This is a genomic window from Nocardia fusca NBRC 14340, from assembly GCF_001618425.1.
Lineage (GTDB): Bacteria > Actinomycetota > Actinomycetes > Mycobacteriales > Mycobacteriaceae > Nocardia > Nocardia fusca.
Genome location: NZ_BDCU01000051.1, coordinates 1 through 54991 on the forward strand (window position 1 = coordinate 1; position 54991 = coordinate 54991).

58 protein-coding genes, 1 pseudogene and 1 riboswitch (1 of these 60 cut by a window edge) are annotated in these 54991 nt (G+C 69.1%); of the genes and pseudogenes, 31 read left to right on the forward strand and 28 right to left on the reverse strand.

The window, feature by feature from the left end; translation table 11 throughout:
• On the forward strand, window positions 1-183 hold a 183-nt coding region (locus NF4_RS39595), incomplete at its 5' end, for a hypothetical protein (RefSeq protein WP_063130766.1).
• A gap of 1673 nt (window positions 184-1856) precedes the next feature.
• Here the strand turns inward: NF4_RS39595 and NF4_RS30035 are convergent.
• Window positions 1857-2540 carry a TetR/AcrR family transcriptional regulator gene (locus NF4_RS30035; protein ID WP_063130767.1) on the reverse strand — a complete coding sequence of 228 codons (684 nt, stop codon included), beginning with the start codon at window positions 2538-2540 and terminating at the stop codon, window positions 1857-1859.
• Between the two features lie 132 nt (window positions 2541-2672).
• On the opposite strand from NF4_RS30035, the gene NF4_RS30040 reads away from it, so the two are divergent.
• Window positions 2673-4169 (forward strand): MFS transporter, encoded by a 1497-nt coding sequence (locus tag NF4_RS30040; RefSeq protein ID WP_063130768.1) that lies wholly within the window; start codon window positions 2673-2675, stop codon window positions 4167-4169.
• 83 nt (window positions 4170-4252) lie between these two features.
• Here the strand turns inward: NF4_RS30040 and NF4_RS30045 are convergent, their stop codons facing one another.
• From NF4_RS30045 to NF4_RS30055, 3 genes are all read right to left on the reverse strand, one after another.
• Window positions 4253-5902, reverse strand: coding sequence for a DEAD/DEAH box helicase (locus tag NF4_RS30045; protein ID WP_157120679.1), 1650 nt, complete (start codon window positions 5900-5902; stop codon window positions 4253-4255).
• A gap of 247 nt (window positions 5903-6149) precedes the next feature.
• Window positions 6150-6722: a TetR/AcrR family transcriptional regulator gene (locus NF4_RS30050; protein ID WP_063130770.1), complete on the reverse strand. Its 573-nt coding sequence runs from the start codon at window positions 6720-6722 to the stop codon at window positions 6150-6152.
• Window positions 6722-7144 carry a VOC family protein gene (locus NF4_RS30055; RefSeq protein ID WP_063130844.1) on the reverse strand — a complete coding sequence of 141 codons (423 nt, stop codon included), beginning with the start codon at window positions 7142-7144 and terminating at the stop codon, window positions 6722-6724. Before NF4_RS30055 ends, NF4_RS30050 begins: the two co-directional genes overlap by 1 nt.
• A gap of 287 nt (window positions 7145-7431) precedes the next feature.
• Between NF4_RS30055 and NF4_RS30060 the strand changes: the two genes are divergently transcribed.
• Entirely contained in the window at window positions 7432-8109 is a 678-nt protein-coding gene (locus tag NF4_RS30060) for an NPCBM/NEW2 domain-containing protein (protein ID WP_063130771.1), read from the forward strand.
• 30 nt (window positions 8110-8139) lie between these two features.
• On the opposite strand, the gene NF4_RS30065 is transcribed toward NF4_RS30060, so the two are convergent.
• Together NF4_RS30065 and NF4_RS30070 are read right to left on the reverse strand one after the other, a co-directional pair.
• Window positions 8140-8391, reverse strand: a complete 252-nt coding sequence (locus NF4_RS30065) for a Smr/MutS family protein (protein ID WP_063130772.1) — start codon at window positions 8389-8391, stop codon at window positions 8140-8142.
• Between the two features lie 43 nt (window positions 8392-8434).
• Complete coding sequence (locus NF4_RS30070; protein WP_198165520.1) at window positions 8435-9574, reverse strand: TfoX/Sxy family DNA transformation protein; 1140 nt, start codon at window positions 9572-9574, stop codon at window positions 8435-8437.
• Between the two features lie 232 nt (window positions 9575-9806).
• On the opposite strand from NF4_RS30070, the gene NF4_RS30075 reads away from it, so the two are divergent.
• Window positions 9807-10673: a hypothetical protein gene (locus NF4_RS30075; protein WP_063130774.1), complete on the forward strand. Its 867-nt coding sequence runs from the start codon at window positions 9807-9809 to the stop codon at window positions 10671-10673.
• Window positions 10674-10693: 20 nt separating this feature from the next.
• Here NF4_RS30075 and NF4_RS30080 read toward each other — a convergent pair whose 3' ends face one another.
• Window positions 10694-10993, reverse strand: a complete 300-nt coding sequence (locus NF4_RS30080) for a DUF1540 domain-containing protein (RefSeq protein WP_063130775.1) — start codon at window positions 10991-10993, stop codon at window positions 10694-10696.
• Window positions 10994-11344: 351 nt separating this feature from the next.
• Between NF4_RS30080 and NF4_RS30085 the strand changes: the two genes are divergently transcribed.
• Window positions 11345-12568: a cytochrome P450 gene (locus tag NF4_RS30085; RefSeq protein ID WP_063130776.1), complete on the forward strand. Its 1224-nt coding sequence runs from the start codon at window positions 11345-11347 to the stop codon at window positions 12566-12568.
• Complete coding sequence (locus tag NF4_RS30090) at window positions 12565-13299, forward strand: TetR/AcrR family transcriptional regulator (protein ID WP_063130777.1); 735 nt, start codon at window positions 12565-12567, stop codon at window positions 13297-13299. The genes NF4_RS30085 and NF4_RS30090 overlap by 4 nt, the downstream gene beginning before the upstream one ends.
• Before the next feature lie 14 nt (window positions 13300-13313).
• On the opposite strand, the gene NF4_RS30095 is transcribed toward NF4_RS30090, so the two are convergent.
• Window positions 13314-13934, reverse strand: a complete 621-nt coding sequence (locus NF4_RS30095) for an antibiotic biosynthesis monooxygenase (RefSeq protein ID WP_063130778.1) — start codon at window positions 13932-13934, stop codon at window positions 13314-13316.
• A 245-nt stretch (window positions 13935-14179) separates the two neighbouring features.
• On the opposite strand from NF4_RS30095, the gene NF4_RS30100 reads away from it, so the two are divergent.
• Complete coding sequence (locus tag NF4_RS30100; RefSeq protein WP_063130779.1) at window positions 14180-14983, forward strand: alpha/beta hydrolase; 804 nt, start codon at window positions 14180-14182, stop codon at window positions 14981-14983.
• A gap of 110 nt (window positions 14984-15093) precedes the next feature.
• Here NF4_RS30100 and NF4_RS30105 read toward each other — a convergent pair whose 3' ends face one another.
• A complete protein-coding gene (locus NF4_RS30105; protein WP_198165521.1) occupies window positions 15094-16011 on the reverse strand; it encodes an FAD-dependent oxidoreductase in 918 nt (305 codons plus the stop codon).
• On the opposite strand from NF4_RS30105, the gene NF4_RS30110 reads away from it, so the two are divergent.
• Window positions 16003-16611: a GntR family transcriptional regulator gene (locus tag NF4_RS30110; protein ID WP_084533671.1), complete on the forward strand. Its 609-nt coding sequence runs from the start codon at window positions 16003-16005 to the stop codon at window positions 16609-16611. The genes NF4_RS30105 and NF4_RS30110 overlap by 9 nt on opposite strands.
• 145 nt (window positions 16612-16756) lie before the next feature.
• Window positions 16757-17956 (forward strand): cytochrome P450 family protein, encoded by a 1200-nt coding sequence (locus NF4_RS30115; RefSeq protein ID WP_063130781.1) that lies wholly within the window; start codon window positions 16757-16759, stop codon window positions 17954-17956.
• Window positions 17957-17978: 22 nt separating this feature from the next.
• On the opposite strand, the gene NF4_RS30120 is transcribed toward NF4_RS30115, so the two are convergent.
• Window positions 17979-18983, reverse strand: a complete 1005-nt coding sequence (locus NF4_RS30120; RefSeq protein ID WP_063130782.1) for a helix-turn-helix transcriptional regulator — start codon at window positions 18981-18983, stop codon at window positions 17979-17981.
• Window positions 18984-19416: 433 nt separating this feature from the next.
• On the opposite strand from NF4_RS30120, the gene NF4_RS30125 reads away from it, so the two are divergent.
• The 4 genes from NF4_RS30125 to NF4_RS30140 all read left to right on the forward strand — a co-directional run bounded on the left by NF4_RS30125 (window position 19417) and on the right by NF4_RS30140 (window position 22156).
• Window positions 19417-19992: an RNA polymerase sigma factor gene (locus tag NF4_RS30125; RefSeq protein WP_063130783.1), complete on the forward strand. Its 576-nt coding sequence runs from the start codon at window positions 19417-19419 to the stop codon at window positions 19990-19992.
• Window positions 19973-20263: a hypothetical protein gene (locus NF4_RS30130; protein WP_063130784.1), complete on the forward strand. Its 291-nt coding sequence runs from the start codon at window positions 19973-19975 to the stop codon at window positions 20261-20263. Before NF4_RS30125 ends, NF4_RS30130 begins: the two co-directional genes overlap by 20 nt.
• 120 nt (window positions 20264-20383) lie before the next feature.
• Complete coding sequence (locus NF4_RS30135; RefSeq protein WP_063130785.1) at window positions 20384-21304, forward strand: alpha/beta hydrolase; 921 nt, start codon at window positions 20384-20386, stop codon at window positions 21302-21304.
• Between the two features lie 189 nt (window positions 21305-21493).
• Window positions 21494-22156 (forward strand): O-methyltransferase, encoded by a 663-nt coding sequence (locus NF4_RS30140; protein WP_063130786.1) that lies wholly within the window; start codon window positions 21494-21496, stop codon window positions 22154-22156.
• Between the two features lie 19 nt (window positions 22157-22175).
• Here the strand turns inward: NF4_RS30140 and NF4_RS37085 are convergent.
• Window positions 22176-22394: pseudogene (locus NF4_RS37085) on the reverse strand (DUF2252 family protein); the annotation flags it as partial.
• A gap of 54 nt (window positions 22395-22448) precedes the next feature.
• Window positions 22449-22862 carry a Dabb family protein gene (locus tag NF4_RS30150; protein WP_063130788.1) on the reverse strand — a complete coding sequence of 138 codons (414 nt, stop codon included), beginning with the start codon at window positions 22860-22862 and terminating at the stop codon, window positions 22449-22451.
• 120 nt (window positions 22863-22982) lie between these two features.
• Here NF4_RS30150 and NF4_RS30155 point away from each other — a divergent pair, with 120 nt between their 5' ends.
• Window positions 22983-23654, forward strand: a complete 672-nt coding sequence (locus NF4_RS30155; RefSeq protein ID WP_063130789.1) for a TetR/AcrR family transcriptional regulator — start codon at window positions 22983-22985, stop codon at window positions 23652-23654.
• 18 nt (window positions 23655-23672) lie between these two features.
• On the opposite strand, the gene NF4_RS30160 is transcribed toward NF4_RS30155, so the two are convergent.
• Window positions 23673-24053, reverse strand: coding sequence for a winged helix-turn-helix transcriptional regulator (locus NF4_RS30160; RefSeq protein WP_063130790.1), 381 nt, complete (start codon window positions 24051-24053; stop codon window positions 23673-23675).
• A gap of 97 nt (window positions 24054-24150) precedes the next feature.
• Here NF4_RS30160 and NF4_RS30165 point away from each other — a divergent pair, with 97 nt between their 5' ends.
• Together NF4_RS30165 and NF4_RS30170 are read left to right on the forward strand one after the other, a co-directional pair.
• Window positions 24151-24786 carry an NADPH-dependent F420 reductase gene (locus NF4_RS30165; RefSeq protein WP_063130791.1) on the forward strand — a complete coding sequence of 212 codons (636 nt, stop codon included), beginning with the start codon at window positions 24151-24153 and terminating at the stop codon, window positions 24784-24786.
• Between the two features lie 233 nt (window positions 24787-25019).
• Window positions 25020-25457 carry a DoxX family protein gene (locus NF4_RS30170; protein WP_063130792.1) on the forward strand — a complete coding sequence of 146 codons (438 nt, stop codon included), beginning with the start codon at window positions 25020-25022 and terminating at the stop codon, window positions 25455-25457.
• 227 nt (window positions 25458-25684) lie between these two features.
• Here NF4_RS30170 and NF4_RS30175 read toward each other — a convergent pair whose 3' ends face one another.
• From NF4_RS30175 to NF4_RS30185, 3 genes are all read right to left on the reverse strand, one after another.
• The gene (locus NF4_RS30175; RefSeq protein WP_063130845.1) at window positions 25685-27433 is read right to left on the reverse strand and encodes an alpha/beta fold hydrolase; all 1749 of its coding nucleotides are present in this window, start codon (window positions 27431-27433) and stop codon (window positions 25685-25687) included.
• A 70-nt stretch (window positions 27434-27503) separates the two neighbouring features.
• The gene (locus NF4_RS30180; RefSeq protein WP_063130793.1) at window positions 27504-28058 is read right to left on the reverse strand and encodes a TetR/AcrR family transcriptional regulator; all 555 of its coding nucleotides are present in this window, start codon (window positions 28056-28058) and stop codon (window positions 27504-27506) included.
• Window positions 28059-28160: 102 nt separating this feature from the next.
• Window positions 28161-29228 carry an NAD(P)H-dependent amine dehydrogenase family protein gene (locus NF4_RS30185; RefSeq protein WP_063130794.1) on the reverse strand — a complete coding sequence of 356 codons (1068 nt, stop codon included), beginning with the start codon at window positions 29226-29228 and terminating at the stop codon, window positions 28161-28163.
• Window positions 29229-29914: 686 nt separating this feature from the next.
• Here NF4_RS30185 and NF4_RS38870 point away from each other — a divergent pair.
• A complete protein-coding gene (locus NF4_RS38870) occupies window positions 29915-30346 on the forward strand; it encodes an NUDIX domain-containing protein (RefSeq protein WP_198165522.1) in 432 nt (143 codons plus the stop codon).
• A gap of 169 nt (window positions 30347-30515) precedes the next feature.
• Here the strand turns inward: NF4_RS38870 and NF4_RS30195 are convergent, their stop codons facing one another.
• The 5 genes from NF4_RS30195 to NF4_RS30215 all read right to left on the reverse strand — a co-directional run bounded on the left by NF4_RS30195 (window position 30516) and on the right by NF4_RS30215 (window position 33735).
• The gene (locus tag NF4_RS30195) at window positions 30516-30704 is read right to left on the reverse strand and encodes a hypothetical protein (RefSeq protein WP_063130796.1); all 189 of its coding nucleotides are present in this window, start codon (window positions 30702-30704) and stop codon (window positions 30516-30518) included.
• A gap of 17 nt (window positions 30705-30721) precedes the next feature.
• Entirely contained in the window at window positions 30722-31777 is a 1056-nt protein-coding gene (locus NF4_RS30200; RefSeq protein WP_063130797.1) for a PDR/VanB family oxidoreductase, read from the reverse strand.
• 107 nt (window positions 31778-31884) lie between these two features.
• Window positions 31885-32217: a DMT family transporter gene (locus NF4_RS30205; RefSeq protein ID WP_063130798.1), complete on the reverse strand. Its 333-nt coding sequence runs from the start codon at window positions 32215-32217 to the stop codon at window positions 31885-31887.
• Between the two features lie 2 nt (window positions 32218-32219).
• Complete coding sequence (locus NF4_RS30210; RefSeq protein WP_063130799.1) at window positions 32220-32534, reverse strand: DMT family transporter; 315 nt, start codon at window positions 32532-32534, stop codon at window positions 32220-32222.
• A 10-nt stretch (window positions 32535-32544) separates the two neighbouring features.
• Window positions 32545-32611: riboswitch (guanidine-III (ykkC-III) riboswitch) on the reverse strand.
• A gap of 56 nt (window positions 32612-32667) precedes the next feature.
• Window positions 32668-33735, reverse strand: a complete 1068-nt coding sequence (locus NF4_RS30215) for a DMT family transporter (protein WP_084533657.1) — start codon at window positions 33733-33735, stop codon at window positions 32668-32670.
• On the opposite strand from NF4_RS30215, the gene NF4_RS30220 reads away from it, so the two are divergent.
• Window positions 33734-35182 carry an aminotransferase-like domain-containing protein gene (locus NF4_RS30220; RefSeq protein ID WP_063130800.1) on the forward strand — a complete coding sequence of 483 codons (1449 nt, stop codon included), beginning with the start codon at window positions 33734-33736 and terminating at the stop codon, window positions 35180-35182. The two genes, NF4_RS30215 and NF4_RS30220, sit on opposite strands and share 2 nt — an antisense overlap.
• Window positions 35183-35260: 78 nt before the next feature.
• Here NF4_RS30220 and NF4_RS30225 read toward each other — a convergent pair whose 3' ends face one another.
• Window positions 35261-35872, reverse strand: a complete 612-nt coding sequence (locus tag NF4_RS30225; protein WP_063130801.1) for a YHS domain-containing protein — start codon at window positions 35870-35872, stop codon at window positions 35261-35263.
• Window positions 35869-36459, reverse strand: a complete 591-nt coding sequence (locus NF4_RS30230; protein ID WP_063130802.1) for a peroxiredoxin-like family protein — start codon at window positions 36457-36459, stop codon at window positions 35869-35871. The genes NF4_RS30225 and NF4_RS30230 overlap by 4 nt, the downstream gene beginning before the upstream one ends.
• A gap of 66 nt (window positions 36460-36525) precedes the next feature.
• Between NF4_RS30230 and NF4_RS30235 the strand changes: the two genes are divergently transcribed.
• Window positions 36526-37137: a TetR/AcrR family transcriptional regulator gene (locus NF4_RS30235; RefSeq protein ID WP_063130846.1), complete on the forward strand. Its 612-nt coding sequence runs from the start codon at window positions 36526-36528 to the stop codon at window positions 37135-37137.
• A 27-nt stretch (window positions 37138-37164) separates the two neighbouring features.
• Here NF4_RS30235 and NF4_RS38195 read toward each other — a convergent pair whose 3' ends face one another.
• On the reverse strand, window positions 37165-37374 hold the full coding sequence (locus NF4_RS38195; protein WP_157120681.1) for a FitA-like ribbon-helix-helix domain-containing protein: 210 nt from the start codon (window positions 37372-37374) through the stop codon (window positions 37165-37167).
• Between the two features lie 285 nt (window positions 37375-37659).
• Here NF4_RS38195 and NF4_RS30240 point away from each other — a divergent pair, with 285 nt between their 5' ends.
• The 5 genes from NF4_RS30240 to NF4_RS30260 all read left to right on the forward strand — a co-directional run bounded on the left by NF4_RS30240 (window position 37660) and on the right by NF4_RS30260 (window position 43506).
• On the forward strand, window positions 37660-38832 hold the full coding sequence (locus NF4_RS30240; RefSeq protein WP_063130803.1) for an aminoglycoside phosphotransferase family protein: 1173 nt from the start codon (window positions 37660-37662) through the stop codon (window positions 38830-38832).
• 292 nt (window positions 38833-39124) lie between these two features.
• Complete coding sequence (locus tag NF4_RS30245) at window positions 39125-40408, forward strand: cytochrome P450 family protein (protein ID WP_063130804.1); 1284 nt, start codon at window positions 39125-39127, stop codon at window positions 40406-40408.
• A gap of 175 nt (window positions 40409-40583) precedes the next feature.
• On the forward strand, window positions 40584-41810 hold the full coding sequence (locus NF4_RS30250; protein WP_439956781.1) for an acyl-CoA dehydrogenase family protein: 1227 nt from the start codon (window positions 40584-40586) through the stop codon (window positions 41808-41810).
• Window positions 41811-41936: 126 nt separating this feature from the next.
• On the forward strand, window positions 41937-42710 hold the full coding sequence (locus tag NF4_RS30255; protein ID WP_063130805.1) for a PaaI family thioesterase: 774 nt from the start codon (window positions 41937-41939) through the stop codon (window positions 42708-42710).
• 79 nt (window positions 42711-42789) lie between these two features.
• Complete coding sequence (locus NF4_RS30260; RefSeq protein ID WP_063130806.1) at window positions 42790-43506, forward strand: TetR/AcrR family transcriptional regulator; 717 nt, start codon at window positions 42790-42792, stop codon at window positions 43504-43506.
• A gap of 374 nt (window positions 43507-43880) precedes the next feature.
• Here the strand turns inward: NF4_RS30260 and NF4_RS30265 are convergent, their stop codons facing one another.
• Window positions 43881-44744 carry an SDR family oxidoreductase gene (locus NF4_RS30265; RefSeq protein WP_063130807.1) on the reverse strand — a complete coding sequence of 288 codons (864 nt, stop codon included), beginning with the start codon at window positions 44742-44744 and terminating at the stop codon, window positions 43881-43883.
• Window positions 44745-44879: 135 nt separating this feature from the next.
• Window positions 44880-45281, reverse strand: a complete 402-nt coding sequence (locus NF4_RS30270; RefSeq protein ID WP_063130808.1) for a hypothetical protein — start codon at window positions 45279-45281, stop codon at window positions 44880-44882.
• 502 nt (window positions 45282-45783) lie between these two features.
• Between NF4_RS30270 and NF4_RS30275 the strand changes: the two genes are divergently transcribed.
• The 6 genes from NF4_RS30275 (at window position 45784) to NF4_RS30300 (ending at window position 52850) form a co-directional block, all read left to right on the forward strand.
• Window positions 45784-46392, forward strand: a complete 609-nt coding sequence (locus tag NF4_RS30275) for a DUF8020 domain-containing protein (RefSeq protein ID WP_063130848.1) — start codon at window positions 45784-45786, stop codon at window positions 46390-46392.
• Window positions 46389-47126, forward strand: a complete 738-nt coding sequence (locus tag NF4_RS30280; RefSeq protein ID WP_063130809.1) for an LppU/SCO3897 family protein — start codon at window positions 46389-46391, stop codon at window positions 47124-47126. Before NF4_RS30275 ends, NF4_RS30280 begins: the two co-directional genes overlap by 4 nt.
• A gap of 85 nt (window positions 47127-47211) precedes the next feature.
• Entirely contained in the window at window positions 47212-48864 is a 1653-nt protein-coding gene (locus tag NF4_RS30285) for an alkaline phosphatase D family protein (RefSeq protein WP_063130810.1), read from the forward strand.
• A 99-nt stretch (window positions 48865-48963) separates the two neighbouring features.
• Window positions 48964-50751 (forward strand): GMC family oxidoreductase N-terminal domain-containing protein, encoded by a 1788-nt coding sequence (locus NF4_RS30290; protein ID WP_063130811.1) that lies wholly within the window; start codon window positions 48964-48966, stop codon window positions 50749-50751.
• A 263-nt stretch (window positions 50752-51014) separates the two neighbouring features.
• Window positions 51015-52364, forward strand: a complete 1350-nt coding sequence (locus tag NF4_RS30295; protein WP_439956780.1) for an MFS transporter — start codon at window positions 51015-51017, stop codon at window positions 52362-52364.
• Window positions 52365-52388: 24 nt separating this feature from the next.
• The gene (locus NF4_RS30300; RefSeq protein ID WP_084533662.1) at window positions 52389-52850 is read left to right on the forward strand and encodes a PaaI family thioesterase; all 462 of its coding nucleotides are present in this window, start codon (window positions 52389-52391) and stop codon (window positions 52848-52850) included.
• Window positions 52851-52918: 68 nt separating this feature from the next.
• Here NF4_RS30300 and NF4_RS30305 read toward each other — a convergent pair whose 3' ends face one another.
• Complete coding sequence (locus NF4_RS30305; protein ID WP_063130813.1) at window positions 52919-53287, reverse strand: Rv1352/Rv1906c domain-containing protein; 369 nt, start codon at window positions 53285-53287, stop codon at window positions 52919-52921.
• A 374-nt stretch (window positions 53288-53661) separates the two neighbouring features.
• Here NF4_RS30305 and NF4_RS30315 point away from each other — a divergent pair, with 374 nt between their 5' ends.
• Window positions 53662-54768, forward strand: coding sequence for a CobW family GTP-binding protein (locus NF4_RS30315; RefSeq protein WP_063814753.1), 1107 nt, complete (start codon window positions 53662-53664; stop codon window positions 54766-54768).
• Here the strand turns inward: NF4_RS30315 and NF4_RS30320 are convergent.
• On the reverse strand, window positions 54720-54991 hold the 3' portion of the coding sequence (locus NF4_RS30320; RefSeq protein ID WP_084533663.1) for a molybdenum cofactor biosynthesis protein MoaE. Its footprint extends 199 nt past the window's final position; the window shows 272 of its 471 coding nt (coding positions 200-471); its start codon lies off the right edge, out of view; the stop codon is at window positions 54720-54722. The genes NF4_RS30315 and NF4_RS30320 overlap by 49 nt on opposite strands.

Here is a 54991-nt window from a genome sequence, read left to right on the forward strand (position 1 = left end):
TTCTGGTGGTGGTTCGGCTTCGGGTGGTGGCTCCGCTTCCGGTGGTGGCTCCGCTTCCGGTGGTGGCTCGGCTTCCGGTGGTGGCTCGGCTTCGGGTGGTGGCTCGGCTTCCGGTGGTGGCTCGGCCTCGGGTGGTGGCTCCGCCTCGGGTCGTGGTTCGGCTTCCGGTGGTGGCTCGGGTAGTGGTTCCGGTTCTGCCAGCAGCTCCGGTTCCATGTCGCTTAAGAGGAAGATGATGTGGGCTGGTGCTGGTGGTTTGGGCGTGGGTGTCGCGGCCGCCGCGATACTCGGGGATCCGTTCGGCGAGGACAGTCCCCCGGCAGACACCCCCGCGAATCCTGCTGAAGACCAGCCCTACGACATCCCTGGTCAGGACGATCAGCCCGAAATTTCGCAGCCACCGGCGAATCCGCAGCCACCGGCGAATCCGCAGTATCCGCAGGGTCCGCAGTATCCGCAGGGTCCGCAATATCCGCAGAATCCGCAATATCCGCAGAATCCGCAGAATCCGCAGAATCCGGGTGCCACGGATCCCGGGGCGACCGACCCCGGCTCGGGCGACTCCGAATCGGGCTTGTTCGGACCGGACGGCCCCGGCTCGGGTGAACTCTCGGCAGACGAACTCGGCTCGGGCGACAGCAAATCGGGCGGCAGCGGCACCGGGACCGGTGGTGGCACCGGTGGCGGTGGCACGGGTGGTGGCACCGGTGGCGGTGGCACGGGTGGTGGCACCGGTGGCGGTGGCACCGGTGGCGGCATGGGAGGCCTTGAAAATATCTTGCCTCTCATAGGCATGATGGGGTCTGGTCTCCTCGGAGACGGTGGCGACAGTGGCGATGAGGACGAATCCGATGAGGACGAGGACAAGTCCGATGAACCACCGGCTTCCGCTCCTGCCCCGAACTCCGGACCGCCTGTACCGCCGGGCGAGGGCCAGCCTCCGGTGGAAGGACAGCCTCCCGGTGAGGGCCAGCCGCCCGGGGAAGGCGAGCCCCCGGCGGAGGGCGAGCCTCCGGCGGAAGGTCAGCCTCCCGGGGAAGGTGAGCCGCCGGCGGAGGGTCAGCCTCCGGGTGAGGGCCAGCCGCCAGGGGAAGGTCAGCCTCCGGGTGGGGGCCAGCCTCCGGCGAACGGTCAGCCTCCCGCGAACGGCCAGCCTCCGGCGAACGGTGAACCTCCTGCGGAAGGGGAGCCGCCGGCCGAAGGCGAAGCGTCTGCGGAAGGTGAATCTCCCGAGGATGAGCCCGGCACCAGTTCGGGGCAGGGACTGTAGGAGAAGCCCTGTGCCGGACACACATTCGGGGCTTGTCGGTGCATATCGACTCGCTGCTCGTCACGTCATGAGCGCGGAGATCGGCGGAACGACTGTCGCCTCGTGTGTCCGGGGCAGGGCGGGCGGCGCCACCGGAAGCCGGCCGGTGGCGGCGCAGTGCGGTCGGTCGGCGGCCGACCCGGTGGTGCGATAACGACCTGCGTTGGGCTGCGGCGGCTGTTTCGGCGGAGGTGCCGGCAGCGCGGTCGACCGGCCCGCGTTTGCGCGTCGGCCGCTGAAACGGCAGTCGTCGGGCACGGGGCCGGTCGGGGTGCACCCTGCGGCGCGAGGGGTCTCCGGCCAGAGGTGATGGCGGATGTCGATGCGCCGGGCCGGGGGTCTATCCGCGCGGCTCGCTATCGCGTCGCGAGACACCGGTTCGGCGGCCGGCTTTCGAAGGTGGCGCTGCCGACCGGCGCGCTCGACGCCGATCGGCGCATTCCCTTGTCACCGCGATCTCGAACTCGGACAGGTAAGGCGTCGGCCGTCACTCACTCCGCATCGCGATGCGGTGCCGGGCCTGCGCGGCCGTTGCTCGGTGGACCGGTCAGCGGCGGCGTCCGGGGCAGGGCGCGGCCTTGGCGGACTTCGCCTGATCGACCTCGTCGTCGGTGAGCGCGCGGACCGGGAGTTCCTGCCGGGCGACATTGTCGGCGCGGATCCCGTTGAGCGTGATGGCCATATAGCGGCGCCAGATCTCGGGGTTGATCGGTTTGGCGAATTCGGCCAGGCCGTCGACCATATGGATTATCGCGAAGAGGTCCGACGGCTCGATATCGGGCTGCAGTACGCCGGCGTCGCGGGCCCGGTCGACGATCGCGGCCACGGCGGGTTTGATCCGGTCGCGCAGGCCGTGGAAACGTTCGGTGTCGAGGTCGAGTTCGAGGATGACCTCGCTGAATCCGCGGTTGACGGCCAGATGCCGGCAGGCGTATTCGACGAACTGGACCAGGCCGAGCCAGGGGTCGGGATCGCGCAGGCTGGCCTCGGCGTGGTCGGCGAACGCACCGAGGCTGTGCTCGAAGACCTCGGCGATGAGTTCTCTCTTGTTGGCGAAGCGACGGTAGACCGTGCCCACACCCACACCCGCCCGCTCGGCGACATCGTCGAGGGTGATCTCCAACCCGCGATCGGCGAACAGTTCGCGGGCCGCCTCGACGATGCGTTGCTGATTGCGTGCGGCATCGGCGCGCAGACGCCGGGGTGCGCGCAGGGTCGTGGCGTGTTTCACACCGTCATCCTATCAATGCCGGGATTAAGCGGAGGCGACTTCTCCGTTATTGTGTTAGCGTTCATACAAGCGGAGATGCCTTCTCCGTTTTCCTGATCTTCTCACCAACCCAACCTTCTCCCAAGGGGCGAGATGACTACCACGATCGATCGCGGTCCCTCCGCGCAGGAAATACCGTCGGAAAGGCGCGGTTCGCACGCGCTGCGGTGGTGGGTGCTCGCCGTGCTCGGCGTCGCCCAGCTCATGGTCGTACTCGATGCGACCGTGGTGAACATCGCGCTTCCCGAATCCCAGCGTGACCTGGGGTTCGACGATGCGAGCAGGCAGTGGGTGATCACCGGCTACGCGCTGGCATTCGGCAGCCTGCTGCTGCTCGGGGGTCGCCTCAGTGACCTGTTCGGGCGGCGTAACACCTTCATCGTCGGCCTGATCGGCTTCTCGGTGGCCTCCGCCGTCGGCGGCGCGGCCACCAACTTCGAGATGTTGGTGGCGGCCCGGGTCGGCCAGGGTGTATTCGGCGCGCTGCTCGCACCGGCCGCGCTGTCGCTGCTCACCGTGACCTTCACCGAGCCGTCGGAACGGGCCAAGGCCTTCGGCATCTTCGGCGCGGTCGCCGGCACCGGCGGCGCCATCGGCCTGCTGCTCGGCGGCGCGCTCACCGAATGGGCCTCATGGCGCTGGGTGATGTTCGTGAATCTGGCGTTCGCGGCGGTCGCGCTGGTCGGCGCGGTACTGCTGCTGGCCCGCCATGCCGGTGGGTCGCGGCCGAAACTCGATATCCCGGGTACCGCCGTGGTCACCGCGGCGCTGTTCAGCGTTGTCTACGGTTTCTCCCACGCCGAGAGCGACGGCTGGACGAACTCGGTCACCCTCGCGTTCCTCATCGGCGGCGCGGCGCTGCTGGCGGTGTTCGTCTGGCTGGAGACCCGGGTGGCGCATCCGCTGCTGCCGCTGCGCATCGTGCTGGACCGCACCCGTGGCGGTGCCTACCTCGCGGTGTTCGTCATGGGCATCGGGATGTTCGCGATCTTCCTGTTCCTGACCTACTACATGCAGCTGGCGCTGGGCTACTCGCCGATCATGACCGGTGTGGCGTTCCTGCCGATGGTCGCCGCCATGGTCGCCTCCTCGACCACGACACCGTCGCTGCTGCTGCCCAAACTCGGGCCCAAGGTGGTCGTCAGCGGCGGGTTCGCCATCGCCGCGCTCGGGATGGCCTGGCTGACCCGTATCGGGCTGGACACCGGGTACGCCACCCATATCCTGCCGGGACTGATCCTGCTCGGGCTGGGTCTCGGCGGCGCGATGTCGACCGCGTTCCAGAGCGCGACCTCGGGTGTGGGCCACGACGATGCCGGTGTGGCGTCCGCGATGATCAACACCAGTCAGCAGGTCGGTGGGTCGATCGGGACGGCGCTGCTGAGTACCATCGCGGCCTCGGCCTCCAGTGATTATCTGGCGGCCCGGATCCCGGACCGGCTCACCGTCGCGCAATCGGCCATCGAGAGCTACACCACCAGCTTCACCTGGGCCGCGGGCGTGTTCGTCCTCGGCGCGGTGGTGCTCGCGGTGCTGATGCCGAGCGCGCTGCCGGTACCGGCGGAAGGCGAACCGGTTCTCGCGCACTGATATCCCACGACAGAACCGCCCGCCTGCGCAATATGCGGAGGCGGGCGGTGACGTATCAACTGACCGGCGATGTTATCCCGTGATCAGCCGGCCGGACGGGTCGCTCGGCGGGGCCGGCGCGCGGGATCGCTGTGCGGGGTGCGCGCGCCGTTCGTCCGAGCCGAAGCGCCGGACTGGCCGGCGCCCTGCTCCGGCTGCCGCCGTGTAGGCGCGGCGGACTGCCGGGTACTGTGACCCGCCGCAGTGGCGCGGGCTCCGGGCCGTCCCGCGGCATTTCCCCGCCGCCCGGTAGATCCGCGCGCACCCGCGTGTTCGGCGGCGCCGGACCGTTCACCCTGCCGCGACCGTTTCGCGGTGTTCTCCGCGCGGCCGCGCTCCCCACCCCGCGGGGTGGTCGTATCGCGCGCATCGGAGCGCACCGCTTCGGCATGCCCACCGGCGCCGCCCCGGCGGCCGCGCGATCCACGCCGGCCGTTGCGGGAACCTCCGGTGGTCCCGCGCGGAGTGCCCGGCTCGGCCACGATGGGTGCCGGGTGGGCGGGGACGGGTTCTAGGAGACCCGCGCCGTCCGACAGATCGGTGATGATCGGGGAATCGACGGTCACCGGACGCGGACGCACCTCGATACCGGCCTTGCGCAGCAGGGCCGCCACATCCTTGCGCTGCTCGGGCAGTACCAGCGTCACCACCGTGCCCTCGGTGCCCGCGCGGGCCGTGCGGCCGGACCGGTGCAGGTATGCCTTGTGTTCGGCGGGCGGATCGACGTGCACCACCAGTTCGAGATCGTCGACGTGGATACCACGCGCGGCGATATCCGTCGCGACCATGACCTTGGCGGTACCCGCGGCGAAGGCGGCGAGGTTGCGGTCACGCGCGGGCTGGGAGAGGTTGCCGTGCAGGTCGACGGCGGCGATACCCGCGCGGGTGAGTTCCCCGGCGAGCCGGCGGGCATGATGTTTGGTGCGCATGAACAGGATGCGGCGCCCACTGCCCGCGGCGAGCGCGCGCACGAGTTCCTTCTTCGCCGCGGCCCCCTCGACCTCGAAGATGTGATGCGTCATCTTCGGCGGCGGTGCGGCGGCCTCGTCGACCGAATGCGAGATCGGCGCGTGCATGAAACGGTCGACCAGTTTCCCGACGCCGTTGTCCAATGTCGCGGAGAACAGCAGGCGCTGGCCGTCGCGCGGTGTGGCCGTGAGGATCCGGATCACGCCGGGCAGGAAGCCGAGATCGGCCATATGGTCGGCTTCGTCGAGCACCGTGATACGCACGGCATCCAGCGACAGCGCTCGCTGCTGCATCAGATCCTCGAGCCGGCCGGGGCAGGCGACGACGATATCGACACCCTGCTTCAGGGTTTTGATCTGGCGGTTCACCGGCACCCCGCCGAAAACGGTGGTCACCCGCAGACCGCGCACCTCCGCCAGCGGAGCGACGGTCGCGGCGATCTGGGTGGCGAGTTCCCGGGTGGGCGCCAGGATCAGCCCGGTGGGCCGGCCCGGGGTGCGCGCAGCGCCGGCGAGCAGCGCGACCACCGGGATCCCGAACGCCAGGGTCTTACCGCTGCCGGTCTTCCCCCGGCCGAGGACATCGCGACCGGCGAGGGTGTCGGGCAGGGAGGCGTTCTGGATCGGGAAGGGTTCGGTGATACCGCTGTCCGCGAGTTTCGCGACGATATCTGCCGGGACGCCGAGGTCGGTGAACGTCTGCGCGGCAGGAGTGTTGGCAGGCATGAAGGTATGAGCGCCTTTCGGCATCGGAGGTGATACCGCGACGTCCGTTCGGACCGTCTGTCCGCGCCTACTCGAGGTGGCGGTGTCGCGGGTCCCGACGCGAAAGGCTGGTGATCCGCGACGGAGAGTACATATGTGCGCATCGGGCGCGGGTACTGAAGCGATCCTACCGTACCGCCCGTTTCGTGCCGGACCGGTGATCAACGGCACGGTGTGACGCATCTCCACCCGGCCTCGCGGCCACATGTCACCCGGTGCGGCGGATCGCCGCGAGCACCGTGTCCACCGAGTGGTCGGCCAGTTCGTCGGAAAGCGGGAGATGTCCGAACAGGGCCCGGAAGTAGATCGGCGCGGCGACCGCGTCGAGTACGAAATCGATATCGGTGCCCGGGTCGATCTCGCCGCGGTCGATCGCGGCGCGCAGGGCGCGCGCCGTGGTCTCGCGACGCGGGCCGAAGACGGTGGACCACAGCTGTTCGCGCAGTTCCGGATCGGTGGCGAGGTCGGCGACCAGGGCGGGCAACACCCGGCCCAGCGAGGTGTCGCGCAGAGCGGCTACCAATTCCCGCATGGAGCGGATCAGATCGGCGCGGAGCTCGCCGGTGTCCGGGGTCGGTTCGAGCCCGAGCAGATCGGCCACCACCGCGGCCACCAGGTGTCGTTTGGACGGCCAGCGCCGATAGATCGCCGGGCGATGGATACCGGCGCTCGCGGCGACCTGGCCGATGGTGAGGCCCGCGTAACCCTTGGCGTCGAGCAGGGTTCGCGCGGCCGCCAGGACGGCGGTGTCGATCCGCTCGTCGCGGGTGCGGCCCGGCATCAGAACACCGGCCGCGGGACGAGTACGACCTGCCAGCCGTCCGGATCCGGGAACGCCAGGGCTCGGTGGGCGGCCCAGTAGGGGTTCTCGGTGGGGATCGGTTCGGCGCCGAATTCGCCGAGTCTCCGGACTGTCTCGAACATCCGCGCCTCCGATTCGCAGTACAGCACCAGCAGATTCTCGTTGCTCGGCGCGTCTCCCGGGCTGCCGTCGGCGTGGGTGGTGAATTCCAGGTGATAGCCGGTGCCGGGGAGGCCGAGCATCACCCCGTCGTAGCCGGCGTGGTTCGCGAACCGGTAGAGCTCGCGCAGGCCGAGCCCTTCGACGTAGAAGCGGATCACCTCGTCGAGCCGGTCGGTGGGGCGGGCGAATCTGACCTGGGCCACCCCCAGGTGGCCGGGCCAGGCATTGTCAGCGGTCATGTAGATAACAGTACAGTACGTACCGTACCGTATCGCGGTGTAGTGATTCGCGGTTTCGGGCGTGAGGTATGTGGCCGCGGGGTTCATCCGGTCCGGACGGAGGAAAACGCATAGCTCGCCGCCATTTTCGACAATCCCATCGTCGAGCACCGGAAATTCGAATCGCGCACCGGCGTGCAGAACTATCCGGCGCAGCGCTCCAATTCCATCACCCCGCCCGGCGTGGTATATCTCTGCTGCGGCGCCCGGCCGGGCTCCGTCGAGTTACGTCGAAGAAGAGTGTGCGCGTGTCCAATCCAACCGAACCCACTCGCGGGCCGAACCCGCGCCCCCATTCGCCGGCGCCCGGCACCGCGGCCCCCAAGAGTGCCCGGGACGCCGAGCGCGGGGTAATGCTCGTCTCGGGGGCGGGTATCGCGCTGGCCGTCGTCGGTTTGGTGGTCACCCTCCTCGTCGGATCCGGTTCCACGGACGCGGAAGCCGATACCGCACAGGCGATTACGACGAGCGAAAGTGCGGCACCCCCCGTGGCCCCGGCACCCGCCCCCGCGCCGCTGCCCAAGCGGTACCTGGCCGATATGTCGCCCACCACCGGAAACGCATATACCGGCACGATATCGGTCAACGGCGTCTCCTACCCGCATTCGATCTATCAGCAGTTCAGCGGCTGCGATACCGAGGTGGGCCACACCTACAACCTGAATCGGGAATGGTCGCGGTTCAACTCGACTATCGGTATCGCCGACGGCGGCAATTCCCAATCAGTGCTCCAGTTCGAGGTGATCGCCGACGGAAAATCGATCTATTCCTCGGGCAACGTTCCGGTGGGGCAATCGCCGACCGTGGACGTGCCGGTCGCGGGTGTCCAGAACCTGACGATCAGTTTCCTGTTCGTCGGCGGGAATATGGAGAGCTGCAGTCAGGCGGGTAACGGCGTGTGGGGTGACGCGGGGCTCACGAAGTAGGGCGATCCGGGTGGCGTAGGGCCGAACCGTTCAGAAATGGACGAGGATGCGGCCCTCGTTGCCCGGGTCCGACTCCACCCGCCGATAGAGCTTCTTCAGGCTGGGCTGGGCGAGTTTGGCGAGAACACGCCGTTTCAGCGTGCCCGAGCCCTTTCCCGCGATGATCTCCAGCAGGCCGACCTTCTGTGCCGCAGCTCGGAACAGGGCGCTGCGCAGTACCTGGTCGATATCACGATCACTCCGGAATACCGGGTGGAGATCGACTGTCAGTATCTCGCTCATACGAATCTCCTGAAGGTGGCCGACGGCTCGCTCGGCGCACAGATCATCGGAGCCTAGCGCTCCGACGGCGGCGGTAGGCTGCCATCCGCCCCGCGGTACGGGGAAGCCGGACCCGCCGGTCCGGACCCATACGGTCGATGACAGAAGCCGGGTACCGGCGCAATGCCGTCATCAGTTCCCGTTTTCGTGCGGCGGTGAGGTTCCGGTAATAGCTGCCCGAAATCGCGCAATCCATCGCCCACAGCATTCGGATGTCCGGTCCGGCGCCGGCCACCAGCATCCGGCAGTATGCCTCCACCGCCCCCATCCGGCGCAGATCCTCGAACTCGTGGACACCGGCTTGTGCGAGCAGCTCGGCGGCGTGCCGGCCCACGCGCCACTGTCCGTCCCGCCATTCGAGGACCTTCAGATGTGCGGTGCCGCGGAATACGGCGGCGGTCTCCCAGATCTCGGGGCGTAGCGAGCTCGGGTCGGCACCGACGCCGACACGTCGCAGAACGGCGCGGCGGGCCTGCCCGGCAGTATCGACCATGTGGTGGAACCGGCGAAAGATCTGGACCTCGCCGCTGATCCATCTGTGGTGGTCGTCGAGGTAGGTGTAGTCGGTGCCGTAGGCGTCGGTGTCCATGGCGGCGATGCTCAGCGCCCAGTCCCGGCATTCGGCGGGGGAGGAGGGGGTCACCACGATCGCGCCCTTCACCCGTGTGGTCCGGCCGCGCCGGGGCGCCCAGGGGGGCGCGTAGGCGGCGGTGGCCAGTCCGCGGGTTCGCCAGCGCACGGTGCCCTCCGGCGCGGTGCGCAGGGGTAATCTGCGCACGAGTTCCCGGGCCGCCCGCGGCGTGAGGCGGGTACACCAGCCCGGAACGAGCAGAACCGGGTCCGCCGGGTCGGCTTCGAAGGGGGTCGGAGTGAGGAACGGACGGTCGATCAGCAACACCGTCGCTGGGCGTGCCTGATACGACAGGCCCCACAACAGGGTTGCCAGCAGCCGGGAGCCGTGGTCGTCGGAGAGCAGATGCCAAGTGCCGTGGAAGTAGTTGGTGCTGAAGCGGGCGGTGGTACCCGGGCGCAGCGAGATCACGGTATGGCTACGTCCGTCCAACCGCAGCGACCGGCGGTGCAACTTCATCCCGTCACCGACGATCCGCGCGCTCCCGGGGAGTTGCTGCTTCACTGTGCTCATCGTGTCCATGAAGCCCTACAGCGGTACTTGTGCTCAATTGATTTTCGAAGACTCCGGGCCGACTCCGGTTCAGAGGGGCTCGCAGCGCGAACGTATGCGACGGTGACCATCCGGTGAATTCACCGCCCGGTGCGCTTCGTTTCGGCCGCTGGTAGCGCGAAACCTGCCTACGATCCGGTGGTCCCATCGTCCCGGGCCGTGACCGGGCCCATATCGGAGCCGGAGGACCGAGTTGTTGCGCCGGGTTCTCGCCGAGATGCACCAGCGTGCGCGTGCGGTCGGCGCCGATTTCGGGCGTGCCTCCGAGCAGCCGCTGCGAAAGGTGAGTGATGAGCTCGACCTGGCGGCCGACACTCTGGAGGGCAGTGAACGCAGGATCGCAGGCGCTGCTCTCGGGCGGGAAGGGGAAGTCCTGGCGGGGGTGCCTGGCCGCGGTTCGCCGGAATTCGCCGCCGACACCGCGGACCCGGCCATGGTCGTCGCCGATGGGCTGCATCGGATCCATCTGTCGGGGGCCAAGGCGATGTGGACGAATTTCCTGCCCCGGTTCATCTCTAACCGAAAGTTCGAGCAGTGGATCACCGCGAGAACCGAGGGGCCGCTGCCGCCACTGGATTCCGGGTCCGGCTGGAATTGCTGGGAGATGATCCTGTGGGTGGGCGCGGACACGGGCGTGCTGACACATGCGCAGATCCGGAAGCAGTACGCGTCGATCCTGGGCAGGAGGGCGCAGCGGGATCGGCAGCGCGGGTTCTTACCGCGAGGCTTTCAGAAGCAGATGCGGGAGACGATGCTGCCGCACGGAACGCAGGACCTCGATATGAGAGACCCCGACGGCCCGCGGCCCGGTCGTAGCGACCTGATCGTCTGGCAGGGACTGGAGGGAGGGAACGCTCATACCGCGATGGCGACCGGGCGGCTCATCGGTCCGGATCGGGACCCGGAGGTCTACTCGTTCTGGCCACCGCCCACCGGGCCGCTGGTGCCCGGGACGGTGACAGATGCTGTACAGATCACCACCGTCAAGGCGTTGACGCCGTATGCCGACGGCCCGGGCATACCCGCGCAGCCGATCCGGTACGGCCGGGGCCCCTGGTAGCCGTGGCGTGGTCGGCCGGATCAGCGCGGGGCGTAGGTCATGCAGTGGGCGGTGTGGTCGGTGCTGCCCGGGCCGACCCGGATCTCGCCCGCGGTGCACTCGAGGTCGGTGTTGTAGGCGCAGTCGGTGCGCTGGCAGGCACCGACCATGCTGGTGACGGTGTCGAGACCGCCTTTGGTCGCCAGTGGTATGAAGGTCGCGCAGTCGGCGCTGCCGTTATGTCCGGTGACGTTGATCGCGTACGCGTGACATCCGTCGTGGTTGTACGAACAGCTGTTCACTGTGCATTCGCTGACGTGCGGCATTTCCATGGTGGTCATGTGCTGCGTCCTCCGGAAGGGTTCGGGGGTCTTGCTCATGCGGCTACCGCCGTATACCGGTTGCAATGGGGTCGAGCATCTCATTATGGCGCTCTGTCCGCTGTTCGGGCGGCGCATTCGGAGGCGGCGCCAGAACGTAGCGAAATGGTTGCCGAATGGGGGGTCCCCCGTTGCCGGACCATTATGTGAACGGCATTTACTAAAACCTGTTCACAAAATCGTTGTGGTGTGGTTCACTCCTCGGGAGAGGGTTCCTGCATGTACCAGCTCATAAGGAGGCACGATGATGCGATACCTCCGCCTTCGCTACGGCCTCCGCGAACCGCATGTACCAGCTCATAAGGAGGCACGATGACCAGTGGTCTCGCCCATGACTTCGATTTCACCGATCCCGACCTGTTGGCGGCCCGGCTGCCCATCGAGGAATGGGCCGAACTGCGCCGGACCGCGCCCGTGTGGTGGGTCGATCAGCCGGACGGGGTCAGCGGGTTCGACGACGGCGGCTACTGGGTGGTCAGCAAACTCGAACACATCAAGGAGATCTCGAAGAACTCCGAGGTCTTCTCCACCCACGCCAATACCGCGGTGATCCGCTTCAACGGCGATATCGCCCGCGAGGAGATCGATATCCAGCGCGCGATGCTGGTCAACACCGACCCGCCCGAGCACGACAAACTGCGCCGCATCATCTCCCGCGGCTTCACCCCGCGCGCCGTGCAGAGCCTGCGCGACGCCCTGCACGAGCGGGCCGAGCGGATCGTGCACGAGGCCAAGCGGACCGGTGGCGGTGACTTCGTCCAGCAGGTCGCCTGTGAGCTGCCGCTACAGGCCATCGCCGAACTGCTCGGGGTGCCGCAGGAAGACCGCGGCAAGCTGTTCGAGTGGTCGAACCAGATGATGGGCTACGACGACCCCGAATACGCCGACAGCTACAAAATGGCCAACGCGCAGGTGATGGGGTACGCCTGGAATCTGGCCGAAGAGCGCCGCGGTTGCCCGGCCGACGACATCATCAGCCAGCTGCTCAGCGCCGATATCGACGGCGAGGCGCTGAGTTCGGAGGAATTCGCCTGGTTCGTCATCCTGCTGGCGGTGGCCGGTAACGAAACCACCCGTAATGCCACCACCCACGGTATGAAGGCTTTCGTGGACAATCCGGAGCAATGGGAGCTGTACCGGGCCGAGCGTCCGCGCACCGCCCCCGACGAGATCGTGCGCTGGGCCACCCCGGTCATCGCGTTCCAGCGGACCACTCTGCAGGACACGGAGATCGGCGGGCAGGCCATCGCCAAGGGGCAGCGGGTGGGCCTGTTCTACGCGTCGGCCAACTTCGACGAGGACCACTTCACCAAGCCGTTCGAATTCGATGTCACCCGCAACCCGAACCCGCACGTCGGCTTCGGCGGCACCGGTACCCACTATTGCGTCGGCGCCAACCTGGCCCGTCTGCAACTGGACCTGATCTTCAACGCCATCGCCGACGTGATGCCGAACCTGCGTCAGGTCGCCGAACCCGTTCGGCTACGGTCGGGTTGGCTGAACGGAATCAAGAACTGGCAGGTCGCATACGAATGACACAACCCGCCCGGCGGGGCCGGATGCCCGCGGTCAGTGACGCGGACATCCGGCGCGTGGCTGTGGAGCTATTGGTCGCACAGGGAGCGGAGGCGCTGACCCTGCGCGCCATCGCGCGGGAACTCGGGATCACCGCTCCCGCCCTCTACCGCTACTACCCGTCCCGCGAGGAGCTGCTGGTCGCGTTACGGCGCGATATCTGTATCCGGCTGGCCGAGGACCTCGGGGCGCAGGTGGCCGAACTACCGGACGACGGAGTGGTCCGGTTGTTCGCCATCTGCCGGGCGTTCCGGCGCTGGGCGCTGGCCCACCGCAACGAATTCACCCTGGTGTTCGCCTCGCCGGCGGCCGGCGGCCCGGGTACCGTGCGGCGTTTCGACGAGGCGTTCGGGCTGGTGTTCCTGGAAGCCGCGGGTAAGTTGCTCGCGGCCTACGATCTGGCGACTCCGCCGACCGAATCGATTCCCGAGGCGCTACGCACCGACCTGCTCGCGTTCCAGAACGAGCTGCTGGGGCTGCTCGCCGGCTCGGAGCAGAAGTTTCCGTCCGAGAAATTCGACCTCGGGGTGGCGTATCTGATGATGACGGTCTGGGTCCGGCTCTACGGCCACGTCACGCTGGAGGTGTTCGGTAATTACCCGATGCCGGTGAGCGACCCGGATGTGCTGTTCGATGCGGTACTCACCGACCTCGCCGCCGGGATGGGTCTCACCACGGGTGAGGCGGGGTAGGCCGGTTCGCCCGGTCAGGCCATTTCCGGGACCCGCAGATGGGCGAGTGCCAGTTCGAACTCCCGCACGTCGAGAGCTTCGACGCCGGTCCGCCGGGCAGCGTCGACCCGCAGCGACGCCGACTGCTCACGGCCGGCTCGCATCGCCGCGGCACTGTCGTAACTGGTGCACGAGACGGCGCGGCCGGACCTCCGGTTGACCATCAGACTCGCACTGCAGAAGCCCTCCAGGTCCTCCATGGCGGGCAGGGTGTCGGCCTTGTAGATCTCGATGGCCGAATCGAGACGGCTCGGATCGGTTTTCACCCAGGTCGCGCGCACGCATGCGCCCTCATCCGCGTGATGAGCTCGATGCAAACCCGCGATTTCCCATTCCTCGATCTGTGCGCCACCGCGGAACGTAGCGAGTGCGCGGTCGCGAATCGGACCGACCTGCTCCCTGCTGTCGTGCATCGCCTCCTCGGACTCCCACGCACTGGTGGCGATACAGTGCCCGTTGTCCCGGTCGACCAGCAGCGACAGCCCGATACATCCGGGGATCTCCCGTAAGGCGGGCAGCACGACATCGCGCATATGTGCGATCCCGGCGTCGATAGCGGAGGGTTGCCCCTGAATAGTGGTGGATCGCGCGAACATGAGCCACCTCCTCTCTACTCGAGGCGGCGCCCCGGTGGCGCCACCGGTGTCCCCAACCCTGCTCTCCCTGCGCCGCGGTGGCAAGAGGTGTCCTCTCGCCACCGTCCACTGCCGCGGGCAATCGGGCTTTCGCGCGGACCCCATCCGGCTACACTGATCACCCGCGTCACCTGTGCGGCGCTGCGCCAGCGCGCGCCGAACTGCTCGAATTCGTGAAAAACCGAACGAGACGGGACAGGGAACCAATGACCATCATTCGCACGCTGCGTACCGTTCTGCTGAGCCTGATCATCGCCCTTGTCACCACGGCCGCCGTCGCGATGCCCGCCCGGGCCGCGCCGCGGCCCACCGTGGTCCTGGTGCACGGCGCGTTCGCCGACCCGACCAGTTGGAACGGGGTCGCCGCGCGACTGCGTGGGCAGGGTTACGCGGTGCTGACACCGGTGAACCCGCTGCGCGGCCCGGCCCACGATTCGGCCGCCGTCCAGCGCACCCTCGACACCGTCGACGGGCCCATCGTGCTGGTCGGGCACTCCTACGGCGGGTCCGTGATCAGCAATGTGCACGACCCCGACGTCGTCTCCATGGTCTACGTCGCGGCCTTCGCGCCGACCCAGGGTGAATTCGCGCAGCAGGCACTGGACCCGGTGCGGTTCCCGGGCAGTCGGCTGCTGCCCCCCGCGCTGCAAGTGAAGGTCGTCGACGATCCGCAGGGCATCGCGGGACGCAATCTCGACGGCTATGTGGCGCCCGAATACTTCCACGACGTCTTCGCGCAGGATGTCGACGACGCCACCGCCGCCGATATGCTCGCCCACCAGCAATCGGTCGCCCTGGCCGCCAATCTGGAACCCTCCGGTGCACCGTCGTGGTCGGGTGAGCGCATCTGGTACCTGGTCTCCGCGCAGGACCGAATCATCCCGCCGGCCTCGCAGCGTTTCATGGCCGGCCGGATGGGCGCGCAGACCAGCGAACTGGATGCGTCCCACGCCTCGCTGGTCTCGCGGCCGGACGCGGTGGCCGCGGCGATCGTGACCGCGGCGGGCTGATCTCCCGGACCGGGCGGCCGGACAAGCGGCCGCCCGGCCCGGCGCTCAGACCAGCTGATCCACGACCGTCGGCGCCAGGCGCAGCGCGGTGGTCATACCGATACCGGAGGTCACCGAGACGACGCGGATACCGGTTGCGGGCGCGGCCACGAGGAAATCGGTCTCCGGCGAATCCGCGTAGACCCCGCGCCACCGCCGCCGCACCGACAGCTCACCGGCCGAGAAGAGCCGGGCGCCTTCGCGCAGCACCAGATCCGCGATGTCTTCTTCGTCGAAGGGCAGATGGGTGCGGGCGTAGTGATGGGTGTCGCCGAGGACCACCGAACCGTCGGGGCGCTGGTGAGCATCAGGTTCATCACGGCGTCCAGCGTTTCGGGCGCCCGGTCGGTGATCTCGCGCCGCACCACGGCGGCGGAGGCGGTGGCGCCCAGACCGCCGTAGCGCAGCATGGAGTAGCCGGTGAGGATCGCCGGTTCGATGCGGATATCACCGGGTGGCGCCACCTCCATCATCTGGAGCCGGCAGCGGCGCACGCCGTGCTCTTCGGCGATCACCGGGAAGAGGCGGTCGATATCGTGGCCGGCCGCGTGCACGATCGCGGTCGCGGCCAGATCGCCGCGCGCGGTGTGCACGGCACCTTCGGATACGGCGCCCACCTGGGTGTTCCAGACGAATTCGACGCCGCGCGACGCCGGCCGGGCGGCCAGGGCCGGTATTGCGGCGCGCGGATCGACCCGCAGGTCGAGCGCCAGATGGGCGCCGCCGAGGATATCGCTGCCGGGGTCGCCGGCCGGCGGGAAGAGCCGGGCCGTCCCGGCGCGGTCCAGCAGCCGTACCTCGCCGGTGCCGCGTTCGGCCGCGAACTCCTCCAGGACCCCGAGCTCGGCGGCGGTCCGGGCCACCACCACGGTGTCGGCCCGGCTGATCTCGAACCCCGCCTGCTCCGCCAGCCGCAGCCACTTCTCCCGGGCCGACCAGGCGTAGTCGAGTGCGCGGCCGGTCTGCGGGGTTGTGCAGATATGGCCCACGAAGGACTCATCGGCGGCGGGCAGGGCCGCCGGCCCGTGGTGCGCGATACCGCGGTCGGGCAACCCTTCGAAACGCTGCGCTCCTTCACCGCATGGGCCGGACGCATCGGCCGGACCCCCGGCCAGCGCACCGTGGAGATCGCCCGCCGTGGTGCCTCGGCCGCCGCGGCGGCGGCCCTGCGGATGGCGGAGGGGGCGCCGGTGATCGAGGTGCTGCGGTTGCGGCTGCTCGACGGTGCGCCGGTGATGGTGGAACGCGCCGCCTTCGTCGAGCACGTCGGGCGGCTGCTGTTCGATTTCGATCCGGATACGGCGTCGATCTACGCCCACCTCGCCGACCGCGGTGTGGATCTGCAATCCGCCCGGCACACCATCGACGCGGTCGGCGCCGACGAGACCGACGCGGCGCTGCTGGGGGTCGCCCCGGGGACCCCGCTACTGCGGGAACGGCGGCACACCTCGTCCGCGGCCGGAGTCCCGCTCGAATACGGCGAGGACCGCTACCGGCCGGACCGGGTGACCTTCACCATCGACAACGCCCGGCCGGCCGCGGCGGGCGCCGGACAGGAGCTGCGGGTTCGCAAAGACGCCGAAAAATGAGATCACCGACCGGGTGGCCGGTGCGGAATTACGTTCCGGTGCGATGGAATATCGGTGCGGGGCACGATGCGGCGCACCGATTGTGCGGCCCGCTCCGGCATCCCAGACTCTCTCTGATCGCATCGAAAAAGTCAGGGAGACAAGCATGTCCGAGCCAGTCATCCAACTTCCGACCCCCGGTGAGTCGATGTACGAAACGCTCGAGCGGATAATTCGTGCGGGTGAGGTCGTGCCCATCGAACTGCTCGGCGGGGTCGGCGCCTACATCGCGGTCAGTCACCGTGCCGCCGCCGAGGTGCTCGACGACAAGGTCTTCGCCAAGCATCCGTCCAAGTGCCCTGCGCTGCACGACGGCCGGATACCCGCCGATTGGCCGCTGCGCGCCCTCACCGACGCCGAACATATGCTGAATCAGGACGGTGCGGCGCACCGGCGGTTGCGCCAGACGATCAACAAGGCGTTCACACCGGCTCGGATCGCGGCGCTGGAACCGCGCATCCAGCAGATCGCCGACGATCTCATCAGCGCCTTTCCCGATTCCGAAGAGATCGATCTGGTCGCGAACTACACTGTCCCGTTGCCGGTCCGGGTGATCTGCGATCTGTTCGGAGTGCCGCTGGAGGCGCAGTCACAGCTCAAGGACTGGACCCTGACGATCGTCTCGGCGCACAGCACCGGCGAACAAACCCAGGCGGCCATGGCAGCGATGAGCGGCTATTTCGTCGAGCTGCTCGCCCACAAGCGGGCGGAACCGGGGCAGGATCTCACCTCGGCGCTGTTGCGGGCCAACGCCGCGAACGAGCTCACCGAGGAGGAACTGATCGGTGTGCTGTGGCTGGTCATCGTGGCCGGGCACGAGACCACGGTTCATCTGCTGGGCAATGCGGTGATCGCGTTGTGGGACCATCCCGCCCAGCTCGCGCGGGCGCAGGCCGAGAATCGCTGGGCCGATGTGGTCGAAGAAGCGTTGCGCTATCGCTCTTCGGTGGTCGGTGCGCTCATGCGCTACCCGCTCGAAGACGTGACGGTCGCCGGTGTCGATATTCCCGCGGGGACGCCGACGCTGTGGTGGGGCGGCGCCGACCGGGATCCGCTGCTCGTCCCGAACGCCGAGGTATTCGATATCGACCACGAGCACCGCGACCAGCTCGTGTTCGGCCGCGGACCGCATTTCTGCCTGGGTGCTCCGCTGGCCCGGCTGGAGAGCAGGATCGCCCTGCAGACGCTGTTCACCCGTTTCCCGAAGCTGACCCTGGCCGTGCCCAGCACCGAGGTCGAGTACGCGGTGCAGATCAGCACGGTGGGTCCGGAGAAACTTCCGGTGCGGCTGAACCCCGGTTCCTAGGCCGGGCCTCGGACCTGCCGGTTCACCTGTGCCGGTTCGTGGACTCGGCACGTCTGCTGCGCCGGAACTCCCGCGGCGTCACGCCGAACCGCTCCTTGAACGCCGCCGAGAACCAGGCGGGGGTGAAACCGCAGCGGGCCGCCAGTTCCGCGATGGTCAGGGTGGCGCGCGGGTCCGCCAGGAGATCGCGTGCCACCCGCAGCGCCTCGTCGCGGCGCAGGTCCCGGAAGGTCGTTCCGGTTTCGTGCAGCACCACCCGCAGCTGCCGGGGCGACCAGCCGAGCGCGTGTGCCACCGCGGGCAGGCGCACATCGGAGCGGCCGATGTGCTCGCGCAGATACCGCCGGATGCTCTCGGCGACCTCCGCGTGATGGGTTGCCTGCGGGCCGGTCTCGCCAGCGGCCATCAGGCACAGCAGTTCGGTGATCCGGTCGCAGACCGCGTTGAACTCGCGTTCGCTCAGCCCGGACTGTTCGGCGTGGACGCCGCGGATCATATCGCCGGCGACCCGGCCCAGCCCCCGGTTCATATCGAGGACGACGTTCATATGCCGGTGCGGCCGGAGCCGGGACTCGAATTCGGTGCGCGGGACCTGGAATCCGTAGGCCGCCGCATCGGGAATGTGCAGCCGGCACGGTACCTCCAGTCCGGCCACGACCGCGTGTCCGCGCGGGACACGGGTCACCTCGTCGTGGAAGCGGATGGCGAACTCGCCGCGATCGGGGACGACGACCCAGAAGAAGTCGTCGCCGGGAACGCGGCGGATATGGCGCCGGGTCCGGTGGCACAGGCGATTTCCGTGCTGGTCCCAGCGCAGCAGGGTGTAGGTGCCCGACTCCTGGGCGGTGAGTCCGGCGTGCCAGTTCTCGTGGGCGCCGAATTCGTGTGACATGGGGACGAAGCCGTCGGCGAGCTCGGAAAAGGATTCGGGTCCGCAGGCGGCCACCTGATACCAGCGCATGGTCACCATCCCCTCGATCGGATTCGGCTGCCCCGTACCACCGGCCGATACGATCGGCGTTCTCACAATACCGGTCCCGGCCGGTCCCGGAGCGTTCCAGCCGCGAAACACGTTTGCCGACAGTAGTTTTCACGACACGGCCGTAGCCGTAGCCACCCGCCGGTAACGCGCCGCATCGGCGGGAGCTCCGCCGCCGGCGACGATGGATCCGTGTGTGTTGGGGGCAAGACTGCCGGCCGCTACGGAAACAGGAGTGGCGGTGAATACGGTAACGGCCGGCGAACGCAGTGGTCGTGAGCCTGCGGCCGGCGAAGCTCGCCGAAGAGCGGCGTTTTCGAGCCGCGGTCGAATCCTTTTCCGCGGCTCGTGCCTCTCATATATGTCTCGGCAGACGCCGGGACGGAAGAGGAGGTTGTCGTGATCATCGCTATCGGTATCGCCGGCGGGCTGGTATTGCTCTGTACGTGCATGTTTGTCCTACGGCGCAAACGAGCCGGTCGTGGCTGAGGTGACCTGGCCCGAGGAGCAGTTGATCGCCGCCGCGCAGGGCGGTGACGTCGATGCGATCGCCGAGGTGGTGTCGGCCGCCCACCCGAATATCCAGCGTTTCGCCCGGACCCTCTGCGCCGACGCGGAGGACGCCCAGGACGCGGCGCAGGAGGCCCTGATCATCCTGTACCGGAAGATCGGGATGCTGCGGGCCACGGGCGCGCTGGCCTCGTGGATGTTCCGCATCGTCCGCAACGAATGCCTGCGACGTGCGCGGCGACGGCTGCACGAGTACACGCCGGTGGCGGACGTCGCGGTGACCGCCTCGGCCGAGCACGAAGTACTGCAACGACTGGAAGCGGGCCGGGTAGCGGCCGCGGTCGCCGCCCTGCCTCCGGATCAGCGCCGGGTGCTGATCCTGCGCGATATCCAGGGCTACAGCGGGCGCGTGGCCGCCGAGATACTGGGGATCGGCCCGGCAGCGATGAAATCGCGCCTGCACCGAGCCCGCGCCGCGGTGCGGCAAACACTCTGCGCCGCCACGGAATCGGGTCACGGAGGCCATGATGAGCAGAACAACACCTGACGGCCCGGATTTCGCGAGTGCCTCCCCGTCCGAGCACCTGGTGCGCGGTGTGGTGGGCTTCGGCGCGCTGGTCGGCGCGGTGGCACTGATCCCGGTTGTCGGACCGATCGCCCTGGTGCTCCTGCCCGTCGGTCTGATCGCGCTGCGCGGCTGCCCGATGTGCTGGACGATCGGGCTGGTGCAGACCATCTCACGCGGCCGGCTACAGCGCTCCTGCGGGGACGGCGTGTGCACACTGACCGTCGCCGACCGGGAAGGCGCCGCGCGATAGTCGCCGCCGTCCCTGCGGCTACGGCCGGCGCGAACTCCCACGCGGGCGGCCCGCAGCCCGTACGCTGCGGAGACGGCCACCGGGTAGGGCACCGGTGCGGCGACGGGAGTGGATACGCCAATGACGTCGGAGATCGGGTTCCATCCGGACCTGCGCCGCGCGCGCTTCCTGCCACGCACCGTGGTGTCCCCGCGCACCCTCCGGGTGATCCGTGCGCTCAGTGACCGGGGCGGGCGGGCGCACCCGGCGGGCGGGACGATCGAGCGGGTGGACGCGAATGTGACGGTCCGGGTGTTCCGGCCCGCCGGGGCGTCCGGGCCGCTGCCCGGGTTGCTGTTCGTGCACGGCGGGGGATATGTCATCGGCAACGCGGCCATGGGTGACCGGTTCTGCGCGACCGTGGCCGAACGGCTCGGTGCGGTCGCGGTATCGGTCGAGTACCGGCGGGCGCCCGAACACCCCTATCCGGCGCCGCTCGAGGACTGCTACGCGGGTTTGTGCTGGCTGGCCGGGTTGCCCGAGGTGGATCGGGACCGCATCGCGATCGCGGGGGAGAGCGCGGGCGGCGGTCTGGCCGCCGCGCTGGCGTTGCTGGCCCGCGACCGCGGTGCGGTGCGGCCGGTACTGCAACTGCTGTCGTATCCGATGCTGGACGACCGGACCGCGGCACGCACCGATATCGACGCCCGGTGGCTGCGTATGTGGAGCCGCCGCAGCAACAGTTTCGGCTGGCGGTCCTATCTGGGTGAACTCGGCGCCGCGGCGGTTCCGCCCTTGGCGGCGCCGGCCCGGTACGACGACCTCACCGGACTCCCGCCCGCCTGGATCGGGGTCGGCACCCATGATCTGTTCTACGACGAGGATCTCGCCTACGCCGACCGGCTGCGCCGCGCGGGGGTGCCCTGCACCCTGCACGAGGTACGGGGTGCCTACCACGGATTCGACCTGGTCGAGCACGCGGCACCGGTCTCCCGTGATTATCGGGGTGCCCAGCTGTCGGCACTGGCGGCAGCGCTGGGCGGAGCCGCCCGAGCCGAGTGAGTACGGCCGCTCATCCGGCTCGCGGCACCGCTCCGCAGGACCGGAAGCCGCCGGGACAGGCGTGATCCGCCAGGAGCGTCGCGCTTCTCGACGCGCCCGGTGAATCCGAACGGTCTGCGCCACCGACTCGGGGCATGAGGCGAGGCCGTGGGTCGACCGGGCGGGCCCGGAGGGTGGCAGACTGCGGATATGAGCACACCGGATTGGGCTGAAGTGGACCGGTACGTGGTGGATCACCTCGCGCGTGACGGCGAGACGAGCGCGACGCTGCGGGCCAACGCGGACGCGGGACTGCCCGCCATCGACGTCTCCGAGGCCCAGGGCAAATTCCTCTACCTGCTGGCCCGGTCCATCGGGGCCGGGCGGGTATTGGAAATCGGCACGCTGGGCGGTTTCAGCACCCTGTGGCTGGCCCGCGGGGTCGGGGCCGAGGGCCGGGTGACGACGCTGGAATTCGAGGAACGCCACGCCGAGGTCGCCCGGGCGAATCTGGACCGCGCCGGTGTCGGCGACCGCGTCGATATCCGGGTCGGCGCGGCCCTGGACAGCCTGCCCGTCCTCGCCCAGGAACAACCCGAGCCGTTCGACCTGGTGTTCATCGACGCGGACAAGGTCAACAACTCGAATTACGTGCAGTGGGCACTGCGGCTGACCCGGACGGGCGCGGTGGTCGTCGTCGACAATGTGGTGCGCGGGGGCCGGCTGGCCGACGAGAACGCCACCGACCCCGCGGTACGGGCGGGCCGGGACCTGGTGCAATTGCTGGCCGACGAACCCCGCCTGGACGCCACCGTGCTGCAGACGGTGGGCGCGAAGGGCTGGGACGGATTCGCCTTCGCTGTCGTGAACTGAGCCGAGGCGCGCCCGGCCCTCACGAATCCGGGTTCGCGGAGGCGGCGATCCGGCCGTCCTCGATCGCGCGGAGCAGCGCGGCGTGGTCGAGGGCGTTCCGATCGGCGTAGTCCTCGGCGAAATCCTCGATCGCCGCGTCGAAATCGTCCGCGGAGCCCAGGTATCCGGCGATTCCGAAACGGTCACCGCCGCGGGCGTGGGCCTGGGCCAGAACCCGCGCGCACAGTCGCCCGTAGAGGTTGCGCGAGGTCCTCGGCGCAAACGCGTCCAGACGACCATCGACAAAGCCTGATTACGAGGGGACCCCGGTGGCGATGGTGCCGTCGACGACCTCGGCCAGCATCCGGCCCCATTCCGGATAGGTGCGCACCTTCTGCAGGTGCAGCTCTTCGATCTTCGCGGTCAGGTCGGGGTCGGGGTCATCGGAGAAGCGGACCGCGGACAGGCGGGCGAAGTACGGCAGGATATCCGGATCCCCGGCCAGGTGCACGGGGTCGTGCAGATAGCGCTCGAGTGCGTTCAGATCGGCGACCGTGGCGCTGTAGGCGTGGGTGAACCCGTCGCGCGGGTCGCCGATATCGCGGCCGACGACGCCGAATTCGACCGACTCGACGCTCGCGGTCCGGCGCATCCGCTCCAGTACCCCGGCCTGCTCGGCCGGTGAGACACCGTCTTTGAAGCTGAACCGCAGGATGTTGACTATCACTCGAATACCTCCCGAAATTGAACCAGTGGGTTCAGGGTATCGTTCCTATCGGTTTTGTCAACGGTATGGATTTTTGAACCGGTGGGTTCATTCATGCGGGACGGGCGTTAGCATGGAAGCGTGCGTGCGCGAGTGGTGGACGGTCCGGTCACCGGCCGGATCGATAAGCGGCGGGCGATTCTCGACGCGGCCTTCGCCGTATTCGCCCGGCTGGGCTACGAACAGGCCTGCGTCCGGGAGATAGCCGACGAAGCCGGAGTGGCCAAACCGACCGTCTACAACCACATGACCGATAAGGAGACCCTGCTGCGGGAGGCTCTCGTCACGGCGGCCGACCGGGTGGGCGCCGACTGCCTGGCCGCGGTGGAACGCCTGCGCAGTCCGGGCGCCGACCTCACCGCGGCGCTGGAGGATACGGCCCGGCGGCTCCTGCGCATCTGTGCCGGGGACACTTCGCACGCCCTGCGCCGGCTCAGCGCCGCGCAGGCAAACCGGCTGCCCGATCTCGTGGTGCTCGTCCGGGAGCGCACCGCGACCGCGACCCTGGACGCGCTCACCGACCGCCTGGGTCTGCTCGCGCTGTCCGGGAAATTGCGCACCACCGACCCCGCCACCGCGGCCGAACAGTTCCTCGCGCTGCTCACCGGTCCGCTGGAGAACCGGTCCGCCCACGGCACCCGCAAAGTCCCGCCCGCCGAACTCCGGGCGATCGCCACCGCCGCGGTCCGGACCTTTCTCGCGGCCTACGGACCCGGCACCGACCGACCGGAGAGTGCGCTTCGGCCGCGGTGAGCCCGGCTGTGCGCACGGTCAGCGGGATCGGCGCAGCGGCGGATCGGCGCCCTCGGGGACACCGAGTTCGTCGCCGTGGTCGCGAACCCAGGCGGCCAGGGCGCGTAACGGCCCGTCCACCAGGCCGGCGCCCAGCTCGGTCAGCCGGTATTCCACCCCGGGCGGTGCGTCCGGATCGGGTCGCCGGGCGACCAGGCCGCGCCCGAGCAGCCGGCGCAGCGCCTCGGTGAGCGTTTTGTCGCGGATTCCGCCGATCCGGGTGCGCAAGTCGACACGTCGCCGGGGACCGTCGGCGAGGGCGGCGAGGATCACCGGGTCCCAGGTGTGGGCGAACAGGTCGAGTGCGCCCCGCAGCCGGCAGTCGGCGATCGGGTCGGTGCGGTCGTGGTAATCGGTCATCGCCCACCAGCATCGGGGTCCAATACGCACCGATCGGTGCGTATCCCGCTCCCTACGGTAGCCCTCGCACAGGTTCGCGACGACGGAGGAGATAAGGGTGCGGATAGCGATTCTGGGAACGGGCCATCTGGCCGGAGCACTGGGCGGATGCTGGGTGCGGGCGGGGCACCGGGTCACCGTCGCGGGACGGTCCCCGGAGAAGGCGGCGGCGCTGGCCCGGCGGCTCGGCGGCGCGACCCGCTCGGCCCCGGCCGGGCAGGCGATACGCGGAGCGGACGCGGTACTGCTCGCGGTGCCCTGGGACGCGGCGGGCGCGGTGCTGGCGGCCGCCGGTGGCAGCGGCGGAGATCTGGCGGGGAAACCGATCATCGACCCGACCAACCCGGTCGAACACGGGGTGGGCGTCGTACTGGGCCCCACGGGCGGATCGAATGCCGAACGGATCGCCGCGGCGGCGCCGGGTGGCCTGGTGGTGAAGGGTTTCCATCTGGTGCCGTCCACGCAGTGGGGTGCGGCCGGTACGGCGACGACCGTTGCCCTGTGCGGGGACGACCCGGACGCGCTGCGCGTGGTCGAAACGCTGGTACGCGATGCCGGGGCGGAACCGTTCGTGGTGGGGTCGCTGGCCCGGGCGCGGCAACTCGAGGAGGTCGCCGGGCTGTTCATCACGCTGGCGTTCGCCGGAGTCGATCCGCGGACCGTGGCGCCGGGCCTGCCGCCGGTGCGATCGTGAACGCGGGCATGAGGTATCGACAGCCACCCCGGTGGGCGTCCGGTGTGTCAGGTGTTCGCCGCCTCGGTACCAGTTCGTCCGCGCGCCGATCGTCGACGGCACCCATGAAGGCCTGAGCGAGTAAATCGGCGGTTCCGAAAAATTCTCGCGCCGGCGATGACTTCTCCGGTGGTGCGCCGTCGTATCGGTTGAACGCGCTACCAACCCGGCGCGACCGACCCGAAGGACCGGAAATGACCACCACCAGCCCCACCCCCGCCTTTTCCGCCGATGTCGCCGGCCGTCCCGGCACGATCGGTAACCGGGTCCTGTGGACCCTGCAGATCCTGCTCGGCCTGTTCTTCGTCATCGCCTCCGGCGGGCCGAAGCTCGTGATGCCGAATGCTCTGGCCGATAACGCACCCGAGAACCTGACCATCCCCTTCGGGCTGCTGATCTTCATCGGGGTGGTCGAGGTCGCGGGTGGTATCGGTCTGCTGGTGCCGCGGTTGTCTGCCCTTGCTGCCGTGGGTCTGTCGGTTCTCACGGTGCTCGCCGCGGGGACGCAGGCGTTCCTCGCCGACCAGCCGGCGATGGCGATCTTCCCGTTGGTGCTCGCCGCGATCTTCGCCTGGATCGCCTACGAGCGCCGCGCGGGTGTGACCGGGCTGCGTGACTCGCTGTCGCGGTGAGGAAATCTGTAGCTATGACCGGCGATCGGTGGCCCGGCCACCGATCGCCGGTCGTGCGTGCTGGTGATCGATCGCCTGTCGGGTTGGCGGCGATCGATCCCGGGACCCTCCGGCCGCGGCGGGAGCGGGGCCGACCAGGCCGGCCGGCGCTGTCGGCCGGCCAAAGACCGGTCGGACCGCGTTGCCCTCCGGCGGCCGGGTACACAACGCGGATGCGGGCAGCCCGATCACCGGCCCGGCGCTGTCGCTCGGCGGGTGCTGTCCGCGAAATCCTTTCGGACCACATCGAGAATCCGGGCGACCTGGTCGGGATGGGTGAGATGCGGATAGTGACCGGCGCCCGCGATCTCGGTGACCGGGGCGGTGACCGCGCTGGTCAGCGGATCGGCGGACCCGGTCACCAGGTGGACCGGCACGCGCAGTTCGTCGAGGAGGCGGCGGGCGCTCGCGTGGGCGTCCGGCCGGCCGGCGGCGCGTAGCGCCGCGACCGTGCGGCGGGCCACCCCGGGGCGGCGCAGGTTCGCGCTCGCGCTCTCCGCCGCCGGGCCCGCCGGGATCCCCAGCAGTGCGGCCAGTCTCACAGGCGGGAGGCGGCGCAGCAGCGCGGTGGCGATCGGGGTGCGGGCGAGGCGGGAACCGCCGCCCTGCAGGAAGGCCGGAGCTACCAGGACCACGCCCGCGACGCGGTCGGGATGGGCGGCGGCGTATCGGAGTACCGGCACACAGCCGAGGGAATGGCCCACCAGCACCGGACGGCCGGCGACCGGCGCCAGGAGGTCGTCGAGCCACCTGTCCGGCCCGCCCGGCTGCGGTGCGGAACGGCCCAGGCCCGGGAGGTCCGCGGCGAGGGTGGGGGCAGCGAGCAACCCACGGACCTCGCGCCAGGCTTCGCTGTCGGTGGGAAGTCCGTGCAGTAGGACGTATTCCGGCGTGTGTCGTTCGCCGGAGACCCAGAGCCCGCGTTCGAAGCCCGCGGCGGGGTCGGCTTCGGTGGCGCCGAATCGACTGCTCACCAGGTGATCCGCCCAGTCCCGGAGTACGGTTTCGGCCGGAGGATGGGTGAGTCCGGCGCGCGCGGCCACCGCGTCGGCGGCGGAGGTGTCGTAGCGATCGCCGGCGATGAAGGCCAGGCGTTCGGCGTCCACCCCGGTCAGCCGGCGGGGCAGGTGCGCCACCAGGCCCACGGGGAGGGTGAGGCGCGGCGCGCGGACGTGCATATGCCGGGCCAGCAGCCCGATCAGTTCCGGGAGCGGCGGACTGGCCGGGTCGAGCACGGTATAGGAACGGCCGGCGGAATCCGGTTGCTGGGGGAGCAGAGTCAGGAAATCGACGAAGTAGGCCAGGTCCAGGATCGGGAGCAGAGTCTCCGTGTCACCGGGCAGCGCGGGTAGCGCGCCGTGCCACAGATCGCGGACGAGTTCGGCCAGGCCGATGTACTGACCGGGCCCGATGACGGTGCTCGGATTCGCGACGGTCAGCGGGACGGCGGCGGCCGCGGCCTGTTCGCGCAGCACCGCGTCCGCTTCGAATTTGGAGGCGCCGTAGGCGCCGACGGCGTAGTCGTGCTCGGCGGATTCCGGCACGGTGACCCGGTAGCCGGTGATGTGGACGAGCCGGCGCAGCCGCGGGCGGCCGGCGGACCAGCGCAGCACATGGAGGGCGCCGTCGAGATTCACCGCCCGGGCCGCAGCGGGATCGAGCCCGAAGGAGAACCGCGCGGCGCAGTTGTAGACGTCGCGGACGTCGTCCAACGGTGCCGCGCCCAGGGCGCCGAGGCCGGGATCGGTGATATCGCACCCGAGTACGGTGAGCCGCTCCCGGTCGAGATCCCGGCTGTCCAGCCAGGACAGAAGCCGTGCCTCGGTCCCGGGGCGGACCGCCGCGGCGACGGTGTGGCCCTGCTGTAGCAGCCGGGCGACGAGGGCGCGGCCGATGAATCCCGCCGCCCCGAAGACGACGGTGTCGGGAGTACTCATATCCACTTCCTAACTAGACTGGTCTACATATTTTGTCAACAGGTGAAAACCCCGTAGGGGGAGCGGGGAGTCAGAGCAGGGTGCGGGCGACGCGCGCGGCCCGATCCAGCGGATCGCGGCTGCGGTGGGTCCGGGCGAGCAGCAGTGCGCCCTCGACCAGCGCGAGCAGGGAGACCGCGAGATCATCGGCATCGCGATATCCGGCGGTCCGCAGGATGACGCGCAGCGCCTCGGTCCAGCGCGCGTACACCTGGGCGCATGCCTGCTGGACCGCGTCGTTGGTCCCCGCGACCTCCAGGGCGACGGTGGCGACCGGGCATCCGTTCTCCCAGCCGGAGGCTTCGAGCCGCTCGCCGAGCAGGGTGATCAGGCCGGAGACCGCGCCGGCCGGATCGGTGAAGTCGGCTGCGTCGAGTGCCGCGTCGATCAGTCCGGAAGTCTGGCCGACGGCCGCGGCGACCAGTTCGTCTTTACCGCCGGGGAAGTGGAAGTACAGCGAACCCCGCGGAGTGCCGCTCTCGGTGAGGATCTGATTCAGTCCGGTGCCGAAGTAGCCCTGACGCTCGATCGAGTGCCGGGTCGCCTCGATCATCCGCTGCCGGGTCTCGGCTCCTTTGGCTCCCATGAGCCGAAAGTAGACCGGTCGTCATAAAAATGTCAAGGTTCGATCCGCCTGCCCGGCCTACCGCCCGTCGGCCGAGGGGGTGGTGAGGAGACGCCGCGGCGATCATCCGGCCGCGGGGACGACTCCCCGTGGCCGGATGAGCGGTAGATCGTTGTAGGTCACGATGCCGGGCGCCGCGGCGACCACAGCGGGGATGGCGTTGATCACCGGCATGGCGGTCATGATGTGGCCGAGGGTCATGAAATCGGCGATGGTCTCCGCCCGGAAATCCGGGGGCGGTAGGAAACTCACCACGTTCTTCACGGTCGGCCGCCCGTCCACCTGCAGGATCCAGCCGTCCTGGTCGATCTTCCAGTCGGGTTCCAGCGTCTGCCCCTTGCGCCACCGCACCGTCAGTTCCACCAGGGTGCGTCCGGCGACGATCCCTTTCCAGCTCGCGAACACTCCCGCCACACAACCGGCCGGAATCGTCCACGACCCCAGATCGAGGTCGGCGGTGGTCTGCGCGAACTCGGCATCGCAACGCACCTCGTCGAGCTCGACGTCCAGCGCGTCGGCGATCATCCGCACGGCCTCACCGAAGACCCCCGTGCCCTCGGCCGCCATCTCCGGCAGGCCGGGGTGGTCGATGGGCTGTCCGAAGCCCACCGGACGCTCGGTCGCGGGCGAGTCGTAGAAGGTGGTGTCCGCGGCTTCGCTGACGGTCACCTTGTCGACGCGGTCGCAGATACCGGCCGCCACGATGGCCAGCAGATCGATGAATCCGGGGCTGATTCCGGAGCCGAAGATCGTCGAACCGCCACGGCGACAGGCCGCGGCGAGCCGGTCGCGACCCGGGCCCTGCCGGTGGCCGGTGATGAAGGAGGCGGTGGTGACCACGTCGACGCCGGCGGACAGGATGCGCACCAGCTCGTCCACATCGATCCACATGGGGTTGTAGACGACGCAGTCCGGTTTCAGCGCGAGTAGCGCGTCCACGTCGTCGGTCGCGGTGATGCCCAGGGGTTCGATACCGCACAGTTCGCCGATATCGCGACCCACTTTCGCCGGCGCCCACGCGTAGCAGCCGACGAGTTCGAGGGTGGGGTTCGCGACGATGGCGCGGACCGAGCTCTTTCCGACATTGCCGGTCGTCCACTGGACGACCCGATACCGATCACGCTGGGGCACCCGCTCAGCATAGAGCCGACTTCCAAATTACGGAAAGAATCCTCTGATTTATGAGAACAGCACTCTCGGACGAGACGTCGAGGGGCCTGTGGAGTGTCGGGGAAGTCTCCGGCGGGCGCCTTCTCTTCGGCGGTCGTGCGGATCACCGCCGGGTCGGCGATACCCGATCACGGCCCCGGCGCGGCGACACGCGCGGCCTCGCCGACGCGCTGTCGTCGACGGTTCCGCTGCGCGGCGGCCGGGGTGCCGGCAGGGGACGGGCGTGCACCCCGGGGGCCATTGCGGGGCGTTGTGGCGGCTCACTCTGGGCGCGGGTTCGGCCGCGGTCATCGATTCCGTAACGGCGAGGTGTCCGTCACAAGTGGATGTCATCCTCGGTGGTCGTGGTGAGCGCGGATTCCTATCGGTCACGCTCTCGGTAACCGTATCGCCGGGAGGTCGCCGGGATGCCGGGAGGAGTTGCCGAGCAAACGAATTCACCCTTGCAATTCTCCGGTGCGGACGCGTGTTCCTGCTGCCGGATATGTGCGGGCGGCCGGTCCGGACGGCACTGTTGTGCAGCTCACTTCGGTCGATCCGCTGTCATTCGGAGGTCACGGCACGGTAATATTGAAGCGCTCGCCTACGGCGTGAGCGAGGCGAGTCCGCCCGATCGAAGGTTGGTGAAACCGCATATGTCGGTATCCATGTTCGACGAGACCCTGCCACGTGGCGAGCGGGACGGGGTCGGACTGCGGGTGGGCGCGATCATAGACCGGGGTGGGGAAGTCCTGCTACTCGAACTGCCCAGTACCGGACCGATCAGCCCCACCCTGAAACTCCCCGGTGCGACCGTGGAACCGGGGGAATCGGTGACCGGAGCGCTCGTTCGCGGGGTCCAGGAGGAGACGGGACTGACCGTCACGGATGTCCGTCACCACATCGGCGATTTCGACTATCTGTCCCCCGCCGGGAAGCCGGTGCGGCGATTGCACTTCGCCGTCGAGGTGGCGGCGACCGGTCCGGTGGTGCTGAGTGCGCACGCCGGCTACGAATGGGCGCCGCTCAACGGCGAGTTGCATGTCACCTCCTCGATTCAGAAGATCCTGGACACCTATCGCGAGCTGGTCTATCCCTGAGCCCGAGCGGAGTCGCCGTTCCCGTTGTGAACGGGATCCGCGCGTCGGCATCCGGCGCGGTGTGCACCACGTCTCCCCGAGTGCGCGGCCGTCCCGGCCGGCGGTGTGATGGCGCCCGGTGGCCGATCCCGGCGGCGGGCGCCCCGGCGGCCTGCGCGGGCGAGACGGATCACTGGCTGATCACATACGAGTCGGCATCGAATCCTCTTGTGCGGTAGCCGTATTCGTAACTCCAATTCGGGTAGAGTCCCGCCTTGCGGCCGCCCGGGGTCTGGCAGTAGCTGGTGCCTCCGCCCGATACCCACACCGTGGACACACTGCGCCGCGGCATCTCGTCGAGGAACGCGTCCTGGGACATGTTCCGGTCCTTCCGGCTCAGAGGTCGAGAACCAGTGCGTCGCCCGCCGCGCGTGACACGCAGGGGAGCATATGGGTCGTGCGTTCGGAATCGGGTAGCGCCCGATCGCGGTGGTCCACCTCGCCGGCGAGCACCGCCGTCCGGCAGGTGCCGCAGAAACCCTGGCGGCACGAATAGGCGGCATCCGGGACGACTCGGCCGATCGCGGTGAGCGTGGTCTCCCGGGCGCCCACCCGGATCGTACGGCCCGTCCGCGCCAGGGTCAGGTCGAATTCCGTGCCGTCGAGTACGGCGGGCGCGGAGAACTGTTCGGTGTGCAGGGAACCGGTGGGATTCAGCTCGAACATGCTGCGCCGGGCCGCGGCCAGCATCGGCGGCGGCCCGCAGACATAGACGGCCGCCCCGGGCGGGGCGGTCGCGATCAGTTCCGGGATGTCGGGCGGACCGTATTCGTCGTCGGGGCGGATCTCGGCTCCGGGCAGGTCCGCGACGAACGGCATGGTGGCGCGGGACCGTCCGGTGTAGATCAGCCGGCCGCGCGCACCCGCGGCCCGGACCATCGGCAGGATCGGGGTGATGCCGATACCACCGGCGATGAACAGGTACGCCGGGGCCGCCACGAAGATGAAGGCGTTGCGCGGGCCCCGGGCCCGTAGCGGGTCGCCGGGGCGGATATCGCGGTGCATCTCCAGCGAGCCGCCCTCGCCGTTGTCGATCCGCCGGACCGCGATCCGGTAGCGGAACCGTTCGCGGGGGTTACCGCAGAGGGAATACTGCCGCTGCCGCCCGGACGGCAGGAAGAGATCGAGATGGGCGCCCGGTCGCCAGGCCGGGAGCAGACCGCCGTCGGCCGCGCGCAGGTCGAATCCGCGGACTCCGCCGGCTTCCTCCCGGATCTCGTCCACCACCAGCCGCAGTTCGAAACCGCCGCGGCGCACCGGATTCGGCCGGGACAGCAGCGGTGCCGCGGGCCCGGAGACGAAAATGCTCCGGTAGGCGTCGACGACCGCGCCGAGGACCCGCAGCGGCCGGGGCGCCACGAAATCCGGGGCCCGGGTGCTCGGACTGACCATGCCGGTCAGCTTACAAGCAACAAATAGGCTTGCAATGTTGAATGCCGCCGCGATGAGCGGTGCGTTGGCTCCCCGCGCGGTGGAAGTACCGCCGCGCGGCGCGGCCGCTACTTCTCCCGCTTCTCGTGCGGGACCAGTTCGAGTCCGATGACCGCGACCACGATCCCGGTCAGGCAGACGACCTTGGCGAGGGTGACCGCCTCGCCGCCCGTGATCATGGCGTAGGCCACGGTCAAGGCGGTGCCGACACCGGTCCAGACGGCATAGGCGCTGCCGATCGGAATATCACGCACCGCCCGGCCCAGCCCGAGCATGCTCGCCACCAGCGCGACGAAGAAGACGGTCGCCGCCACCGGTTCGGTCAGACCCGTCGATCTGCCGAGTGCGGTCGCCCAGACCGCTTCGCAGACAGCGCTGGCCAGCAGGATGATCCACGCCATGGTCAGCTCACCGCCTTCAGGCCCACCACGGACACGATGAGCAGCGAGAGCAACAGCACGCGTGCGGTATCCGCGCGCTCGCGGCCGGTGGCGACGGCCCATCCGACGGTCAGCGTCGCGCCGGTGCCCACCCAGACGGCATAGGCGGTACCGGTCGGCAGCTCGATCATCGCCCAGGCGAGACCGGCCATACTCAGGGCCAGCGCCGCGACGAACAGAACAGTGGGTTTCCACCGGCGGAAACCGTGCGACGCCGACAGCGCGGCGGCCCAGACGGCTTCCAACACCCCGGACAGCAACAGGACGACCCAGGACATGACAAACCCTTCCGAGTCAGTCTTGTCGCGATGCGGGTACTGCTCCCTCGTCCGCGAGCCCGATCGCCGGACTCCACTGCGGTAACGAACGAGGTGTGCGCGGGATTCCCGGGGGTGAGCGCAACCACCACCGTCACCGGACGGCTCGTGCCGCCGGGGTGCTCTGCCGCTGTGTCGCGGACCCGTTATCGGCCGCTCGTTCAGCGGTTTTCGCTCGGTTGCGGCCGGCGAGCGGTATCGAGTCGGTGCGGGCCGGGCCGGAACCGTGGTCGGTCGCGGGGTATCCGAGCCGGGTCCGGACGGCGCTGCCGGCGCAGGCGATGACCGCGAGTGCGCCCAGTGCTGTCGGCCAGGTCAGGTTTTCGCCGAGGAGCAGCGCGGCCCAGCCCAGGGTCAGCACCGGCTGGACCAGCTGGATCTGGCTGACCTGCGCCATCGGACCGTATGCGAGCCCGCGGTACCACGCCAGGAAGCCGAGGAACATGCTCACCACGCCGAGGTAGGCGAACGACGCCCACTGGGCCGGGGAACCGGTCGGCGGTCGGCCGACGACCGCGATACCGGCGAGCACGACCATCGGCGGCGCGGACAGGACGAGTGCCCAGGAGATGGTCTGCCACGGCCCGAGTTCGCGGGCCAGCAGTCCGCCTTCGGCGTACCCGGCCGCGGCCGCGACGACCGCGCCGAACAGCAGCAGATCCGGCCAGTGCAGACCGCCGAACCCGCCGCCACCGAACACCGCGAAGCCCACGGCCGCCACCGCTCCCGCCGCCGCGGCACCCCAGAACGCGCGCGGTGGTCGTTCCTCGGTGCGCAGCACCGCCAGGACGGCGGTGGCCGCCGGGAGCAGCGCGATCACCACCGCGCTGTGGCCGGCCGAGGTGGTGGTGAGCGCGAACGTGGTGAGCAGCGGGAAACCCGCGACCACCCCGGCCGCGACGATGCCCAGCCGGAGCCATTGCCCGCCCCGGGGCAGCGGCTGACGCGTGACGAGCAGTGCCGTGGCGGCCAGGACGGTGGCGACCACAGCGCGGGCGCAGGCGACGAACAGGGGAGACATCCCGCCCCCGGCCACGGTGATCCGGGTGAACGGGACGGTCAGCGAAAAGGCCGCGACCCCGAGTAACCCCCAGGCCGGGCCGATCCGAGTCGGCGATAGCAGTCCGCTGCGCTGGTGAGTAGCGCTACTATGTTCCTTCATGTCCGACGATAGCAGTTCGCGGATCGTCGCGGACCTCCGCGCGTGGATCGCCACGGCCCCCGCCGGGGCCAAGTTGCCCGCCACCCGCACCCTGGTGGCGCGGTACTCGGCGAGTCCGGTCACCGTCCAGAAGGCGTTGCGGGCACTGGTGGCCCAGGGGCTGGTGGAGAGCCGGCCGGGGGTCGGCACGTTCGTCCAGGCGGTGCGCCCGGCCCGTCCGGCCGACTACGGATGGCAGACCGCGGCCCTCGGTACACCGCGCGGCCGGCGCGCCCAGATGTCCACCGTCCTGCGGACGGTGCCCAACGACCGGATTGCCCTGCATTCGGGTTACCCCGACCGGGAACTGCTTCCGGTCCGCCTGGTCCGCGCCGCCTTCACGCGGGCCGCGCGCAGCGATGCCGCGATCGGCCGCCCACCGACCGCGGGGGCCCCGGAACTACAGAGCTGGTTCGCCACCGAACTGGCGACCGCGACCCCGGCCGGTGTGCTGCCGCCGGTGGCCGGCGATGTGATCGTGTTCGGCGGCAGCCAGAGCGGTCTGAACACGACCTTCCAGTCGCTGGTCGGCCCCGGCCGGCCGCTGCTGGTGGAATCGCCGACCTACTGGGGTGCGCTGATGGCCGCCGAGCGGGCCGGGGTGCGGGTGGTGCCGGTGCCGAGCGGGCCGCAGGGTCCACGGCCGGCGGAACTGGCCCGCGCGTTCGAACAGACCGGGGCCCGCGCCTTCTACGCGCAACCCCATTTCGCCAACCCCACCGGCGCCCAGTGGGCTCCGCAGACCGCCGCGTGGGTGCTCGAAGTGGTGCGCGAATACGGTGCCTTCCTGATCGAGGACGACTGGGCACACGATTTCGGCATCGACTCGGTGCCGGTCCCGCTGGCCGCGCGGGACGACAGCGGGCATGTGATCTATCTGCGGTCGCTCACCAAGAGCGTTTCGCCGTCGGTCCGCATCGCCGCCGTCGTCGCGCGCGGGCCGGCGCGCGATCGGATCCTCTCCGATGCGCAGGCCGAGTCCATGTATGTGAGCGGACTGCTGCAGGCGGTCGCGCTCGATGTGGTGTCCCACCCGGGGTGGCGGACCCATCTGCGCGGTCTGGGGCAACGGCTGGCGATCCGCCGCGACCTGCTGCTGACCGCGCTCCGGGAGCACGCCCCCGACGCGGTCCCGGAACTGGTGCCGCGGGGCGGGCTCAACCTCTGGGTCCGGTTACCCGAACACACCGATGTGGTCCGGCTCGTGCGGGATTGCGAGGACGGGGGCGTGGTGGTGGCTCCCGGCGACGAATGGTTCCCCGCCGAGCCCACGGGCGCCTATCTGCGGATCAACTACTCCGGGCCGAATCCGGGGGCTTTCCCCGACGGTGCCCGCGTCATCGGCCGCGCGCTGGCCCGGCAGCATCCGGACCGGTGTCCGGCCGGCGGTGCGGACCCGGACCGGTAGCGTCCGGCCGGATCGAGACGGTGCCGCGGCAGACCGCGGCCCGGTGCCGAGGAACCGGCACCGCCGCCGGCCCGATGCTCAGCTCACGGCGTGATCTTCTACGAAAACCTTCCGGCACGACGGCGCGCAGAACGCGTAGTCGACTCCCGCGTGGGTCACCGTGAACTGCGCGGTGGCCCATTCGACGACCATTCCGCAGGTCGGATCTATGGTGCAGCCCTCGGGGGCCTCGGGCCGCTGTCCGGAGTCGCGGAAATCCTGGGTCATCAGCCGGGTGAGCTCGGTGCTCGTGGTCGACCGGCCGAGTGTGCCGACGCAGTGCTCGCGCAGACCGACGATCTGGACGACACAGTGGGGTTCGCGACGCAGCCGTCCCGGGTCGGGTTCGGTCGCGGCGACGGCGTCGGTGATCATCGGAATGATGTAGCGGCCGAAATCGCGGTCGTTGCTCCAGGACTGCGGCACGGTGAGCCGCACCAGGTAGCGGGGCGCGGTCTCGGCGTCGGGTCCGCCGGTCACCCAGGTACGTGGTTGCCCGATCAGTACATGGGTGAATTCTCGTGCTCTACGCATGGTTTCGTCCGGCGCGGACTCGGCCGCGGTGAGTGCGGCCAGGACGCGTTCGGCGAGGTCGCGCTCGGCCGCTGCGTCGAGTGTGCGTCCGGTGACCGAGATCTCCAGGGTCATCATGGCCGGGTCTCCTTCGGGACTGATGTGGTCGCGCGGTCGTGACCGGCGGACAGAGCGAGCAGTTCGTCGACCGACCACTGGTCGTCTGCGTGCTCTCCGTACTTCGCGGCGAGTACCGCGCCGTCCGGGGCGATGAGGAAATCCGCCGGCAGGCCCAGACGGCCGCCTTCCGGATGGCTCGGCGGCGCCGGACGGTCGTCGCGGCGCGCGGTCGCGGCGAGTTCGGTACCGACGGCCCGGGCGATCGCGGGCCACGCGCGCGGGTCCAGGAGGGCCCGTCTGCCGGATTCGACACCGAACTCCCGGTAGAGCACCCGGTCCGGATCGGCGATCACATCCAAGGGCAGATCGTCGGTGTACTTGCGCAATTCGGTGGCGGTGGAATGGAAAACGACCACTTCGCGGATGCCGCCGGCCCGGATATCGGCCAGTCGGGACACGATCGAGCGCAGGTGCAGATTGCAGACCGGGCATCCGGCGAAGCGCCGGAACTGTAGGTGGACAAGGTGCCGGGAATGGGGGACCGGGACGTCCGCACCGGTGACGGTGGTGAGTGTGCGGGCGGGGACCGGGCTGGGTGGCGGCATGATCTCTCCTTTGGAGTACGCAGTACGCTTACAATCAGTATGCGCGTATCCAGTACGCTGTCAACCGTGCCCAGGCCCCGTTCGCTCACCGACGATCAATTGGTCGGGGCCGCCCTGGCGGTGATCGACCGAGAGGGATTGGCCGCGCTGACCATGCGCGCTGTCGCCAAGGAACTCGGGATGGCCACCATGGGCCTGTACCGGTACGTCACCGACCGGCAGGCGCTGGAGGTACTGGTGGTCGATCATGTTTTCGAGTCCGTCGACCTCGTCCTGCCCGCGGCGCACTGGACCGACCGCATCCGCTCGCTGATGAACCGTCTGCGCGTCACGGTCGCGAAGCATCCTGCCGCGGTCCCGCTGGTGCTGCGGCACCGTCAGGCGGCGCCGGGATCGTTACGGTTGATCGATGCCATGCTCGCGGTACTCACCGACGGGGGATTCTCCGGTGTGGACCGGGTCGTGGCGCAGCGGACGCTGATCGGCTTCCTGCTCGGCTTCCTGCAGAACGAGTACTACGCGGGGTTGTCGGGACCGGGCACGATCACCATGTCGGAACTCTCGCCGGCGGAGTTCCCGTTTCTCGCCGATACCGCGCGGGACGCGAGATCGGTATCGCCGGACGAGGAATTCGGCCGCGGGCTCGATATCGTGCTGCGCGGCCTGGCCGCAGGCTGACCACGGTCGCATGCCGACGCCGAGCGGTCAGTCCTCGGGTTCGGATTCCTTACGGTCGTCCTCGGGGCGCTCCCCGGACAGGACCTTCCCCAATCGGACTCTCTCCGGGGAGCGGGTCACGACCTCCTCCAGAATGGCGAGGATCTCCGCCTCGGTGCTGCGGCCGTGATTGTCGGCGCGGGTCCGCAGGGCGCGATACACCGCGTCCGGTACATGTCGAACAGATAGCGTCACCATGGTGGGCGTCTTTCGTCGACAGTGGTCGGTGACCCGATTATATTTCGCGTTCCGGCAAACTTCCGGTGCCGGTGGCGTCTCGTTCTGATATATGCCGCGCGGCGTGCTCGAGCGGGCCGGGCCCGGCTCATTCGCCTCCCCATCGTAGAGTAATCGGCCGAAACCTGTTCCGGCGCAGCGAATATGGCGCAAAATCTAGAATCGTCTGTGCGAAGGAGAAAGTCCGGACCGGACGGTTCGGCACGGTGTGCGCTGTTTCGCGCGCATCCGGAAAGTGAGGCGGAAATGAATCACAAGCTCTGGCTGCTCGGCCGGCTCGCCGCGGTGGGCGGGCATATCCTCGGCGAGAAACTTACCGGGCACCGGGCCCGCGCGATAGACGATGTGCCCGCGTCCGGCGCCGCGCTCACCACCGAATGGCTGACCGCGGTGCTCTGCCGGGACGCCCCCGGCGCCGAAGTGGTCTCCTTCGACACCACGGGGGGCAGCAGCGGCACCTCCACACGGGTGGCGATCCGGGTGGAGTACAACGAGGCGGGCCGGGCGGCCGGGCTACCGGAGGCATTGTTCGCCAAGACCACGACTTCGCTGAGCCAGCGGATTCTGCTCGGCGGCGGCAAGATGATCGACGGCGAGACCCGGTTCTTCCGCGATTTCCGGCCGAAACTGGAGATCCAGGCCCCGCTCGGCTACTGGGGGGCGTCGGATCCGGCTTCGTGGCGGTCGATCGCGCTGATGGAGGATATCGCCGCCACCCGGGGTGCGGTGTTCAGTGAACCGACCGCCCCGATCGGCCGCGCCGAAATGGAGGATCTGGTCCGCAATCTCGCCCGGCTGCACGGGACATTCTGGGAGGACCCCTCCATCGAGGTGCTCAAGACCACCAACGAGGCGTTGCAGGCCTATCTCGCGGCCATCGATATGAAAACCCGCTGCGCGGTGGGTCTGGGCCGGGCGGCCGAAGTGGTCCCGGAAAGCCTGCACGGGCAGGCGGGCCGGTTGTGGGCCGGGGTCGAGCGTGCGGTGGACCTGGCCACGACCGAACTCCCGCATACCCTGCTGCACGGCGACCCGCATATCGGCCAGACCTACCGGACCACCGAGGGACGGATGGGTTATGTGGACTGGCAGGTCGTGATGCGTGGCGGCTGGGGGCACGATTTCGCCTATACGGTCAATTCCGGGTGTGAACCGGAGGACCGCCGGGCCTGGGCCGAGGAACTGTTGCGGGCATATCTGGAGGAACTGGCCGCGGCCGGCGGCGTGGCACCCGACTTCGATACGGCCTGGCTGATCTACCGGCAGCAGTCGATGTTCGCCTACGCGGCATGGGCGTTCACGATCGGCCGGGCCGCGTATCAGCCGGAGATGCAGTCGAAGGAGACCTGCCTCACACTTTTGCGACGGATCACCTCGGCCATCGACGACAATCGTTCACTGGACGCGCTCGGCGTGTGACAACCGTTGTGCCGGCCGGGCTTCGGATTCGCCGAGCCCGGCCGCGTCGCGGTGGCGGAAAAGCCGGTGAAATCTTCGGACCGGACCGATCGAAATTGTGCGGACTAGTCCAACAAAAACCCCAAAAGGACGGTCGTACAACTCGTTTCGAAATCGATCAGAGTTCGTGACCATGTCGTACCATCGCCTGGTTCCGGCTCGAGTCAGGAGATTCCTGCAGGAGGAGCCTCGAACCGGGATCGGCCGGTGGAAAACCATCGGCTCCGCAATCGGACGGTATGGAGTTTCGTTCTTGACTACCTCGGATTACCGAACACACGCACAGGCCCACGTGCACGGTTCGCCGATCGATTCCGATGATCCGCGGATACCGCTGTACCTGCCGGAATTCGCGGCCGATCCCCATCGGATCTACCGCGAGATGCGGGCTCGGTACGGGTCACTGGCGCCGGTGGAACTCGCCCCCGGCGTGCCCGCCACCCTGGTGATCGGATACAACACCGCCCTGCGAGTGCTCAACGATCCGGACCGTTTCCCCGCCGACCCCCGGGTCTGGCAGAAGGATATTCCGGCCGGGTGCCCGATCCTGCCGCTGCTGGAATGGCGCCCGATGGCCAGCCGTTGCGCCGGGCAGGAATTCGTGCGCTACCGGCAGGCGATCACGGCGAGCATGGACGAAGTGGACATGTACGCGATCCATACGGTCGTCGAGAATATCGCGGGCCCGCTGATCAACTCGTTCTGCGAGGACGGCCACGCGGAGCTGATCCAGCAGTACGTGTTCCCGCTGGCCTTCCAGGTGATCAACTATCTGCTCGGCTGCCCGCCGGAGATCGGTCAGCAGGTCGCGGCCGGGACGGCCGCGCTGCTCGAGGGGGTGGACGCCGAAGCCGGCAGCCGGATGCTGGGCGAGGCCCTGATGAACCTGGTGCTGCTCAAGCGCGAGCAGCCGGGTAGCGATATCACCTCGGTGCTGCTGCAGCATCCGGTCGAGCTGACCGAGGAGGAGGTCTCCCACCACGTTTCGCAGGTGTACGGCACCGGGATCGAATTCGAACTGAACCTCATCGTCAACACACTGCTGCTGATCCTCACCGACGAACGGTTCGGCGGCAGCGTCCTCGGCGGGAACCTCACCTCCCGCGACGCCCTGGACGAGGTGCTGTTCAACGACCCGCCGCTGGCCAATCTGCTGATCACCTATCCGCGGATGCCGATCCTGCTCGACGATGTGTGGCTGCCCGCGCACCAGCCCGTGGTGATCAGCATGGCGGCCTGCAACAACGACCCGGCCATCCGCACCTCGGAGTTGACGGGTAACCGCGCCCACCTGGCGTGGGGCCTGGGCCCGCACGCCTGCCCCGCCCAATCGCTGGCCTATATGGTCGCCGAGGGTGCCATCGATCAGTTGCTGGACGCGATACCGGAGATGCGCGCGGATTTCCCCGACGGCGAGCCGGTCTGGCGGCCGGGTCCCTTCCATCGATCGCTGGCGGGCCTGCCGGTGACATTTCCCCCGCAGGCGCCCCTGCCGGGATACGGGGACACCGCGGCCCGGCCCGCCGTCCGCGCCTGAGCGCGGCGGTCGGCCGTCCACGACAGGGTCCGAACCCCCCGGGGGTCCGGGCCCTTTGTCGTGCCCGTCCTGTGCCCGCCGGTTCCGCGAGGTCCAAGTACTTGAATCCGGATTCAAGTTTGGGCTACGGTCGGGAGGGCAACGAGCCGCCCCGACGATCGGAGTTCTCGTGGAACTGTTCACCTCGACCGAGCGTGCCCGCGAGTATCGGCGCACCCTGCTCGCGTTCATGGACGACAGCGTGTATCCGGCCGAGCCGGTCTACGCCGAGCAGATGGCCGCGGCGGGCGATCCGCATCATCACCCGCAGATCCTCGAGGATCTCAAGGCCGAGGCCAAGCAACGGGGGCTGTGGAATCTGTTCCACCCGCATCCGGAGTGGGGCCCGGGCCTGTCCAATCTGGAGTACGCGCCGCTGGCCGAGATCATGGGCCGTAGTCCGGCGCTGGCTCCCGAGGCGTGCAACTGCTCGGCGCCCGATACCGGCAATATGGAAGTCTTCACCCTCTTCGGTACCGAGGAGCACAAGCAGCGCTGGCTCGAACCGCTGCTGGCGGGCACCATCCGGTCGGCGTTCGCGATGACCGAGCCCGGGGTCGCCAGTTCCGACGCCACCAATGTGGAGATGCGGATGGAACGCGACGGCGACGAGTACGTGCTCAACGGCCGCAAGTGGTTCGCCTCCAATGCCATGCACGCCAATTGCAAGGTGCTCATCGTGATGGGCAAAACCGATCCGGACGCGCCCAAGCATCGGCAGCAGTCGATGATGGTGGTGCCGATCGACGCGCCGGGCGTCACCGTCGTCCGCAATCTCCCGGTGTTCGGTTATGTCGATCGGGAGGGGCACGCCGAGATCGAGTTCACCGATGTGCGGGTCCCGGTCACCGATGTACTGAAGGGCGAGGGGGAGGGTTTCGCGATCAGCCAGGCCCGGCTGGGCCCCGGCCGCATCCATCACGCCATGCGCGCGATCGGGATGGCCGAACGCGCGCTGGAACTCATGTGTGCCCGGGCGGATTCGCGGACCACATTCGGGCGCAAGGTCAGCGAACGGTCCAATATCCGGGACTGGATCGCCGAGGCCCGTATCGATATCGAACAGGCGCGGCTGCTCACCCTGAAAACCGCCTGGATGATGGATACGGTCGGCAACAAGGAGGCCCGCACCGAGATCGCCGCGATCAAGATCGCCGCGCCGGTGATGGCATTGCGGATCGTCGACCGGGCCATCCAGGTGTACGGCGCGGCGGGCGTGACCGAGGATTTCCCGCTCGCGAGCATGTACGCCCATCTGCGTACCCTGCGGATCGCCGACGGTCCCGACGAAGTACACAAACTGACGATTGCCCGGGCCGAACTCGGTAAGGCCCGGGCGGCGGCCGAAGCCGCCGGCAGCTAGTGGTTCCCGTCCGGGCTCGGGGACGTGGCCCGGGCGTCCCGGCTCCCCGCCCGATACGTTGGACAGGTCCGGTCGGCGCCCGGCTGTTTCCCCGGCGCGACCCGGACGGGCACGAGGAGGCAACCCATGACGGTCGAGACCGGAGCCGCGCCGCGGCGGCAGCACATCCTGCTGGAGTTGGGCTTCGCGACCGCGCGGGCCGGCGACGAGTTGCACGGGGCGGCGACGATCACCCCGCAGATGCACGTTCCCGGCACCGAGCGGCTGCGCACGTCGGTGCTGGCCACCTGGACCGATACGGTGACCGGGCTGCTGGCCGCGCTCACTCTGGGACCACGGGTGCCGGTCACCCTCGAACTCGATGTGCACCTGTACCGGCCGGCACCGGGTTCCGGCGAGGTCCGGGCGGTGGGGCGCAAGATCAAAGCAGGGCGGTCGGTGTTCGTCGCGGAGGTCGAATGGACCGTCGACGGCGAACCGTTCGCCTTCGGCGGCGGATCGTTCATGGTCTCGCCCGACGCGGACCTGCGGCTGCCCGCGGGGTTGAGCGTCGATATGCCGGTGTCGGACCGGCTGCTCGAGGTGCCGCTCGCCGAACGCGCGGGATGTGTGCGCCGCGCCCCCGGTACCGCGGTGCTGCCGCGCACCGACGACGGCCTGAACGCCTCCCGCACCGTCAACGGCGGACTGATCGCTCTCGCGGCGGAGGAGGCCATCCTGTCGCTGGCGCCCGGGTCCACGCTGAGCACCCTCGGTCTGCGCTACCTGCAACCGGCCCGGGTAGGGCCGGTGGTCGCCGACGCGACACTGCGGGCCGAGGTCGGCCGGGCGACGCTGCGCGATACCGGGAACTCCGATCGGATCACCACGCTGGCGACGGGCCGCCTGTTCCCGGCGTGAACGCGGTATCCGAGCCGGTGCGCGCCCGCCGCTACCGACTACCGGCCGGCGACCGGCCTTCGATGACGGCGAGTGACCGGTGAACGCCCGGCCGGACAGCACCTCGACGGGCGGGGCGACCGGCGGGGGAGCGGCTCCGGAGCTCGCGGCCGGTCGTTCGACCCGGCCCGCCCCGAAGAGCCGCCGGGGTATCCGCACACGCGCGGCACTGATCGAAGCGGCCCGGGAGGTTTTCGAAGCCGACGGGTTCGTGGATGCCCGGATCAGCGACATCACCCGGACCGCCGGGGTGGCGTCGGGGTCGTTCTACACCCATTTCGACAGCAAGGAAGAGGTTTTCGCCGCGGTCGTCGAGCAGGTCCGGGAGGAGATGCTGCATCCGCACGTCCGGGCGCGCGCCGGGAGCGACGATCCGCGCGACTGGATCGCCGCGGCGAACCGGGAGTATCTGCGGTCCTATCGGCGCAACGCGCGGCTGATGGCCGTCCTGGAGCAGGTGTCCCGGGTCGACCCGCAGTTCGCCGCGCTGCGGGCCGAGCGGGCCTCGGCGTTCATCGATCGCAATGCGGCGTTGATCCGCGATCTGCAGGAGCGCGGTCTGGTCACGGCGCGGTTGGACGCGCGGGTGACGGCGCTGGCGTTGTCGAGCATGGTGAGCAAGGTGGCGTATCTGGTGTTCGTGGAGGGGGAGCAGATCGAATTCGACACCTTGCTGGAGACACTCGACTGGATTTGGTGCAACGCTCTGCAACTGCCCGGACCACGCGGCGCGGGAACGGGTTCCGAGCGAATGTAGGAGTGCGGCGCGAGGTTGCGCTCGACGCCGCCGGTGGTGCCGCGGGTGAGCTGTGGTCGTATCGGGCCGGGAGCCGGGATCTGCGTGGGCCACCGCCGCGCAGGTCTGGCCGAAGTCGCTGGGCAGAGAATGACCGAAACCGGCCGCAGGACGGCGCCAGTGAACCGGTCCGTACCCAGCATGCCCGCATCTACGATTACGTTCTCGGCGGGAAGGATCACCGCCGGAGTGGCTGGATACACAGGTGAACTGCTGGGCCGGGGTGGCGCGGAAGCGATAGGCGTTCCGGTGGCCGGCCCGGGGCACCGCGGATCGGTTACGGACCGGGTGCCCGGTGCGCCCCGGGCACGTTCCCAGTGCAGGGCGGTCCGTGGTTACTCCGCACGCGGGGTCGCGGAGAAACCACGGAACCGGCGCAGGTAGCCGACGATGCGGCGCAGCGGCACCGCGCGCGGCCAATCGTCCGGACGGAAGTATGCGTCGGTCCCGCCGTCCACGAAAACAACGCTGCCGCAGAGGAATTCAGCGGCCGGCGACAGCATCATGTAGACCCAGTCGGCGATGTGTTCCGGTTTGCCGAAGCCGCCGGTGGGGACCGGGAACGCGTTGATCGCCTTGGCTTCGGCGGGGGAGGCGAGCTGGCGTTCGAGCAGCGGGGTGAGGATCGCGCCGGGGGCGATGACATTGAGCCGGATACCGGCCCCGGCCCATTCCGGCCGGACGGCCCGGCGGCGCACCCAGCGACTGACCGCGATCTTGGAGGCCGCGTACACGAACGGCGCGGCCTGCTTGCCGAAGATCTTCACCGTCCGGACAGCGCGTTCGGTATCGCCGGCCAGGAACGCCGCCACCGTCCGGCGGGGCACCGCGGGGACCGTGGTGGCGGAATTGCTGCCGAAGGCGACGACCCGCGCGGATCCGGTCGCCGCGAGCGCGGGCCGCCAACCCTCCAGTAGCTCGACCGTGCCGAGATAGTTCACCGCGGCGATCACCGGCAACCGGGCGGGATCCGGTACCGGCCCCAGCCCGGCCGCGAGTACGGCGCCGTCGAGGCGGCCGTCCGCGGCGGTCAGTACCGCGTCTATCGCACTGCGCCGGCCCGCGGCGGTGGCGAGGTCGGCGACGATATCGGTCTCCTGGATGTCCACCCCGATCACGCGGTGGCCCGCGGCGGTCAGTTTGTCGGCGACCGCCCTGCCCATCCCCGACGCCGCACCCGTGACCGCGTAGACACCCATCCGAAATCCCTTCGTCCGGCCCGGGACTGCCGTCCCGGGCCATTCGACGGAGTCTGTCAAAAGTACGGAGTCTGTCAAGCGGCCTGGAGGGTTCCGGTCGGCGATCGCGACCGGCTGCCGGTCCGTACCGCCCGGTCAGCCGGGCAGGCGCAGATACTCGGGCAGGGTGAAGCAGACGATGCCGAAGTCGTAGCCCTTCTGCACGTACACCTCGGTGCCCACACCGTCGGCCGATACCGAATGCCGCCCGTACATCGTCGGCGCCCAGTCGGCGGTGAAGGTGTCGGGGCCCACCTGCTCGATCGGCCCGAAGGTGCCGCCGGGCTCCCCGTTCACCCGGTCCGCCAAGACGCCCACTCCGTCCCCGCGGACCGTCACGGTGTAGGTGCAGCCGGTCCCGTACTGGACGAAGCCCAGACCGAAACCTCCGGAGACACTCACGTTCGACACCGCGGCCGAGGCGCCGGGTGCGGGCCCGAACGCGGTCGCGGCGGTGAGGGCGCAGGCGGTGAGAAGCGTGTGTGCGGCGGTCGTCATGGCGTGTGCTCCGGTCGGATCGACGGTGGGGACACGGTGGAACGTCCTGTAAGTAGTGCAGCACTCCGGGGTCGCGCGCCATAGTCCACGGCGATCACGAAGTAGTTCCGGTTGACGCCGGAGATAGCGGAGGCGAGGCCGCCGCACCCGGCCACCCGCCCCCGCGAAGACTGGCACATTCGGGCGGGTATGTAACACCTCGCGGCCTTCCGGTGAATAACCGGGCGTAAAAGTTATGGCCACTGGACGATTGCCGACGGAATGCTGGTGGGGCCGGTGCTGGTGTCACGGTGATATCGCAGAGTCGTATAACAGTTGACCGAAGCGAGTATCGCGGAATTGCCGCCGACCACCTCGGTTATTGGGCAGCAATTTAAAGGATGGATTTTCCGTTTAATTCCTGATATGCACTCGAACTCCGAATATCGGTATGGTCCTGTGCGCGAATGAAATCGCAGCCGTCCCGCCCAGGGTCGGTTCACGTGAGAAGGAATTGAACGTCATGAAGTTCGGCACTTTCGCCGCTACCGCACTTCTGTCCGTCGCCGCTGTAGGGATTTCCACCGGCGTGGTGCACGCCGAACCCGCGGCTCCGGCTCCGGAGATCAAGAGCGAGGGCGTCGACCAGGGCGTCGCCTACGAGACCAGCGTCGACCAGAAGACCCAGACAATCACCACCGAGGTCCACGACGGGCGGTTCGAACTGACGCCGGACGGCGCCAAGGCCGTACTCAAGGCCGTCAGCGGTGCCGTGGTGGCCGAAGTGCCGCTGCAGTACGAGATCTCCGGTAGTGAGATGGCGGTGGCCCACGAGATCAGCGCCGACGGGACCACTCTCGAGCTGACCCCGACGGTCACCGCCGAGAACATCGGTGAGATGCGGCCGGTCAGCTCGATGGCCCGGCTGACCACCGAACTGCAGGAGAACGTCGTCGGCGTCGCGGCGGGCGCGGTGCTCGGCGGTCTGCTCGGCGCGCTCATCGGGCTCGGTTTCCTCAGCATCATCACCGGTCCGATCGGTCTGGTCGTGGGTGCGGTGGCCGGCGGTTACATCACCGGCGGGCAGCCGTTCGTCGACGCGGTCATGGCCGTGCTGCGCGGGGAACCGTGACCCAGCCGGGCCCGGACGAGGACGGCGGGCGTCCGCCGCTCTCACAGCAGGACAAACGCGCCCGGGTCGGCGCCACCGCCGCCGCGATCGCCATCGCGGCGGTGGTGACCTCGATCGTGCTCGGCATCGGCGTGGCCGCGCTGCTGGCCACCGCCGGAAGTGACGAGACGACAGAGGATCTCGCCGCGCCGGCCGCGGTCGAGACGTCGGCCGCCACCGGCGTGACCGAGACCTCGCCCGCCCCGGTGGCGCCGCCGTCGGTGCTGGTGCCGTCGACGGTCCCGCCGACGGTCCCGCCGACGACCACCCCCTCCGCGGTCGGTATCGCGGGTTCGGCCAACAAAGAGGCCAAGCAGGCCCCACCGAAGGTCGAGGTCGCGGCCGGGGAGTGCCTGAGCGCGTTGGGGGACAAGGAGGTCACCAAGGCCGCATGCGGTAGCGCGGAATCCCGGTACAAGGTGGTCGCTGCCGGTCCGGCGGGCACCGCCTGCCCCTCCGACGCCGACTCGGGTCACACCCTCGGCGAGACGACCCTGTGCCTCGATATCGACTGGGTCGTCGGCAGCTGTGTGGATGTCTCGGGCGACCAGCCGCAACGTACGGAATGCGGGCCGGGCGGGGTACAGGTGATCAGCATCCTGCCGGACACGGTGAACGTGAACGCGTGCCCGTCGGCCGACCGCGGGTTCGTCTACGACGAACGCCGGTTCGTGGTCTGTATCGGCGATCGATAGACCGGTCCGGTTGCCCGGTCACGGGACCGGGCGACCGGACTCCGCCACGATCGTTCCGGCGAAACCGGCCGGGTTAAGCTGATTCATGGCTCTGTCCCGACGTCGGTTACTGCAGGCGGGCACCGTCGGCGCGGCCGCGCTGCTGGCCGGCGCGGGTCTGGCGAGCAGCGCTCCGTACCGGGCGCCGCGATGGCTCGGCGATCCTTTCACGCTGGGGGTGGCGTCCGGGGATCCATTGCCCGACGGGATCGTGCTGTGGACCCGGCTGGCCCCGGACCCGTTCGCGCCCGATGCGCTCGGCGGCACCGCCCGCGCGCCGGTCACCGTCGAGTACGAGGTCGCCGAGGACGAACATTTCCGCCGGATCGCCGCCCGCGGCAGCGCGCTCGCCACCCGCGAACTGGCCCACAGTGTGCATCCGGAGGTCCGGGGACTGGCACCGGATCGCTGGTACTACTACCGCTTCCGCGCCGGCGCCGCGATCTCCCCGGTGGGCCGTACCCGCACCGCCCCCGCCGCGGGTGCGCGGGTGGCGCGGTTGCGCTTCGCCTTCGCCTCCTGCCAGCACTGGAGTTCCGGCTACTACACCGCCTATCGGCATCTGTGCGACGAAGATCTCGATTTCGTAGTGCACCTGGGCGATTACATCTACGAGAAGGAATGGGCCCGCGGTCGCGCGGGCATCGCGATCCCGGAGACACTGCGTGCGGAGGCCGCCGATCTCACCGGTTACCGGCTGCGGTACGCGCAGTACAAGGCCGAACCCGAACTGCGGGCCGCGCACGCCGCGTTCCCCTGGATCTGCACTTTCGACGATCACGAGATCGACAACAACTGGGCCGGTTTCGATCCGGGCGCCGGGATCGATATCCATCTGCTGCCCGCCCTGTTCCGGCGGCGTCGCACGGCCGCGTTCCGGGCGATGTACGAACATCTGCCGCTGCGTATCGACCAGCTACCCGCCGGACCCTACATCCGGATGCACCGTCGCTATGCCTTCGGTGATCTCGCCGATCTCACCATGCTCGACACACGCCAGTACCGAACGTCGCTGGTCTGCGGTGACGGTGGGAACCTGGTGGTCGACTGCCCGGATCGCTTCGCGGCGGACCGCACGATCCTGGGTGCGCCGCAACGTGAGTGGCTGATCGACGGCCTCACGCGCTCCCCGGCCCGGTGGCAGATCCTGGGCAATCAGGTCGCGATGGCACAGTCCGACCAGGACCCCGGCCCGGCGGTCGCGGTGGGGACCGACGCCTGGGACGGCTATGTCGCCGACCGCGACGCGGTACTCGCCGCGGCGGCGGCGCGCGGGCGCGGAAACCTGGTGGTGCTCACCGGTGACCGGCACGAGAACTACGTGGTCGATCTGCGCGGGAACTACCGCGACCCGCACGCCCCGGTGGTGGCCACCGAGTTCACCGGGACCTCGATCACCACCGGACGCGACGGCGCCGACCTGCCGCCGCGGGGCCGGACGCTGCTGGCGGCCAACCCGGATATGAAGTTCTTCAACGGCCAGCGGGGTTATGTCCGGGTGGAGGTCGACGAGCGGCTGTGGCGCAGCGACTACCGGGTGGTGCCCTATGTCGGGCGTCCCGGGGCGCCGATCGGTACCCGGGCCAGCTATGTCGTGGAGCACGGCCGGCCCGGCGCGCAGGCCGACCGGGACCCCGGGGTCGCGGTGCCCGACGCGGAGGTTCCCGGTCCGGCTCCGATGGCAGAGGCCGGACGGTGAGCGGGAAGGGCGGTTGCCAGGACAGGTTGGCCGAAAGTACCGATTTCTTGTCCGCGGGTATGTGCTCCCGACGGTGACCCAGGCCATAGTCTCGGAAAGATGTCCAGTTCCGCAACGAGCACCGGCACCGGCGCCGGGCCCGGCCAGACCTTCGACTACGACGTCCTCGTCATCGGCTCCGGATTCGGGGGCAGCGTCAGCGCCCTGCGGTTGACCGAGAAGGGATACCGGGTCGGCGTCCTCGAGGCCGGCCGCCGCTTCGCCGACGACGAATTCGCCAAAACGTCCTGGCGAGCCAGGCAGTACCTGTGGGCGCCGTATCTCGGCTGCTTCGGTATCCAGCGGCTCGCGCTGCTGAAGAACACCCTCATCATGGCCGGGGCGGGAGTCGGCGGTGGCTCCCTGGTCTATGCCAACACCCTCTACGAGCCGCCGGAAAAGTTCTTCCGCGACGGCCAGTGGGCGGGTATCACGGACTGGAAAGACGAACTCACGCCCTACTACGACCAGGCCAAACGCATGCTGGGCGTGACCACGAATCCGGCGACCACGCCGACCGACCGGGTCTTCCTGGAGGTCGCCGAGGAACTGGGCGTCGCCGATTCCTATCAGCGGACGCCGGTCGGCGTCTTCTTCGGCGGTCCCGGGAGCCGGCCCGGCGACGATGTACCGGATCCGTATTTCGGGGGCGCCGGGCCCGCGCGCCGCACCTGCACCCACTGCGGCGAATGTATGACGGGCTGCCGCCACAACGCCAAGAACACCCTGGTCAAGAACTACCTGTACCTGGCCGAGCAGGCCGGTGCCACGGTGCACGCCCTGCGCACCGTCACCGATGTGAAACCGCTGTCCGGCGGCGGCTACACGGTGGCGACGGTGACGACCGGGCGCTGGCTGCGCAAAAAACGCACCACCTTCACCGCCGAGCAGGTGATCTTCTCCGCGGCCTCCCTGGGCACGCAGCGGCTGCTGCACAAACTGCGCGACTCCGGGTCGCTGCCCGATATCTCCGGCCGGCTGGGCTTCCTGTCCCGGACCAATTCCGAGGAACTGCTCGCGATCCGCAGCCGGGACAAGAACAGCGATTTCACCAAGGGGGTGGCCATCACCTCCTCGATCCACCCCGATCACGACACCCATATCGAACCGGTGCGCTACGGCAAGGGCAGCAATGTCATCTCGCTGATGGGCAGTGTCATGGTCGACGAGGAACCGGGTGTGTCCAAACGCCGGCTGTGGTTGCGCGAGATCTGGCGCAACCGTCGGGACCTGCCGCATCTGCACAACCCGCGGGGCTGGTCGGAACAGATGATCGGACTGCTGGTGATGCAGTCGGTGGACAATTCGATCACCACCTACACCAAACGCGGGCTGTTCGGCCGCAAGATGACCACCCGGCAGGGTGAGGGCGCTCCCAACCCGACCTGGATCCCGGCCGGGCACGAGGTGGGCCGCCGGGTCGCCGACAAAATCGACGGTATCGCCGGCGGGGCCACCAGCAGTGTGTTCAATATTCCGATGACCGGCCATTTCATCGGCGGCTGTGTGATCGGGGAGAGCGCCGAGACCGGTGTCGTGGACCCCTACCAGCGGCTCTACGGCTATCCGGGGCTGCACGTGATCGACGGTTCGACCATTTCGGCCAACCTCGGCGTCAACCCCTCCCTCACCATCACCGCACAATCCGAACGCGCGGTGGCGATGTGGCCGAACAAGGGCGAGGCGGATCCCCGGCCGCCGCTCGGCGCGCCCTATCGGCGGGTCGCCCCCGTCGCCCCGGTGTCGCCGGTGGTCCCGGAGTCGGCGCCCGCGGCGCTGCGGCTGCCGCTCATCGAGGTGAACCATCGACCCGACCCCGCCGCGGTCGGCGGTGAGGGGTCGCGCTGAGCGGCCGGGAAGACCGGCCCGCGGACGGCCGCCGCGGGCGTGTCCGGGGTCGGTTCTCCCGCGGGTGTGAGCGCCTTCACATACGCTGGTAAGTAGCTGATGAGAGGTGCCCGGTGCCCCGGCCCCGGTGCTGTGAGCGTTTACCCAGGGAAAATCCCGGGTAACGGATTGAGGTCGATACTCGCCGGAACCCGGTCGCCGGCGAGCGAGACGTCATGGGTCGGCCGGGCCGACACGGACGCACGCGCCGGAGAGGACTGACCGTGACGGACCAGAAGCCGGAACCAGACCAGGTCGAATCACCGCAACTCAAGAGGTCGGTGGCGGCCTCGGCAATGGGCAATGCCACCGAATGGTTCGACTACGGTGTCTACGCCGCAACCGCCACCTATCTGACCGACGCATTCTTCCCCGGGGAACTCGGCACCCTCGGCACCATGCTCGGCTTCGCCATCTCCTTCGTCCTGCGGCCGGTCGGCGGTATGGTCTGGGGGCCGCTGGGCGACCGGGTGGGCCGCAAAGTGGTGCTGGCCACCACCATCCTGCTCATGGCCGCCGCCACCGGCATGATCGGTGTGCTGCCGACCCACAGCCAGGTCGGGGTGCTCGCCCCCATCCTGCTGATCCTGCTCCGTGTGGTGCAGGGTTTCTCGACCGGTGGCGAGTACGGGGGCGCGGCCACCTACCTGGCCGAATGCGCGAGCGACAAGAAGCGCGGCTTCCTCGGCAGCTTCCTGGAGTTCGGCACCCTCGGCGGTTTCGTCGGTGGTTCCGCGGTCGTACTGCTGTGCCAGCTCATCCTCGGTTCGGACGCCATGCACGATTGGGGCTGGCGGATCCCGTTCCTGATCGCCGTCCCGCTGGGCGCCATCGGCTGGTACCTGCGGACCAAGCTCGACGAATCGCCGGTGTTCACCGAGGTCAACGAGCAGGAGCATCCCGAAGGCGGGCTGCGGGTGCTGGTCACCACCTACAAGCGTGAGCTGCTGACCCTGTCGGGCCTGGTCATCGCGCTGAACGTGGCGAACTACACCCTGCTCACCTACCAGCCGACCTATCTGCAGAACACCATCGGCCTCGGCGAGTCCACCACCACCGCCATGATGCTCGTGGGCCAGGTGGCGATGATGGCCTGTGTCCCCTTCTTCGGCCGGTTGTCCGACCGGACCGGGCGGCGGCCGCTGTGGCTGTTCTCGCTGGTCGGGCTGGCGGTGCTGTCCGTACCGATGTACTGGCTGATGGGCGTGGGCACCGGCTGGGCGATCGTGGGCTTCGTCGTGCTGGGCCTGCTCTACGTTCCGCAGCTGTCCACGATCAGCGCGACCTTCCCGGCCATCTTCCCGACCCATGTGCGCTACGCCGGGTTCGCCCTGGCCTACAACGTGTCCACGGCCGCGTTCGGTGGTACCGCTCCGCTGGTGAACGAGGCGGTGATCGAAGCTACGGGATGGAGCCTGTTCCCCGCCCTCTATATGGTGGCCGCCGCGTTGATCGGTCTGGTGGCATGGTATTTCCTGCGGGAGACCGCCGGGACGTCGTTGCGCGGCACCGAGGTGCCCGATGCCGCCGAACCCGACCCGCCGGCCACCGAAGAGAAGCAAATCGTCGCGTGATCCATCGGAAGGGCCGACCCTGTTATGAGTGATGTCCGCAACCCGCCCGTCGCCGAGGTCGTGAATTCGGCGCTGGAACAGACCATCCCGGTGGCGCACCGGATGGGGGTGCACGCCGAGGAGGTGCGCCGCGGGTACGCCGCAGCCACGGTGCCCGTCGAGGGCAACGGCAACCATTTCGGTGTCATGTACGCCGGGGTGCTGTTCACCGTGGGCGAGATCCTGGGCGGAGCCATCGCGGTGGCCAGTTTCGACACCACACGGTTCTATCCGCTGGTGAAGGACCTGCGGATCGTGTTCCGGAAACCGGCGACCACCGCGGTCCGCGCCCAGGCCACCCTGGACGACGCCGAGATCGATCGGATCGCGGCCGAGGCCGCCGCCAACGGTAAAGCGGATTTCACGCTGCGCGCGGTGCTCAGCGATGCCGACGGTGTGGTCGTCGCCGAAACCGAAGGGCTGTACCAGCTGCGCGCCCACCGGTGACAGGCCGCCGCGGTGACACCGGCCCGGCCCCCCGTATCGGGGGAGCCGGGCCGCGGGCGGTCGTGGATTCAGTGTCCGGCCGAACCGGTCGGCGTCGGCGGGACCATGCGCCAGGGTCCGCAGTTCTCGGTCTTGAAGCCCGCGTCGGTCGGTTTCACGATGACCCGGATCGGGCCCAGCTTGGTGTAGTTGTTCTCGATGATGTAGCTCATATTCGTGTTGTTGCCCTCGATCAACCGCAGCCGCCGCCAGTCGCAGCTGCGGGTCGGATCGGCGGGCCCCGGCGATTCCCACGTTCCGGGCCGGATATCGACGCCGACCCGGTAGACACCGTCGTGCGGTATGTGATCCGCGGGCTCGGCCGCCGCGATACCGCCGCCCAGCACGGTCGCCGCCGACAACACCGCACCGGCGATCAGAAACGTGCCTGCACGCATTCGTTCTCCTCGGTATTTCTCTGCTTCTCGATACAGCGAGATCCTCCCGATCTCCCCGGCACGTCTACCAGAGTCGTGCTACCGATTTCGGAGAATCGCGATATTTCCGGAGAATCGCGGAAAATACTCCGTACTTTCGTTGCGAGTGGCCCGGCCGCGGTCGTCCGCATCTCCGGTGCCGGCGGGCCGTGCGTGGCCGGGCAGCTCGCCCACGGCAATATGCCCGCTACCGGTCACGGTGTCGCGGTATTCGAACGAGTCCGGTTCCGGGCGAGTCGCCGACAACGGCCCGAGGCCGGCCGGTCCGTAACCGGCCGGGCGGGACCGAGGGACCTCGACCCCGCGCACCGAAGACGCGCCAATACTATTGCCCGGTGGCTGAGCGTATACCCGTGGTGATCGTGGCCGGATTCCTCGGTGCGGGAAAGACCACTCTTCTCAACGACCTGTTGCGCAACAACCGGGGTACCCGGATCGGGGTGGTGGTCAACGATTTCGGTGCCGTGAACATCGACGCCATGCTGGTGGCGGGCCAGGTCGACGCCATGGTGTCGCTGGGCAACGGCTGTGTGTGCTGCGCGGTGGACGTCTCCGAACTCGACGAGCTGTTCGCCCGGTTGACCGAGCCCCGCGCCGGTATCGATGTGATCGTGGTGGAGGCCAGCGGTCTGGCCGAACCGCGCAATCTGGTGCGCATGGTGGTGGGCAGCGAGAACTCGCGGATCCGCTACGGCGGGCTGCTCGAAGTGGTGGACGCGGGGGAGTTCGCCGGGAGCCGGGCGCGGCACCCGGAACTGGCGAGCCATCTGCGCCTGGCCGACCTGGTGGTGGTGAACAAGGCCGACCGGGTCGGTGCCGCGCAACTGGACGGGTTGCGCGCCGAGATCACGGAACTGACCGGGGGCGCACCGGTGTACGCGACCACGCGCGGACGGATCGATCCGGGTTTGCTGTTCGATCCGCGCCGCCGCGGCGAACCCCGTATCGGCGAGCAGTTGAGTCTCGACGAACTGCTGCGCGAGGAGCACACGCACGACGAGCACGACGGTGACCACCGGCATCTGCACGACGATTACACCAGTGTGGTGTTCACCGAGACCGCGGCGCTGCATCCGCGCCGACTGGTCGACTTCCTGGAGAAACCGCCCGCCGGACTTTTCCGGGCGAAAGGTTTCCTCACCTTCGCCGCGCCGGGGCCCGGCCGTTTCCTCCTGCACCTGGTCGGCCGCGCGATCACCCTGGAACCGGCCGACCGGGTCGCCCGCGGCGCCGGAACGGAACTGGTGCTCATCGGCACCGGTCTGGATACCGACGCGGTACTGGAACGGTTGCGCGCGACTGTGCACAGTGGACCCGAGAGCCTGGACGATCAGGAGATGCTCGCGGTCTGGCGCTACGTCCCCGATATCGCGCGGGAGGCGGCCGACGACGACTACCCGCAGGCGTTGACCCATTCGGAGAGCCCGTCGGCGAACAGTTGACGTTTCCAGATCGGCACTTCGTGTTTGATCCGGTCCACCAGCGTCGAGCATGCCGCGAAGGCCTCGGCGCGATGCGGTGCGGCCACCGCCGTCACGATCGCCAGATCGCCCACCACCAGGTCACCGACGCGGTGCACGGCCGCCACCGGCAGACCGCTCGATTCGGCGACCGAGGCGCAGCATTCGCGCAGGAAACGGATGGCATCCGGATGTGCCGAGTACT

Bases quoted from the DNA above. Each gene is read 5' to 3' on its own strand.
- NF4_RS30230 (WP_063130802.1), bottom strand. From the start codon at position 36,459: ATGCCGCCACCCAGCCCGGTCCCCGCCCGCACACTCACCACCGTCACC.
- NF4_RS30305 (WP_063130813.1), bottom strand. From the start codon at position 53,287: ATGCGTGCAGGCACGTTTCTGATCGCCGGTGCGGTGTTGTCGGCGGCG.
- NF4_RS30240 (WP_063130803.1), top strand. From the start codon at position 37,660: ATGAATCACAAGCTCTGGCTGCTCGGCCGGCTCGCCGCGGTGGGCGGG.
- NF4_RS30090 (WP_063130777.1), top strand. From the start codon at position 12,565: ATGACACAACCCGCCCGGCGGGGCCGGATGCCCGCGGTCAGTGACGCG.
- NF4_RS38195 (WP_157120681.1), bottom strand. From the start codon at position 37,374: ATGGTGACGCTATCTGTTCGACATGTACCGGACGCGGTGTATCGCGCC.
- NF4_RS30070 (WP_198165520.1), bottom strand. From the start codon at position 9,574: ATGAGCACAGTGAAGCAGCAACTCCCCGGGAGCGCGCGGATCGTCGGT.
- NF4_RS30200 (WP_063130797.1), bottom strand. From the start codon at position 31,777: ATGGTCAGTCCGAGCACCCGGGCCCCGGATTTCGTGGCGCCCCGGCCG.
- NF4_RS30225 (WP_063130801.1), bottom strand. From the start codon at position 35,872: ATGATGACCCTGGAGATCTCGGTCACCGGACGCACACTCGACGCAGCG.
- NF4_RS30080 (WP_063130775.1), bottom strand. From the start codon at position 10,993: ATGACCACCATGGAAATGCCGCACGTCAGCGAATGCACAGTGAACAGC.
- NF4_RS30115 (WP_063130781.1), top strand. From the start codon at position 16,757: ATGTCCGAGCCAGTCATCCAACTTCCGACCCCCGGTGAGTCGATGTAC.
- NF4_RS30210 (WP_063130799.1), bottom strand. From the start codon at position 32,534: ATGTCCTGGGTCGTCCTGTTGCTGTCCGGGGTGTTGGAAGCCGTCTGG.
- NF4_RS30195 (WP_063130796.1), bottom strand. From the start codon at position 30,704: ATGTCCCAGGACGCGTTCCTCGACGAGATGCCGCGGCGCAGTGTGTCC.
- NF4_RS30100 (WP_063130779.1), top strand. From the start codon at position 14,180: ATGACCATCATTCGCACGCTGCGTACCGTTCTGCTGAGCCTGATCATC.
- NF4_RS30285 (WP_063130810.1), top strand. From the start codon at position 47,212: ATGGCTCTGTCCCGACGTCGGTTACTGCAGGCGGGCACCGTCGGCGCG.
- NF4_RS30065 (WP_063130772.1), bottom strand. From the start codon at position 8,391: ATGAGCGAGATACTGACAGTCGATCTCCACCCGGTATTCCGGAGTGAT.
- NF4_RS30095 (WP_063130778.1), bottom strand. From the start codon at position 13,934: ATGTTCGCGCGATCCACCACTATTCAGGGGCAACCCTCCGCTATCGAC.
- NF4_RS30160 (WP_063130790.1), bottom strand. From the start codon at position 24,053: ATGACCGATTACCACGACCGCACCGACCCGATCGCCGACTGCCGGCTG.
- NF4_RS30130 (WP_063130784.1), top strand. From the start codon at position 19,973: ATGAGCAGAACAACACCTGACGGCCCGGATTTCGCGAGTGCCTCCCCG.
- NF4_RS30205 (WP_063130798.1), bottom strand. From the start codon at position 32,217: ATGGCGTGGATCATCCTGCTGGCCAGCGCTGTCTGCGAAGCGGTCTGG.
- NF4_RS30110 (WP_084533671.1), top strand. From the start codon at position 16,003: ATGGCCCACGAAGGACTCATCGGCGGCGGGCAGGGCCGCCGGCCCGTG.
- NF4_RS30175 (WP_063130845.1), bottom strand. From the start codon at position 27,433: ATGAGTACTCCCGACACCGTCGTCTTCGGGGCGGCGGGATTCATCGGC.
- NF4_RS30045 (WP_157120679.1), bottom strand. From the start codon at position 5,902: ATGCCTGCCAACACTCCTGCCGCGCAGACGTTCACCGACCTCGGCGTC.
- NF4_RS30255 (WP_063130805.1), top strand. From the start codon at position 41,937: ATGACGGTCGAGACCGGAGCCGCGCCGCGGCGGCAGCACATCCTGCTG.
- NF4_RS30170 (WP_063130792.1), top strand. From the start codon at position 25,020: ATGACCACCACCAGCCCCACCCCCGCCTTTTCCGCCGATGTCGCCGGC.
- NF4_RS30040 (WP_063130768.1), top strand. From the start codon at position 2,673: ATGACTACCACGATCGATCGCGGTCCCTCCGCGCAGGAAATACCGTCG.
- NF4_RS30055 (WP_063130844.1), bottom strand. From the start codon at position 7,144: ATGACCGCTGACAATGCCTGGCCCGGCCACCTGGGGGTGGCCCAGGTC.
- NF4_RS30215 (WP_084533657.1), bottom strand. From the start codon at position 33,735: ATGAAGGAACATAGTAGCGCTACTCACCAGCGCAGCGGACTGCTATCG.
- NF4_RS30270 (WP_063130808.1), bottom strand. From the start codon at position 45,281: ATGACGACCGCCGCACACACGCTTCTCACCGCCTGCGCCCTCACCGCC.
- NF4_RS30290 (WP_063130811.1), top strand. From the start codon at position 48,964: ATGTCCAGTTCCGCAACGAGCACCGGCACCGGCGCCGGGCCCGGCCAG.
- NF4_RS30300 (WP_084533662.1), top strand. From the start codon at position 52,389: ATGAGTGATGTCCGCAACCCGCCCGTCGCCGAGGTCGTGAATTCGGCG.
- NF4_RS30050 (WP_063130770.1), bottom strand. From the start codon at position 6,722: ATGCCGGGCCGCACCCGCGACGAGCGGATCGACACCGCCGTCCTGGCG.
- NF4_RS30265 (WP_063130807.1), bottom strand. From the start codon at position 44,744: ATGGGTGTCTACGCGGTCACGGGTGCGGCGTCGGGGATGGGCAGGGCG.
- NF4_RS30085 (WP_063130776.1), top strand. From the start codon at position 11,345: ATGACCAGTGGTCTCGCCCATGACTTCGATTTCACCGATCCCGACCTG.
- NF4_RS30220 (WP_063130800.1), top strand. From the start codon at position 33,734: ATGTCCGACGATAGCAGTTCGCGGATCGTCGCGGACCTCCGCGCGTGG.
- NF4_RS30275 (WP_063130848.1), top strand. From the start codon at position 45,784: ATGAAGTTCGGCACTTTCGCCGCTACCGCACTTCTGTCCGTCGCCGCT.
- NF4_RS38870 (WP_198165522.1), top strand. From the start codon at position 29,915: ATGTTCGACGAGACCCTGCCACGTGGCGAGCGGGACGGGGTCGGACTG.
- NF4_RS30140 (WP_063130786.1), top strand. From the start codon at position 21,494: ATGAGCACACCGGATTGGGCTGAAGTGGACCGGTACGTGGTGGATCAC.
- NF4_RS30180 (WP_063130793.1), bottom strand. From the start codon at position 28,058: ATGGGAGCCAAAGGAGCCGAGACCCGGCAGCGGATGATCGAGGCGACC.
- NF4_RS30135 (WP_063130785.1), top strand. From the start codon at position 20,384: ATGACGTCGGAGATCGGGTTCCATCCGGACCTGCGCCGCGCGCGCTTC.